52 protein-coding genes and 3 tRNA genes (2 of these 55 running past the window's edge) are annotated in these 57,091 nt (G+C 57.0%); 20 read left to right on the top strand and 35 right to left on the bottom strand.

Translation table 11 applies throughout. The annotated features are described in order from the left end of the window. The 3 genes from NCG89_RS16680 to ttcA all read right to left on the bottom strand — a co-directional run. Positions 1 to 928: the 5' portion of a flagellar motor switch protein FliG gene (locus NCG89_RS16680; RefSeq protein WP_251087694.1), read on the bottom strand. The gene continues 92 nt to the left of window position 1, outside the view; 928 of the gene's 1,020 nt are visible here — the first part of the coding sequence; the start codon lies at positions 926 to 928; its stop codon lies off the left edge, out of view. Next, complete coding sequence (locus NCG89_RS16675; RefSeq protein ID WP_251087693.1) at positions 918 to 1,829, bottom strand: hypothetical protein; 912 nt, start codon at positions 1,827 to 1,829, stop codon at positions 918 to 920. The genes NCG89_RS16680 and NCG89_RS16675 overlap by 11 nt, the downstream gene beginning before the upstream one ends. Positions 1,830 to 2,149: 320 nt before the next feature. Further along, on the bottom strand, positions 2,150 to 3,070 hold the full coding sequence (gene ttcA / locus NCG89_RS16670; RefSeq protein ID WP_251087692.1) for a tRNA 2-thiocytidine(32) synthetase TtcA: 921 nt from the start codon (positions 3,068 to 3,070) through the stop codon (positions 2,150 to 2,152). A 523-nt stretch (positions 3,071 to 3,593) separates the two neighbouring features. Between ttcA and NCG89_RS16665 the strand changes: the two genes are divergently transcribed. From NCG89_RS16665 to NCG89_RS16655, 3 genes are all read left to right on the top strand, one after another. Beyond that, positions 3,594 to 4,574 (top strand): malate dehydrogenase, encoded by a 981-nt coding sequence (locus NCG89_RS16665; RefSeq protein ID WP_251087691.1) that lies wholly within the window; start codon positions 3,594 to 3,596, stop codon positions 4,572 to 4,574. An 88-nt stretch (positions 4,575 to 4,662) separates the two neighbouring features. Beyond that, positions 4,663 to 5,322: an NAD(P)H-binding protein gene (locus tag NCG89_RS16660; RefSeq protein ID WP_251087690.1), complete on the top strand. Its 660-nt coding sequence runs from the start codon at positions 4,663 to 4,665 to the stop codon at positions 5,320 to 5,322. A gap of 144 nt (positions 5,323 to 5,466) precedes the next feature. Further along, complete coding sequence (locus NCG89_RS16655) at positions 5,467 to 7,185, top strand: potassium/proton antiporter (protein ID WP_251087689.1); 1,719 nt, start codon at positions 5,467 to 5,469, stop codon at positions 7,183 to 7,185. Positions 7,186 to 7,198: 13 nt separating this feature from the next. On the opposite strand, the gene NCG89_RS16650 is transcribed toward NCG89_RS16655, so the two are convergent. Next, positions 7,199 to 8,545 carry an MFS transporter gene (locus NCG89_RS16650; protein ID WP_251087688.1) on the bottom strand — a complete coding sequence of 449 codons (1,347 nt, stop codon included), beginning with the start codon at positions 8,543 to 8,545 and terminating at the stop codon, positions 7,199 to 7,201. A gap of 371 nt (positions 8,546 to 8,916) precedes the next feature. Here NCG89_RS16650 and NCG89_RS16645 point away from each other — a divergent pair, with 371 nt between their 5' ends. Beyond that, positions 8,917 to 10,698, top strand: a complete 1,782-nt coding sequence (locus tag NCG89_RS16645) for an autotransporter assembly complex protein TamA (RefSeq protein ID WP_251087687.1) — start codon at positions 8,917 to 8,919, stop codon at positions 10,696 to 10,698. Then, positions 10,695 to 14,270: a translocation/assembly module TamB domain-containing protein gene (locus NCG89_RS16640; RefSeq protein ID WP_251087686.1), complete on the top strand. Its 3,576-nt coding sequence runs from the start codon at positions 10,695 to 10,697 to the stop codon at positions 14,268 to 14,270. Before NCG89_RS16645 ends, NCG89_RS16640 begins: the two co-directional genes overlap by 4 nt. Before the next feature lie 14 nt (positions 14,271 to 14,284). On the opposite strand, the gene NCG89_RS16635 is transcribed toward NCG89_RS16640, so the two are convergent. Beyond that, positions 14,285 to 15,073 carry an SDR family oxidoreductase gene (locus tag NCG89_RS16635; protein WP_251087685.1) on the bottom strand — a complete coding sequence of 263 codons (789 nt, stop codon included), beginning with the start codon at positions 15,071 to 15,073 and terminating at the stop codon, positions 14,285 to 14,287. A gap of 287 nt (positions 15,074 to 15,360) precedes the next feature. Between NCG89_RS16635 and NCG89_RS16630 the strand changes: the two genes are divergently transcribed. After that, positions 15,361 to 16,026 (top strand): TetR/AcrR family transcriptional regulator, encoded by a 666-nt coding sequence (locus NCG89_RS16630; RefSeq protein WP_251087684.1) that lies wholly within the window; start codon positions 15,361 to 15,363, stop codon positions 16,024 to 16,026. Between the two features lie 34 nt (positions 16,027 to 16,060). Here the strand turns inward: NCG89_RS16630 and NCG89_RS16625 are convergent, their stop codons facing one another. Both NCG89_RS16625 and NCG89_RS16620 read right to left on the bottom strand, forming a co-directional pair. Further along, positions 16,061 to 18,556, bottom strand: a complete 2,496-nt coding sequence (locus tag NCG89_RS16625) for an ABC transporter permease (protein WP_251087683.1) — start codon at positions 18,554 to 18,556, stop codon at positions 16,061 to 16,063. After that, complete coding sequence (locus NCG89_RS16620; RefSeq protein WP_251087682.1) at positions 18,556 to 19,224, bottom strand: ABC transporter ATP-binding protein; 669 nt, start codon at positions 19,222 to 19,224, stop codon at positions 18,556 to 18,558. The genes NCG89_RS16625 and NCG89_RS16620 overlap by 1 nt, the downstream gene beginning before the upstream one ends. Between NCG89_RS16620 and NCG89_RS16615 the strand changes: the two genes are divergently transcribed. Then, positions 19,225 to 19,893, top strand: coding sequence for an arylesterase (locus tag NCG89_RS16615; RefSeq protein ID WP_251087681.1), 669 nt, complete (start codon positions 19,225 to 19,227; stop codon positions 19,891 to 19,893). Here NCG89_RS16615 and NCG89_RS16610 read toward each other — a convergent pair. Beyond that, a complete protein-coding gene (locus NCG89_RS16610; RefSeq protein ID WP_251087680.1) occupies positions 19,890 to 21,254 on the bottom strand; it encodes a class II fumarate hydratase in 1,365 nt (454 codons plus the stop codon). The genes NCG89_RS16615 and NCG89_RS16610 overlap by 4 nt on opposite strands. Positions 21,255 to 21,389: 135 nt before the next feature. Between NCG89_RS16610 and bioA the strand changes: the two genes are divergently transcribed. Continuing rightward, on the top strand, positions 21,390 to 22,697 hold the full coding sequence (gene bioA, locus NCG89_RS16605) for an adenosylmethionine--8-amino-7-oxononanoate transaminase (protein ID WP_251087679.1): 1,308 nt from the start codon (positions 21,390 to 21,392) through the stop codon (positions 22,695 to 22,697). Further along, positions 22,694 to 23,524: an ion transporter gene (locus NCG89_RS16600; protein WP_251087678.1), complete on the top strand. Its 831-nt coding sequence runs from the start codon at positions 22,694 to 22,696 to the stop codon at positions 23,522 to 23,524. Before bioA ends, NCG89_RS16600 begins: the two co-directional genes overlap by 4 nt. Positions 23,525 to 23,730: 206 nt before the next feature. Here the strand turns inward: NCG89_RS16600 and NCG89_RS16595 are convergent, their stop codons facing one another. Beyond that, positions 23,731 to 24,456, bottom strand: coding sequence for a porin family protein (locus NCG89_RS16595; protein WP_251087677.1), 726 nt, complete (start codon positions 24,454 to 24,456; stop codon positions 23,731 to 23,733). After that, positions 24,440 to 24,751: an EF-hand domain-containing protein gene (locus NCG89_RS16590; protein WP_251087676.1), complete on the bottom strand. Its 312-nt coding sequence runs from the start codon at positions 24,749 to 24,751 to the stop codon at positions 24,440 to 24,442. Before NCG89_RS16590 ends, NCG89_RS16595 begins: the two co-directional genes overlap by 17 nt. A gap of 314 nt (positions 24,752 to 25,065) precedes the next feature. Here NCG89_RS16590 and NCG89_RS16585 point away from each other — a divergent pair, with 314 nt between their 5' ends. The 3 genes from NCG89_RS16585 to NCG89_RS16575 all read left to right on the top strand — a co-directional run bounded on the left by NCG89_RS16585 (position 25,066) and on the right by NCG89_RS16575 (position 27,046). Then, complete coding sequence (locus NCG89_RS16585) at positions 25,066 to 25,473, top strand: secondary thiamine-phosphate synthase enzyme YjbQ (RefSeq protein ID WP_251087675.1); 408 nt, start codon at positions 25,066 to 25,068, stop codon at positions 25,471 to 25,473. Positions 25,474 to 25,676: 203 nt separating this feature from the next. Continuing rightward, positions 25,677 to 26,258 (top strand): YtfJ family protein, encoded by a 582-nt coding sequence (locus NCG89_RS16580; protein ID WP_251087674.1) that lies wholly within the window; start codon positions 25,677 to 25,679, stop codon positions 26,256 to 26,258. Next, positions 26,255 to 27,046 (top strand): pseudouridine synthase, encoded by a 792-nt coding sequence (locus tag NCG89_RS16575; RefSeq protein ID WP_251087673.1) that lies wholly within the window; start codon positions 26,255 to 26,257, stop codon positions 27,044 to 27,046. Before NCG89_RS16580 ends, NCG89_RS16575 begins: the two co-directional genes overlap by 4 nt. Before the next feature lie 66 nt (positions 27,047 to 27,112). Here the strand turns inward: NCG89_RS16575 and NCG89_RS16570 are convergent, their stop codons facing one another. Together NCG89_RS16570 and NCG89_RS16565 are read right to left on the bottom strand one after the other, a co-directional pair. Next, entirely contained in the window at positions 27,113 to 27,988 is an 876-nt protein-coding gene (locus NCG89_RS16570; protein ID WP_251087672.1) for a DUF2971 domain-containing protein, read from the bottom strand. 64 nt (positions 27,989 to 28,052) lie between these two features. Next, the gene (locus tag NCG89_RS16565) at positions 28,053 to 28,856 is read right to left on the bottom strand and encodes an alpha/beta fold hydrolase (protein ID WP_251087671.1); all 804 of its coding nucleotides are present in this window, start codon (positions 28,854 to 28,856) and stop codon (positions 28,053 to 28,055) included. A 119-nt stretch (positions 28,857 to 28,975) separates the two neighbouring features. On the opposite strand from NCG89_RS16565, the gene NCG89_RS16560 reads away from it, so the two are divergent. After that, positions 28,976 to 29,701, top strand: coding sequence for a hypothetical protein (locus tag NCG89_RS16560; protein WP_251087670.1), 726 nt, complete (start codon positions 28,976 to 28,978; stop codon positions 29,699 to 29,701). 193 nt (positions 29,702 to 29,894) lie between these two features. Beyond that, positions 29,895 to 30,179 carry a hypothetical protein gene (locus NCG89_RS16555; RefSeq protein ID WP_251087669.1) on the top strand — a complete coding sequence of 95 codons (285 nt, stop codon included), beginning with the start codon at positions 29,895 to 29,897 and terminating at the stop codon, positions 30,177 to 30,179. Positions 30,180 to 30,228: 49 nt separating this feature from the next. Here NCG89_RS16555 and NCG89_RS16550 read toward each other — a convergent pair whose 3' ends face one another. Next, entirely contained in the window at positions 30,229 to 30,852 is a 624-nt protein-coding gene (locus NCG89_RS16550) for a glutathione S-transferase family protein (protein WP_251087668.1), read from the bottom strand. Between the two features lie 265 nt (positions 30,853 to 31,117). On the opposite strand from NCG89_RS16550, the gene NCG89_RS16545 reads away from it, so the two are divergent. The 3 genes from NCG89_RS16545 to NCG89_RS16535 are packed head-to-tail and all read left to right on the top strand — an operon-like array spanning position 31,118 to position 33,465. Continuing rightward, positions 31,118 to 31,429, top strand: coding sequence for a PepSY domain-containing protein (locus NCG89_RS16545; protein ID WP_251087667.1), 312 nt, complete (start codon positions 31,118 to 31,120; stop codon positions 31,427 to 31,429). 15 nt (positions 31,430 to 31,444) lie between these two features. Beyond that, positions 31,445 to 32,131: a response regulator transcription factor gene (locus NCG89_RS16540; protein WP_251087666.1), complete on the top strand. Its 687-nt coding sequence runs from the start codon at positions 31,445 to 31,447 to the stop codon at positions 32,129 to 32,131. After that, entirely contained in the window at positions 32,131 to 33,465 is a 1,335-nt protein-coding gene (locus tag NCG89_RS16535) for an ATP-binding protein (protein WP_251087665.1), read from the top strand. Before NCG89_RS16540 ends, NCG89_RS16535 begins: the two co-directional genes overlap by 1 nt. A 6-nt stretch (positions 33,466 to 33,471) precedes the next feature. On the opposite strand, the gene NCG89_RS16530 is transcribed toward NCG89_RS16535, so the two are convergent. Together NCG89_RS16530 and NCG89_RS16525 are read right to left on the bottom strand one after the other, a co-directional pair. Continuing rightward, entirely contained in the window at positions 33,472 to 35,214 is a 1,743-nt protein-coding gene (locus NCG89_RS16530; protein WP_251087664.1) for a ShlB/FhaC/HecB family protein, read from the bottom strand. A gap of 23 nt (positions 35,215 to 35,237) precedes the next feature. Continuing rightward, positions 35,238 to 36,155: an OmpA family protein gene (locus tag NCG89_RS16525; protein ID WP_251087663.1), complete on the bottom strand. Its 918-nt coding sequence runs from the start codon at positions 36,153 to 36,155 to the stop codon at positions 35,238 to 35,240. A 617-nt stretch (positions 36,156 to 36,772) separates the two neighbouring features. On the opposite strand from NCG89_RS16525, the gene NCG89_RS16520 reads away from it, so the two are divergent. After that, a complete protein-coding gene (locus NCG89_RS16520; RefSeq protein ID WP_251087662.1) occupies positions 36,773 to 37,249 on the top strand; it encodes an Lrp/AsnC family transcriptional regulator in 477 nt (158 codons plus the stop codon). 67 nt (positions 37,250 to 37,316) lie between these two features. Here NCG89_RS16520 and NCG89_RS16515 read toward each other — a convergent pair whose 3' ends face one another. The 12 genes from NCG89_RS16515 to uvrB form a co-directional block, all read right to left on the bottom strand. Then, a complete protein-coding gene (locus NCG89_RS16515; protein ID WP_251087661.1) occupies positions 37,317 to 38,213 on the bottom strand; it encodes a hypothetical protein in 897 nt (298 codons plus the stop codon). A 302-nt stretch (positions 38,214 to 38,515) separates the two neighbouring features. Further along, a tRNA-Pro gene (locus NCG89_RS16510) sits at positions 38,516 to 38,592 on the bottom strand. Positions 38,593 to 38,636: 44 nt separating this feature from the next. Next, on the bottom strand, positions 38,637 to 38,993 hold the full coding sequence (locus tag NCG89_RS16505; RefSeq protein WP_251087660.1) for a MerR family transcriptional regulator: 357 nt from the start codon (positions 38,991 to 38,993) through the stop codon (positions 38,637 to 38,639). Further along, complete coding sequence (gene ihfA / locus NCG89_RS16500) at positions 38,971 to 39,276, bottom strand: integration host factor subunit alpha (RefSeq protein ID WP_251087659.1); 306 nt, start codon at positions 39,274 to 39,276, stop codon at positions 38,971 to 38,973. The genes NCG89_RS16505 and ihfA overlap by 23 nt, the downstream gene beginning before the upstream one ends. Before the next feature lie 3 nt (positions 39,277 to 39,279). Further along, on the bottom strand, positions 39,280 to 41,643 hold the full coding sequence (pheT, locus tag NCG89_RS16495) for a phenylalanine--tRNA ligase subunit beta (protein WP_251087658.1): 2,364 nt from the start codon (positions 41,641 to 41,643) through the stop codon (positions 39,280 to 39,282). A gap of 38 nt (positions 41,644 to 41,681) precedes the next feature. Next, positions 41,682 to 42,698 (bottom strand): phenylalanine--tRNA ligase subunit alpha, encoded by a 1,017-nt coding sequence (gene pheS / locus NCG89_RS16490; protein WP_251087657.1) that lies wholly within the window; start codon positions 42,696 to 42,698, stop codon positions 41,682 to 41,684. Positions 42,699 to 42,837: 139 nt separating this feature from the next. Continuing rightward, entirely contained in the window at positions 42,838 to 43,194 is a 357-nt protein-coding gene (gene rplT, locus NCG89_RS16485) for a 50S ribosomal protein L20 (protein WP_251087656.1), read from the bottom strand. A gap of 31 nt (positions 43,195 to 43,225) precedes the next feature. Continuing rightward, a complete protein-coding gene (gene rpmI / locus NCG89_RS16480; protein ID WP_251087655.1) occupies positions 43,226 to 43,420 on the bottom strand; it encodes a 50S ribosomal protein L35 in 195 nt (64 codons plus the stop codon). Between the two features lie 51 nt (positions 43,421 to 43,471). Beyond that, complete coding sequence (infC, locus tag NCG89_RS16475; RefSeq protein ID WP_285236383.1) at positions 43,472 to 43,933, bottom strand: translation initiation factor IF-3; 462 nt, start codon at positions 43,931 to 43,933, stop codon at positions 43,472 to 43,474. 77 nt (positions 43,934 to 44,010) lie between these two features. Next, complete coding sequence (gene thrS / locus NCG89_RS16470) at positions 44,011 to 45,939, bottom strand: threonine--tRNA ligase (RefSeq protein WP_251087654.1); 1,929 nt, start codon at positions 45,937 to 45,939, stop codon at positions 44,011 to 44,013. Between the two features lie 211 nt (positions 45,940 to 46,150). Continuing rightward, a tRNA-Val gene (locus NCG89_RS16465) sits at positions 46,151 to 46,227 on the bottom strand. Positions 46,228 to 46,343: 116 nt separating this feature from the next. After that, positions 46,344 to 48,371: an excinuclease ABC subunit UvrB gene (gene uvrB, locus NCG89_RS16460; RefSeq protein ID WP_251087653.1), complete on the bottom strand. Its 2,028-nt coding sequence runs from the start codon at positions 48,369 to 48,371 to the stop codon at positions 46,344 to 46,346. A gap of 179 nt (positions 48,372 to 48,550) precedes the next feature. On the opposite strand from uvrB, the gene NCG89_RS16455 reads away from it, so the two are divergent. Together NCG89_RS16455 and NCG89_RS16450 are read left to right on the top strand one after the other, a co-directional pair. Beyond that, a tRNA-Asn gene (locus NCG89_RS16455) sits at positions 48,551 to 48,626 on the top strand. A gap of 155 nt (positions 48,627 to 48,781) precedes the next feature. Then, positions 48,782 to 49,123, top strand: a complete 342-nt coding sequence (locus NCG89_RS16450) for a hypothetical protein (protein WP_251087652.1) — start codon at positions 48,782 to 48,784, stop codon at positions 49,121 to 49,123. A 105-nt stretch (positions 49,124 to 49,228) separates the two neighbouring features. On the opposite strand, the gene NCG89_RS16445 is transcribed toward NCG89_RS16450, so the two are convergent. The 8 genes from NCG89_RS16445 to cmk all read right to left on the bottom strand — a co-directional run. Further along, positions 49,229 to 51,001: an SLC13 family permease gene (locus tag NCG89_RS16445; RefSeq protein ID WP_251087651.1), complete on the bottom strand. Its 1,773-nt coding sequence runs from the start codon at positions 50,999 to 51,001 to the stop codon at positions 49,229 to 49,231. 5 nt (positions 51,002 to 51,006) lie between these two features. After that, positions 51,007 to 51,978: a DHH family phosphoesterase gene (locus NCG89_RS16440; protein ID WP_251087650.1), complete on the bottom strand. Its 972-nt coding sequence runs from the start codon at positions 51,976 to 51,978 to the stop codon at positions 51,007 to 51,009. A gap of 200 nt (positions 51,979 to 52,178) precedes the next feature. Beyond that, entirely contained in the window at positions 52,179 to 52,892 is a 714-nt protein-coding gene (gene pyrF / locus NCG89_RS16435) for an orotidine-5'-phosphate decarboxylase (protein ID WP_251087649.1), read from the bottom strand. Positions 52,893 to 52,897: 5 nt separating this feature from the next. After that, positions 52,898 to 54,094, bottom strand: a complete 1,197-nt coding sequence (locus tag NCG89_RS16430; protein WP_251087648.1) for a tetratricopeptide repeat protein — start codon at positions 54,092 to 54,094, stop codon at positions 52,898 to 52,900. A 127-nt stretch (positions 54,095 to 54,221) separates the two neighbouring features. Next, positions 54,222 to 54,509: a LapA family protein gene (locus NCG89_RS16425; RefSeq protein WP_251087647.1), complete on the bottom strand. Its 288-nt coding sequence runs from the start codon at positions 54,507 to 54,509 to the stop codon at positions 54,222 to 54,224. A gap of 92 nt (positions 54,510 to 54,601) precedes the next feature. Then, positions 54,602 to 54,889, bottom strand: a complete 288-nt coding sequence (locus NCG89_RS16420; RefSeq protein WP_251087646.1) for an integration host factor subunit beta — start codon at positions 54,887 to 54,889, stop codon at positions 54,602 to 54,604. 102 nt (positions 54,890 to 54,991) lie between these two features. Further along, a complete protein-coding gene (gene rpsA, locus NCG89_RS16415) occupies positions 54,992 to 56,668 on the bottom strand; it encodes a 30S ribosomal protein S1 (RefSeq protein WP_251087645.1) in 1,677 nt (558 codons plus the stop codon). Between the two features lie 127 nt (positions 56,669 to 56,795). Next, a protein-coding gene (gene cmk, locus NCG89_RS16410) for a (d)CMP kinase (RefSeq protein WP_251087644.1) crosses the window boundary here: on the bottom strand, positions 56,796 to 57,091 show its 3' portion. The gene runs 400 nt beyond the window's last position; the window shows 296 of its 696 coding nt (coding positions 401–696); the start codon falls outside the window, past its right edge — the gene reads right to left on this strand; it ends in the stop codon at positions 56,796 to 56,798.

The raw sequence follows: 57,091 nt of genomic DNA, 5'->3' as shown, positions 1-57,091 counted from the left end.
CCACGGCTCGGCGCCCCGGTGCGGGCGAGGTGCTCAGTAACTTTGCCAGGCGTTTGGCAGGGGCGCGGGCCAGCGCCGCCATCATGCGATTGCGGTCCGCCAGCGGCAGATCCCAGGCTGCAATCGCCAGCAAGTCCACCGCCAGCGGGCTCAGCACCTTGGCCAACTCGGCGGTGGGTAATTGCAGCAAATCGGCAAAACCAAACATCATGGCCTCCACCCGCGCTGCCCGCTGGGGGTCCTGTTGGGCCATCGCGCCCAGCAGGTCGCTTTCGTCCTGGGCAGACAGTGATTTCAACAGATCCGCTGCAACACGCTCGCCCTGCAGGCGCTGCTTCACCTCGACCCCGGTCTGACTCAGATGCCCTGCCAGCACCGCATCCAGTTCTTCCAATGCAAAAGAGGAGATACTTTCCAAGCGGGCCAGCCGCTCCAACAGTTGACGACGCTGCTCCTCTGGCAATGACAGCAATACCTGACCGCCCTGCTCGGGGCTGAGACATGCCAGCATGACCGCCTGCAGCTGGGGGTGCTCCTGGCGCAGAATATCCGCAACGCTGTGGGCATCGAGCCAGCGCAGTTTGGCGATCTGGCTGTCGGCGCTGACGGCGGCAACCCGCTCGCCGAGCAAGCGCCCCCGTTCACGGCCGAGGGCCTCGTCCAGCATGCCGCGCAGATGCTCATGGCTGAATGACCGAACCGACGACGCCTGCCCGACATCCATCAAGAACTGATGGAGAACGCCGTGAATCGTGTCCTGCCCGCAATCTTGCAGATTCAACATCGCCGCGCTGAGCCGCTGCACGCTCTCCGGCGGCAACTCCCGCATCACTGCAACCGCCTCCTCACGATCTAACGACATCAACACCATCGCAGCCTGCTCGGTACGGCTCAGGGGGGTAACAGCATCCCGATTGTTAGCGTTCATCTTGTTCCATCCACTGACTCAATACGTTGGCAATGCGGCGCGGTTCCTCCCGGGAGATACGCCGCAACTCACCCAGGGATTGGGTCGCAGACACCCCATTTGGCAACGCGCCCCGCTGCCGGACTCGCCCGATCACCACCGCGACCAATGCCACCAGCACAACGGCCAACAGTAAGGTCAGCAATACCGGCAGCCAGGGAAGCAAGTGCCCCACCACCAGGCTCAGGCCCACACCCAGTCGGGCTGGCCACTGGCGGATGGCATCGGCAGACATGGCGGCCACACTCCCAGTGGTGTCGGCATCTGCGCTGCCGGGCGGCCCGCTGAAGGGATGGGCGATCACCCGCAGAGCGCCAGCCTGCTCCGGCCCCAGGCCGAGGGCCGGCAGCAAAATCTGCCGCAGCAGCAATTCAAACTGGCCATCAATTGCGGGACGATTTACCAGCAAAATAACCTGCAGCGGCGAGCTCTGCTGGGGCTGAGCGTCACCCTCACGCCCCGTGCTGCCATCCCCCGGCAACGCCGCCTCTGCGGCGGAGGCCTCGGCAGGTTGCTGCTGGCTCGCCAGCGCGCCGCCAAGCAGTGGGCCATCATGAACGGCAATACGAAATTCATCGGCGGCGAAGAAAGGTGACAACAGGTGCGCCAATTTGGCTGCCAGTGCTTGCTCGCGTCGGCTGCGCGGGTCCCAATCGCCATCCAGCGAACGGTCACTGCCCAAGGGCTGGACAAGCGGACCAGAAACGGCCTCGGCAAACCTCGTTGAGGACGGGCCACCGGCCTTCACCGACGACTCTGCGCTGAGCGACAGGCCCAGTAACAGCAGTGCGGACAGCAGCACGCCCAATACCAGCAATGCCAGTATTGCGCCGCCCGTCTGTTGCGAAACCTGTCTGCTCATGACGCTGGTAATCTCCCACCTGCCCCGGCCCCTCGCCGAGACTCCCCTTTGAATCGCTACCGCCCCTCCTAAGCGACGCCACAGAGATGCGGGTCGCAAAGGGTAAAGCACCCGAAATGTCGTTTTTTTGACGCTTACGAGATCAAAACACGCAAAAGTGTCGATAAATTGACTACTTTAGGATTTATATCGTAAAAACAGCCCGTTATGGGATAAAGAGCAGAAATCGGGCCAACAGGCACCCAGTTGGCCCAATACGCCTTCCGGGAGCAAATCAAAAAGGTGGGGAGCGCCGGGCCGCCGGCTCAGCGGCCGCGGGGTCAGGAGGGGAGCTGGGTGACCTCAATAAAATCGGCGCGGCCTGGTTCCCAGCCTTGGCCACGCTGCGGTACGTTACCGGCGTCGACGGTTTGCACCGCGTCAAAGGCATACTCCTGCCGCTCGCCACTGCGGTCGATAGCCAGATTGGCAAAATCAAACAGGTTGGGGTCGGCCATTTGCGAGGGCGCAATGTTCTGCATGGCAGAGAAGATTTTCTCAATCCGGCTGGGGTCGCTCTTTTCCCAGGCCAGCAGCATTTGCCGAATATTCTGGCGCTGGAGGTTTTCCTGCGAACCGCACAGATTGCAGGGGATGATTGGAAATCCCTTGTACTCGGCGAAGGCATCAATATCCGCCTCCCGGCAGTAGGCCAGTGGACGGATAATGACATTGCGCCGGTCATCAGAGAGCAGCTTGGGCGGCATTCCCGCCAGGCGAGAGCCATAAAACATATTCAGAAACAGGGTCTGGACGATGTCATCTTTATGGTGGCCGAGGGCGATCTTATTGGCACCAATCTCCTCGGCAAACGCATAGAGCGTGCCCCGCCGAAGACGGGAGCATAACCCACAAGTGGTTTTACCTTCGGGGATCTTCTGCTTGACGATGGAGTAGGTATCTTTGTTAACGATGTAGTACTCAATGCCCAAGCCATCGAGATAGGTGGGCAGAATATGCTCCGGGAACCCCGGCTGCTTTTGATCCATATTCACTGCGACCAGCTCAAACTTCACCGGCGCGCTTTTCTGCAGATTCATCAGAATATCGAGCATGGTGTAGCTGTCTTTACCGCCAGACAGGCACACCATAATGCGATCACCGTCCTCGATCATCCGGTAATCTTCAATCGCCTGCCCGGTATGGCGACGCAGGCGCTTTTGCAGCTTGTTAAATTCCAGTTTGGGCAGAGTTGAAGACATGGGATGATCCGGGGGAGCTGGGCAAAATTTGAGCGGCGCAGTATAGCGAAGCGGCGCTGAGTTTTCAGCTATTTCGCGGGAGAGGCTTTACCGGAGAGGGCCTGCCCCACGAGCGCAGCGAGTGCTTTGGGTGCGGGCGGCCGGCGTACCGGAGACGGGAGACGGGAGACGGGAGACGGGAGACGGGAGACGGGAGACGCAAAAGCTTGACACTGCCAGACTGGCAGCAACACTAAACTGCGTTCTGCGTTCTGCGTTCTGCGTTCTGCGTTCTGCGTTCTGCGTTCTGCGTTCTGCGTTCTGCGTTCTGCGTTCTGCGTCTCCCGTCCAGCGTCTCCCATCAGGCGACTGGCAATCCGGCGCCGACATGCTTATCATTAGCGCGCCAAAAATACCTGGCACGAGGTGCTGTCGCACGGCCAGACCCCGGCACGGGTGCACCGTCGGGACGTGCAATCCACGCCCGACCGCACCCGCTCACAAATTCTTTGACCCGTTTCATCTTTCAAAAAGGGATCGCTCCATGAAACAACCCGTTCGCGTCACTGTTACAGGTGCAGCCGGCCAGATTGGCTACGCTCTTCTTTTCCGCATCGCCTCTGGTTCAATGTTGGGCGACGACCAACCCGTTATTCTGCAACTGCTGGATATCACTCCCGCCCTGGACGCCCTGCAAGGCGTGAAGATGGAACTGGAAGATTGCGCATTCCCGCTGTTGGCAGGTGTTGTGTGCACCGATGACCCGAATGTCGGCTTCAAAGACACCGACTACGCCCTGCTGGTTGGCGCCCGTCCCCGTGGCCCCGGCATGGAGCGCAAGGACCTGCTCGAAGCCAATGCGGCAATCTTCTCTGTGCAAGGCAAAGCCATTGACCAGAACGCCAGCAAAAACATCAAAGTGCTGGTAGTCGGTAACCCCGCCAACACCAACGCGTTGATCACTCAGCGCAACGCGCCTTCCATCCCTGCGCGTAACTTCACCGCAATGACCCGTCTGGACCACAACCGCGCCCTGACTCAAATTGCCCAGAAGACTGGCAAAACCGTTACCGACGTGACCAACATGACCATCTGGGGCAACCACTCTGCGACCCAGTACCCCGATCTGTTCAACGCCAAAGTGAGCGGCCAGACCGCCTCTGACCTGGTTGACCAGGCCTGGCTGGAAGGCGACTTTATCCCCACCGTACAACAGCGTGGCGCGGCCATCATCAAGGCGCGCGGTGCGTCTTCTGCGGCCTCTGCGGCCAACGCAGCCATTGACCACATGCGCAGCTGGGCGCTGGGCACCGACGGCGACGATTGGGTCTCCATGGGTGTATACAGCGACGGTAGCTACGGCATTGAAGAAGGCCTGATCTACTCCTTCCCCTGCCGTTGCAAAGATGGCGAGTGGGAAATCGTTCAGGGCCTGCCCGTGAACGAGTTCAGCCGTGGCAAAATGGACGCCACCGCCAAGGAACTGAGCGAAGAGCGCGACGGCGTGAAGCACCTGCTTCCCTAATTCGTTAGGCGCGATCGAAAAAGGCGGCCAATGGCCGCCTTTTTTCTTTCTGTTCGGCGAGTAGATGAAACCTGCGGAGGTCCATGCAATGAGAGCCTGTGTTATCGGTGCTACCGGGGTGGTCGGCTCTGCCCTGACCGCGCAATTGCTCGGTCATCCTGCGGTGAGCGGTGTGGCCGCGGTCACGCGTCGCCCCTTGGATGTCACCCACCCTAAATTGAACAACACCGTTATCGACTTTGACGCGATGGAAACAGTCGCCCAGGTATTTGACGGCGACGCCCTGTTTTTATGTTTGGGCACCACCCGCAAGCTGGCAGGATCGATTCCCGCACAGCGGCGTGTGGACCTCGACTACCCGCTGCAGGCAGCAACCCTGGCCCGCAACAACAGTGTCGATCACTGCCTGCTAGTCTCTTCGCCTGGCGCGAAAGCCGACAGCCTGAGTCCGTATTTGAAGATGAAAGGCGAATTAGAAGACCGGCTGCAATCTTTGAACTTTCCCCGGCTCAGCCTGTTCGCGCCCTCCTTGATTCTGGGCCAGCGCCCCGACACCCGTCACGCCGAACAACTCGGCGCACGGCTATTACCCACGCTGTGCCGCCTGCCCGGGCTACAGCGCTACCGTCCAATTAGCGGCGACATCATTGCCACCGCCATGATCAACCGGGCACTGCATCCGCCGGCATCGCCGGTTGAGCGAATCACACTGGATCACATCTTTGCGGCGGCAAGAGAGATGACCTGATCACTTAAGCAGCAAGCACACTGACACAATAGCTCTACTCAACCGGCCCGAGCGACAAACACGCCCACCGTTTTGACAGGGTGCCGGCGAGACCGATTTAATGCTATTTATGACGCTAATCACTTCTTATTCACGGAAGCCTTCTTGAACGCCATCACCATCAACACCCTCTTCCTCGTCGGCGCGTTGCTGGTAGCTGCCAGCATTTTGCTCAGCGCCATGTCCTCGCGCCTTGGCATCCCCATTCTGGTGATTTTCCTGGGTGTGGGCATGCTGGCTGGGGTCGACGGTGTTGGCGGCATCGCCTTTGACGATTACCCAATGGCCTACCTGGTCAGCAACCTGGCACTGGCCATTATTTTGCTCGATGGTGGCATGCGCACCCGCAGCAGCAGCTTTCGGGTGGCGCTGTGGCCCGCCCTGTCGCTGGCCAGTGTCGGGGTGATCATCACCGCCAGCCTGACCGGCGCGCTGGCGGCCTGGCTGTTCAATTTACCCTGGCTGGAAGGTTTGCTGATTGGCGCCATTGTCGGCTCCACCGACGCAGCGGCAGTTTTCTCTCTGCTCGGCGGCAAGGGTCTGAACGAACGGGTCGCCTCGACACTGGAAATTGAATCTGGCAGCAACGACCCCATGGCCATGTTTCTCACCATCGCTCTGATTGACCTGATCGCCTCCGGTCAATCCCACGTCGGCCCCGGCGTGCTCATACAGCTGCTGATCCAGTTCGGTCTCGGTTTGGGCTTTGGTTTTTTGGGCGGCTGGCTGCTGTGGCGCTTGATCAATCGGGTCAACCTGGCAACCGGCCTGTATCCATTGCTGGCCGTCAGCGGCGGGCTGATTATCTATGCTATCACCACCAGTCTGGGCGGCAGCGGCATATTGGCGATCTACCTTTGCGGCCTGGTATTGGGTAACCGCCCCACCCGCAACCGCCACGGCATACTGCATATGTTTGATGGCCTGGCCTGGCTAAGCCAGATCGGCATGTTCCTGGTGCTCGGGCTGCTGGTCACTCCCAGTGAACTCGTCGCCGTGGCCCTGCCTGCTCTGCTCCTGGCACTGTGGATGATCCTGGTTTCCCGGCCCCTGGCCGTCATGGTGAGCCTGTTACCCTTCCCCAATTTCAATTGGCGGGAGCGCGCCTTTATCAGCTGGGTAGGGCTGCGCGGCGCAGTACCGGTTATTCTGGCGATATTTCCGATGATGGCGGGCCTTGAACACGCCCAGCTGTTCTTTAACACGGCCTTTTTTATCGTCTTGGTTTCCCTGCTGATTCAGGGCAGCAGTCTTGGCGTTGCTGCACGCAAGGCAGAGGTACTGGTGCCCTCAGTGCCAATGCCCTCTGCCCGGGTTGGCCTGGAGGTTCACCAGACCAGCCAGTGGGAGCTGTTCATCTACGAACTAAAAGCCGAGAAGTGGTTTATCGGCAGCGAAATTCGCGCCCTGCACATGCCCGCGAACACCAGCATTGCCGCCCTGTTCAGGGGGGAGGAAATGCTCCACCCCAGCGGCAGCACCAAACTGCTGACTGGCGACATTCTCTGTGTGATTGGCCATGAAAAGGACCTGCCCGGGCTTGGCAAATTGTTCAGTGAAGCACCGCGCCGCTCACTGGATATGAGTTTCTTCGGCAGCTTTATGCTCGACGGCAGTGCCCGCCTCGGTGACCTCGCCGCCCTCTACCCGATTCCGTTGAGCGAAGTCGATCCGGACGAAACAATCGGCGAGTTTGTCAGCCGCCAGGTCGGCGGCAAAACCGTGGTCGGTGATCATATTCTGCAATGGGGTATGATCTGGACCGTGGCAGACATGGCTGGCGAAACACCGCGCAAGATCGGCGTAAAGTCAGCAAACAGCTGAGGGTGTCAGCCCGCTACCCCGGTTTATTTTCGCCATTCGGGTCAGCGTCCTGGTCAGTTGCTGAATGGTTGCTGGCTTCGGCACTGTCACCGGGCTCAACGGCTGCCGCCGCATTGACAGTGGCATCGCCATCTATGGGTGGCTCCTGGGTTCGCGGGTCCATTTCAAAAGCAATGGGTGTGGTTTCCGCAATGGGAATAAAGGGTTCGGTCGCATCCACCACCGGCAAGACATGGGTCTTGCGACGCAGCGAAATACCGACGGCAAATAGCAACAGGCAAACGGCGGAGTAGACAAACAATCCGCCGGGACCGACCAGGCTCATAATCAACGACGCCAGCGGCGCGCCAATGGCCGAACAGATTCCCAGCACAAACAGAATACCGCTTCCCACCATCACAAAATCGTCGGGTGTGGCGCTGTCTGAGGCATGGGCCAGGCAGATTGCGTAGAGGGTCATCACTGAACCGCCCCACAGCAAGGCCAGTGGCAGGGACAACATGCCACCACCGAAGAAGGCCAGCAGCAGCGAAACCCCGGCACCGGCCAAGGCGCTAAAAAACAGGACTAACCGACGGTCAAAGTGATCTGACAACCGGCCCAGCGGCAGCTGAAAAATGGCGCCCCCCACCACCACTGCACTCATAAACAAACTCAATCCGGCGGCATCTAGCCCCACACCCCGGGCGTAAATCGGCCCCAGTGCCCAGAAGGCGCCCGTCACCAGCCCCGAGCACATGGCACCGCCCATTCCCACATGAGACAGGCGCCACAATTTAGGCAAATTCAATTTCACTGCCTGCATCGGCGCTGGAGCCAGGGTAATGGTCAGAGACACCGGCACAATCGCCAGCGACAGCAAAATAGAAGCAATGGCAAATAGCTGACCGCCGCTGGGATCGGCAAAGTTAATCAACTGCTGGCCGAGGGTGATCATCCCCAGGTTGATCATCGTATATACCGACAAAATGGTACCGCGGGTCTCCCGGGTTGCCCGATCATTGAGCCAGCTTTCGATGGTCATATGTAAACCCGACACGCAGGTGCCGAGGAGAAAGCGCAGCAGCAACCACACTGAGAAAATGGGAAAACTATGGAATAACAGAATCAGGGCCGAGATCATCGAGGCCAGTACCGCGTAGCTGCGAATATGCCCTACCCGCCTGACGATGTAAGGCGTCACCAGGCAGCCCAATACAAAGCCCGCAAAATAGCTTGATCCGGTGAGGGCGATCTGGGTATCGGTGAAGGCATCAAGCTGGGCACGCAGGGGCAAGATCGTCAGGATCAATCCATGACCTGTCAGAAACAGCGCATTGGATATCAGCAAAGACGCTATCGGAATGAACAACTTTTTCATTAATTCTCCGTGGATGTCCCTGTCGCGATGAAGGCGATCCGAAACGTAAGACCCATCACAAACAACTGCGAATAATGCGCCCTATGACCGAACCCCAGCCCGCCAAGTTTCTCTAAGCTGCTGTTATGATACCCAGCCAACCAATCAATGCTACTGCCGGAGCGGCCATTGGCAACTTAACCATTGAACTGAAAACGCCCTGCGACTACTGTGACAGCGGGTCCCGCATGAACCGCTATCGGACCCTGTTGGCGCAATGAGCGCGTGCGAATCGGCCGCGTTACTTCCACGATGAGACGCCAAACCCCCAATCGAAATCAATTAACCCAAGCGGGCGGCCTGCCGACCCAAGTGAGGATTTCAGCGCACCAATGAGCAGGACGCCACTCCATTTTGCCGCTTTCGCCTTTGGCCTGATCGGGCTATTCATCAGCCAGGTTGGTCGGGCCGAGTTGCTGGTCACTGCCGAGATCGATGGCGGCGACAGTAGCATCAAAGAGAATATCCGCGCCCACCTGAGCGCCGATGACCTGCCCTGCTCCACCAGTGAGCGGCGCCTGCTGCGAGCACTGCGCCGGGCCAAAGATGAAATTCCCGCTGCGCTGCGCGCCCTGGGGTACTACCACGGCCAATGGCAGGTCAGTCACAGCAGCAGCACCCGGTTGGAAGAAGGCATCAGCAAAAAGCTGACAAACCAGCGCCAGGCCTGTTGGCAAGTCGATATCAAGATTGAACCGGGTGATCCGGTCATCATCACCCATGTCGCGGTAGAGGTAGTGGGTGAAGCCGACACCGACACGGAATTTCAACAGTACCTGAAGACACTGCCCATCAAAAAAGGTGACCAGCTCAATCATGGGCAGTACGAGGACGTAAAACGCACGCTGACTCAACGCGCGCGAAATCGCGGATATTTTGAGGCCAAATACGACACCCACGAACTCGTTGTGGACCGGGACCGCAATGAGGCCGACATTCGAATTCGTTTCAACAGCGGCCCCCGCTATCGCTTCGGTGACATTCATTTTGTCGAATCGCCGCTGAGCGAGGCGCTGCTGCGCCGCTTCCTGCCCTTTAACACCGGCGATCATTTCAATAACAGCAAGCTGATCGAGTTTCAGAGCAAGCTGGTCAGCAGCGGTTATTTCGACAGCGTCGGGGTCGATCAACAATTGGCGCGCAAAGAAGATCGGGATGTTCCCATCCATGTAGAGACCACTGCGAAAACCCGCTACGAGACCACACTCGGTATCGGCGCCTCTACCGACACCGGCCCCAGAATCAGCTACGGTCTGCGCAACCGGCGGGTCAATGACAAAGGCGACACCTACCAGATCAGCAGCCAACTCTCGCCAGTGCAGTCAAATCTGGGCTTTCAATATTCCCAGCCCCGGGCAAACCCCCTTACCGAGAAACTGCAGTGGTCCACCGGGGTGGCGACCGAAGACACCGACACGGTAGACAGCACCAGTTTTCAGGCCAAAGTAGCCCTTATTGACGAGGTGAGCCACGGCTGGATGCAAACCACCAGTCTGCGATTTTTGCGGGAAGACTACGAAATCGCCGATGAGGATCGCAGTTCGGTATTGCTGATTCCGGAAATTTCCTGGGCCCGCAGCACCAGCAACGATCCCCGCTATCCCACCAAGGGGTGGCGACTGACCACTGCCGTTCGCGGCACGCTCAAAGAGGTCATCTCTGATATCTCAATGTTCCAGATGGAAATCGACGGCAAAGTCATCCTGCCGCTGTTTGGCGGCCGGGTGATCAGCCGGGCCGGATTGGGTGCCACCGCCCTGGATGAATTTGACGACCTGCCCGCGTCGCTGCGGTTTTTCGCCGGCGGTGACAACAGCGTTCGCGGTTACGGCTACAAGGACCTGGGTCCCGAGGATGAGGATGGCGAAGTGATCGGTGGCCAACACCGCATCACCACCAGCATTGAATACGACCACAAGGTGTGGCGCGATTTTGCCCTGGCAACCTTCTACGACGCCGGCAACGCCTTCGACACCAACGACTTTACCTTCTACCACAGCGCCGGGATCGGCATTCGCTGGTTTAGCCCCATCGGCCCCATTCGTATCGATCTGGCCTTCCCCCTCAAAGAAGGCGGCTACCGCATCCACCTGTCGATGGGGCCAGACCTATGAATACACCCACAATCAAGCACAACTACCCCTGGCGTCGTTGGGTAGGCCGAGGCATCGCCATCGCCCTGCTGCTGGTATTGACCCTGATCGCCGGCCTGATCACCGTGCTGAGCAGCGAGCGCGCCAGCCAGTTTCTGCTGGCCCAGGCCGACCAGCGCCTCGACCAGTTCAGCTACACCAAAGGCAGTGGTAGCGTGACCGACGGCCTCAACATTCAGGGTTTGCACATCGACCTCGGTGAACTGCAAATTCGCATCGCTGAATTGACCAGCCGCTGGCAATTTTGGGAACTGCTACGCGGGCGGTTTAGCATTGATCGGCTAACCGTCCGCGACCTCGAAATCGATCTGCCACCGGCCAGCACGGAACCCTCGCCGGCACCGCCCTGGCCCCGCATTGCCTCACCGCTACCGCTCGCGGTCAACGGCCTCGATCTGCAAAACCTGGTGATTCGCCAGCCGGGTGCAGACCCGCAGCGCATTGAACGTATCGAGCTCGACGCCCGCATCAACCCGCTGGGCCTGCGCATCAAATCGCTGCGCCTGCATCGACAAGCGCTGCAGCTGCGCCTGCAGGGCCAAGTGGCCGCCACCCTGCCCTACAAGCTCCGCCTGGACCTCGATTGGCAATACCAGCTTGAACAACAAAATTACACCGGCCAGGCCACCCTCGCCGGCGACCTGGACACGCTCAACGTCAGTCACCAGCTGAGTAGTCCCTACCCCCTTCGCACTGAGGGTCAGGTTACGCTCGCCTATCAGCCTGACAGTACGGCACTGACGGCGAATAACGTAACCCTGGCGCTGACCAACCGATGGCCCGAAATGGCGATTACAGTAGCCGAGCACGACCTCGTCACCCAAGGCAGCCTGGAAGTGCAAGGCGGTTTTGATCGCTACCAACTGGTGCTGAATACCCGGGTTGCCCAGGAGGGGAGCAACGGCAGCCAGCCAGACGATATGATCAGCAAGGCCTTGGCCAGTCCGCTAACGCTGTCGGTAACCGTGGAAGGCGCAAAACTGGCGGCCAGGCTGGTCGAGAGCCAAATGGCGACCCACCTTGGCTCGGTCCAGCTCAGCGGCGAGGTCGATGCCAATGGCCTGCTCGACGGTGCCGCCCCGCTGCGCTGGAACGCCCAAGCCAGGCTGCAGGACATTGACCTGGCAACCGTGGCGGCACAGTGGCCCGCCAAATTCAGTGCCGATATCGCCAGCCAGGGTCATTGGCAGGGCCCCGCCGAGCAGCGGGAAATGGATTATGACATCGATGTCGAGCTGGCCAATCTCAGCGGACAACTTCACGACAAGGCCATTAACGGCGCCCTGCGGGCCAACCTCACTCCCCAAGCCCAGCGGCTGGAGGCCCTTGAGGTCAAGCTCGGGGATAACGCATTGACGGCGAGCGGCAGCCGAACCGATAAACTGAACCTGCAGTGGCAACTCAACGCACCCCGTCTGGCCGATGTCTACCCCGGCTTGCACGGCCAGATTCGCTCAGAGGGTAAGGCCGCCGGCACCCTGGAAACACCGACCATAGAAGGCAGCGCCGAGGGTAAACGGCTGACCTTCAATGACTACCTGATCGATGCGCTTAACGTGAAGGCCGCGCTGAATCACAGCGAGCTGACGATCACGGCCGAGGCCGAAGGTATTACCGCGGCCGTTCTTAACAATGCCCAATTAACCCTGAGTGCCAAGGGCACCCAACAACAGCACCGGCTCGACGCCACCCTGACCAACGGCCTGGAGAAAGTAGAACTGGGCCTGGCCGGTGGCCTGATGGCGAACCAGGCCAAGCAGAGCGGCTGGCGCGGACTGATAGACCGCCTTACCCTGAACTCGCCCAGCGCCGGCAACTGGTCCCTTTCCCAACCTGCCAGTCTGCAGGCGGGTGCCGATCTGACTCAGCTGAAATCCCTGTGCTTGGTTCAAGCGCAAGCATCGATTTGCTCAGAGCTGAAGTTAGCGAAGGAGCAAATTACCGCCCGCCTAGACGCCCGCGACATCGCCATTGAGAACTTCCTGCAGGGCATGCCCAGCGGCAGCGGAATCAGCGGCCGGTTTAATCTCAACGCCCACGCCGACGGCCCAATCACCGCGCCAAAGGCCCAGCTTAGCGCTAACGTTGATCAATTTGTGCTGCGTTACAAGCCGGAAGAAGAGGAGCCGGCCATCGAGTTTCCAGCAGAATTCACCTTGCAGGCCGACAGCAACGGCAAGCAGGCCAAAATGAAAAGCCGCTTTACCCTCGGCGAGTTTGGCCGCTTTGAAGCCCGGGCCAGCGCCAGCTCACTTGACGCCAATGGCCAACTCGAGGGGCGCGTTGACAGCCAGTTCAGCAACCTGCAGTGGCTGGGAGCGATTCTTCCTCAGCTCGAAAAACTCGACGGACAGCTGACCAGCCAGGTAGCACTCGGCGGCACGCTGACACAGCCGTCCGCCCAGGGCGATCTTAACCTCACACAGCTAAAAATGGATGTGCCAGACATCGGCTTGCAGCTGCGCAACGGCGACGTCGCCCTGGCCATGGATGCCCAATCCCAGTGGCGCCTCAATGCCAGGGTAGATTCCAAAGACAGCCAGTTGGAAATGGATGGCAGCGGCAGTCTGCTGGGAAGCAATGGCCCCGAGGGCCGCATTGCCATCAAGGGTGATAAATTTCTGCTGGCAAATACCGAGGAATTTCGCCTGATTACCTCCCCGGCGGTCGAGGTCACTCTGGCGGCCCAGAGTATCGATATCGGCGGCAAGGTGAGCATCGATGACGGCCACTATGTCCTTCAGTCGCTGCCCAGTTCTGCCGTAACCGTCTCCGCCGACGAAAAAATTGTGTCTCGCAGCGCCGAAGCAAGCACCAGTGGCCGCCCTCTGAATATCGATGTGGCGCTGTCGATCAACAAACAATTCAAACTCGAAGGCTTTGGTCTAACAACCAAGCTGGGCGGCAAGTTACGCATCCGCCAACAGGGAGACGGTTCGCCCCAGGGCTACGGTAGCCTGAACCTGTATGAAGGGTTGTATAAGGCCTACGGCCAGAAGCTGGCGGTGGAAAGCGGCGTCTTGATCTTCCAGGGCCCACTGGATAACCCCGGCCTGAACATCACCGCGGTGCGAGAGGCAAAAGATGCCACCGTCGGTATCCGCATTGGCGGCTACGCCCAGGATATTCGCAGCGAGCTGTTCTCCGACCCGGCGATGTCGCCCACCGACACCATGGCGATACTGATCACCGGCAAAGCGCCGTCGCAAATGAATCAGGACGACGCCAACCAGGTAATGAACGCGGCCACAGCGCTGGGAATTTCCCAAAGCGCGGGGATCAGCAACACCCTCAAAGAAACCTTCGGCCTGGACGTGGTCAGCCTGCAGGGCGGCGAGACCTATACCGAAAGCTCGCTGGTGGTGGGCAAGTACCTCAGCCCCAAATTATTTATCAGCTATGTCCAGAATCTGTTCACCCCGGCCGGCGCGGTCCAGCTCGAATACAGCTTGACCGACAACCTGGGGTTAAAGGCCGAGTCGGGCAAGGAGCAAAGCATCGACTTGCTATACAAGGTAGAGCACGGCAAGTAATGCTGCCCCGGCGGTTAAAACAGCGATTTCATGGTGCCGCCATCCACCGTCAACGTGACCCCGCTGATATAACTGGCAGCGGGCGACAGTAGAAAAGCGCCAGCCTTGCCAAACTCTGCCGGCTCTCCATAGCGACCCAACGGTATATTGCTCTCGTTCTGGGCCCTGGCCACATCGAGCGCAATACCCTGTTTTTCGGCATTCATACTATCCAGCGCCTTAATGCGATCGGTGTAGATCATACCGGGCACCAGATTGTTCACCCGAATCCCATCGGCGGCATACTGTTTCGACAAGGTTTTAATCAGGCTGCTGACCCCGGCGCGCATCACGTTGGACAACACCATCCCCGGGATCGGCTCTTTCACATAGCTGGAGGTGATCGCCAGCACCGACCCACCGTTTTGCTTCAATGCGGGCAGGGCGGCGCGGATCATCCGCACTGCGCTCATCAATGTCAGCTCGAAGGCGCCCTGCCACTGGGCATCATCAAAATCCTCAAAGACACCGGGTGGCGGACCACCTGCATTCACCAGCAGGCCATCTAAGCGACCAAACGCCGCCAGGGCGGAAGCCAGCGCGGCATCGATACTGGCGCTGTCAGCGGCGTCCATCACCAGGCCGAGCACTCGCTGGTTACTTTGTTGGGCAAGGGTTTGGGCCGCCGCTTCAATGGCGCCCTGGTCCCGGCTGGCAATCACCACCGAGGCGCCATTCATGGCCAACTCGCTCGCAATCGCCAAGCCCAACCCCTTGCTGGCTGCCGAAACAAAAAACACCTTACCCGCGACCTGTAAATCCATCGTCCTGCCTTTTCTGTCAAATGGCCTATTATCGCACTCCCCCTCAAGACACGCCTACTCCAGACGGGGGGCAAAGTTTTCGGTAGAATCCCCGGCTGGATGGGCGGCGGGGCAGCATTTCCCGCCGAAAACAGAAAATGCGTGACAGCAAATATTATCGCTGTCAACATTACGCAATCGTATCCCGCCGGTATCACTAACGGCCGGTATCTCTAACAAAGAGACGCGCTCTGTCTCACCGGCCAAGCGCAGACCTCAGACAAAGCACGTAATCCAGGCAAAGTACTATGGCAACGAACCCGACATCAAACTATCACCACGGCAACCTTCGCCAGGAACTCATGGAGCTGGCGGAGCAGCACCTGATTGAAGGGGGGATTGGCGACCTGAGTCTGCGTGCATTGGCCCGGGAGATCGGGGTGTCTCAAACGGCCCCCTACCGACACTTCAAAGACAAAAATGCCTTGCTGGCCGCCCTGGCAATCGAGGGCTTTCGCCGCTTCTTTGCGCTGTGTGAACCCTCTGAGCGCGAACCCCGGGCCGACAAAAGCCTGTTGATGTTCGGCCTCGCCTACGTGCACTTCGCCAAAACCCACACCGCCATGTTCCACTTGATGTTTGGCCCGGTGCTGACCCCGCGTAACGAATACCCAGACTTGTTCGCCGCCGGTCGCGAAGCCATTTACAAAGTCCGTGCCGGTGTAGAGCGCGGCTTCAAGAGCGGCGAGCTGCGCGAGTTGGACGATGTGGCCTCTATCGCTCACACCGTGTGGGCAGCCGTGCACGGCGTGGCGACCCTGATGCTCGACCACGCCGACTCCTATGGCTACCACCGCGACCTGGACCTGCAAGCTGAGAAATCATTGCGGATGATGATTGCCGGGCTGTGCGTCGACCCCGAGCACATTGCAACCCTGCCGAAAGTCGCAACCCCGATGCCTATCGAGAACTAACCAGCCCTGCAGCTCGTTAATTTTTTCGCCGGGGTCAGGCCTGAGCCTGGCGCAGCACCGGCAAGGGCGAGCGACTAATCACCTGGCGACAGCCCAGCCAGCCGATCAACGCAAAGGTGAGCCCGCCAACCAGTGGTGCCAACAGCAACCCGCTGCCATGCCACTGAGGCGCCATGTCCAGCCCCCACTTTTGTACGGCAAACAAAATCAGGTTGGCACCCAACCCTGCCAGCAAACCCGCCAGCACGCCCATCACCAAAAACTCGGCTAACAGACTGCTGCGAATCAGCGCGCTGCTGGCGCCCAAGGTTCTCAGCAAGGCATTTTCGCGCAGGCGGCTATCAAGGCTGGCCTGCACATTGGCAATGGTCACCAGCAGGGCGCAAAGCAGCACCATCACCAGAATCACCGCCACCGCCGCAGACAGTTGTGCCACCATCACCTTCATTTGCGCCAGCACCGCATCAATTTCAATCAGGGTAAAAGTGGGAAAGGCGCGCAATAAATCCGATAGCAGGCCTTTGCGCTCACCCTCCAGGTAGAAACTGGTGATGTAGCTACCCGCGTAGTGGCTGAGGCTATCCGGGGGGAAGATAAAATAGAAATTGGGCCGCATGCTCGCCCAGTCCAGCTGGCGAATACTCGTTACTTTGGCGTGTAATTGTTGCCCGCCAAGATCAAAGGTCAACCCACTGCCGAGCGCCAATTGCAGCTGCTCAGCCAGGTCCTGCTCTACCGACACCGGCAACACCTCTGCTTCGCTATCGCCCGTGGCCCACCAGCGTCCCGCCACCAAAACGTTGTCGCCTGGGAGTTGGTCAGCCCAGCTGAGATTCATTTCCCGGTCGATATTGCCCTCCCCGGCATCAATGCCGGGAATCTCGGCCAGGCTTTGGCCATCGATATGGCTGAGCCTTCCCCGCACCATGGGATACAACCCGGCGTAAGTTACCTTATGGCGATCAAAAAAACGGCGCAGGGGCGCTAGCTCTGCTTGCTGAATATTGATCAGAAAATGATTGGGTGCGCCCTCTTGTAATTGTACCTGCCAGTCATCCACCAGGGATTCGCGCAGCAACGCCAGGGTCGCGAGGGCCATCAGCGCCAGGGCAAAGCAAGCCACCTGAAAGGCATTGGCATGACGGCGCCGATACACCGCCGCCAGTACCAGTCGCAAGCGGCTATTAGTGCCTTGGCGAGCAAGCCTTTTTGCCAGTGCTAACAACTGCAGCACGGTCACGGCCGCCAGCAATATCAGGGTCAGGGAGCCGCCCAACAGGGCGCCCGCCAGCAAAGGGTCGCCGCTATACCACCACATCATGCCGGCAACCCCGGCAAGGCCCACTGCCCCGGCCAGCAAATTGTGCCTGCCACCGGACTCCGGGTCCCGCCGTAACATCCGCATTGGCGATACCCGGCTCAGTCGCCAGATGGGCGGTAACGCAAATATCGCGACGCAAAGCAGCGCGGTCAGACCACCCACGAGTAACGGCCGCCCATCGGTATCGGGCAGGCTGGACGGTAGCAGGCTGGCCAGCGCACCAACCAGGCTGTGCTGAACGGCCACCCCCAGCGCGCCGCCAATGAGGGTCGCGGTGACCGCGATCAACACCAGCTCCAGGGTAAATAGCTTTAAAATGTAGCGCCGGCTGGCGCCCATCACCTTCATCACTGCCACCTGATCCAAATGGCGCTCACCATAGCGTCTGGCTGCCAGGGCCACGGCCACCCCGGCCAACGCAACACCCAAGCTGGCGGCGAGCAAGAGGTAGGTCTCTGCCCGCGCCAGAGTCGTTGCCAAAGCCGGTTGGCCGTCGGCAAGATCCAGCCATTTGTGTCCCGCTTGCAACTGACCTTCCAATGCGTCGCGAAAGGCGTCCAGGTCAGCGGTGTCACCATTGAACAGATAGCGATACGACACTCGGCTGCCGGGTTGCACCACATCACTGGCTGCCAAGTCGGCCAGATTCATCAGCGCACCCGGCGCAAACAAGCTGTTCACCGCGCCCTGATCAGGCTGGCTCACTAGCACCTTGGAGGCCACCAGGCTCACCTCACCCACAACCACCAGGTCGCCAGGCTGAATATCGAGCAGGGCAAACAGGCGGGAGTCGAGCCAGATTTCACCGGGCTTTGGGCCTTCGGATGCGGTTTGGCCTGCTGAAAATATTTGATCGCTGGTCTCTAATTCCCCTAACAAGGGGTAAGCGGCACTGGCTGCCTTGATGGCGGCAAGCTGCATGCTGTCGCCGGCCATCACCATCGACCGGAACGACACCAGTTGGGCCTGGTCCAGACCCAACTCCGCTGCTGTGTTCAGCCATTGATCGGGCACCGGACGCGGCGATTTCAGTACCCGCTGGGCCGCCAGAAAATGCTGGCTTTGTTCGCCCATCGCGCTCTGCAATCGCTGGGAAAAGCCGGCAATGCCACTGACAATGGCCACGGCCAATACCAGCGACAGGGCCAGCAGAGCTAGCTCACCGCCGCGCCAACCGCGCCGCACATTGCGCAGGGCAAGCAGCAACATCAGGCCGGGCCCTCGGTTAGCTGACCGTTGCGCAATTCAAGTACCCGGTCACAACGCCGAGCCAGCGCCAATTCGTGGGTCACCAACACCAGCGTAGTGCTCGACTGCTGGTTCATGCGAAACATCAACTCGACAATATGCTCGCCGGTGGCGGCATCGAGGTTGCCGGTGGGCTCGTCGGCAAACAGTATTTGCGGCTGCACCGCGAATGCCCGGGCCAGGGCCACCCGCTGCTGCTCACCCCCGGATAAATGTCGAGGATAGTGTGCCTGGCGCTCGCTCAAGCCCACTTCTGCCAAATACCGCGTTGCCACCTCGGTCGCATTGGTCTGACCCTTGAGTTCCAGGGGTAGCATGACGTTTTCCAGCGCCGTCAGCCCTGGCAATAATTGAAAGGACTGAAACACAAAGCCCACATAGCGCGAGCGCAAATCAGCGCGCTCATCCTCATTCATGTCGCTGAGGGAGTGACCGTCGATCATCACCCGGCCGGCGGTTGGTGTATCCAGACCCGCCAACAAGCCGAGCAAGGTGGATTTACCCGCACCTGAGGGGCCAATAATGGCAATGCTCTGTCCCGCCTTGATTTCCGTATTCAAGCCTTTCAATATTTCCAGGGGCTGCTGCCCGGATACCACCGTCTTGACGAGATTTTCCACCGCGATCATATGAACACTATTTTCCTTTGGTTGCTGCCGGGGCGCCGCATTTCCCGGCACACCCCGATCAGTAAAGCCCTGCGAGGGGCGCTGCTCCTGTTGATGCTCTGTACCGGCTGGGCCCGGGCCGACACCGTCTTACTACTCGGCGACAGCCTGAGCGCAGCTTATCGCATTCCCCAGGAAGCCAGCTGGCCAGAACTTATGGCCAAACAATTCCCTGAGGCGGCGGTCTTGAAAAACGCCAGTGTCAGTGGCGAAACCACCGCTGGCGGTCTGGCACGTTTGCCGGCCCTGCTAGCAGAGAATGAGGTTGATCTGCTGATCATTGAGCTTGGCGGTAATGATGGCCTGCGCGGCTACCCAATAGCCAGCATACGTCAGAACCTGGAGAAGATGATCAAGCTCGGGCAGGCAGAAGGCGCCCAGGTCCTGCTGGTGGGGATGCATATCCCGCCCAACTATGGTCGCCGCTATACCGAGCAATTCCACCAGATTTACGTCCAGCTCGCCAAGACGCACGAGCTGCCCCTGGTGCCGTTCTTGCTCGAGGGAGTAGCAACCAATCCGGCTCTGATGCAATCCGACGGCATTCACCCGACCGCCGAGGCTCAGCCGGTGATTCGCGATCTGGTCACCCCCGCAGTGCTAACGTTGCTCAGCGACAATCACCCCTAACGCGCCAGCTTTGCTGGGTCGAGTATCTCGGCCAGTTCCGCCCGGGAGTATTCGGTCATCTCTTCCGCCACATCCAACACTGGGCGCCCCTCCTGGTAAGCTCGTTTGGCAATATCCGCTGCCTTCAGGTAGCCAATTTTGGGGTTCAGGGCAGTAACCAGAATCGGGTTGCGGGCCAAGGCCTCATCAAGGCGCGACTGATTCACCTGAAAATCCGCCATTGCCTTGTCTGCCAGCACGGTCATGCCGCTGGCAAGCAGCCCGATACTTTGCAGCAGATTATGAGCAATGAGGGGCAACATCACATTGAGCTGAAAATTGCCCGACTGCCCCGCGACCGCAATGGCCGCGTCATTTCCCATCACTTGGGCGGCGACCATTGCCACCGCTTCGGGAATGACGGGATTCACTTTACCCGGCATGATGCTACTGCCGGGCTGCAGCGCCGGCAGCTGAATTTCACCGAGGCCCGCCAGCGGGCCGCTGTTCATCCAGCGAAGATCATTGCTGATTTTCATCAGCGTCACCGCCAGGGTACGCAACTGACCCGACAGTGCCACCGCGGTATCCTGGCTGGCAATGCCCTCGAACAGCGAACCGTTACTGACAAAGTTAATGCCGGTATCAGCGCTGATGGCGGTGCAGAACTTCTCGGCAAACAGCGGGGGCGCGTTAACACCACTGCCGACTGCCGTGCCACCCTGGGAGAGCTGGCACAACTGGGGCAGCAAGCTCTGTAGCCGCACCCGATTTTTGGCCAGCTGGCTGCGCCACGCCCCCAGCTCCTGTCCCAGGCTCAAGGGCATGGCATCCATCAAATGGGTGCGCCCGGTCTTGATCACCGACGAAAACTCGTCAGCCCGGCGCTGGATGACTGCCTCTAAATGCTCCAGCGCCGGCAGGAGCGCGTCGGTCAGCGCAATCGTGCTGCTCAGGTGAATCGCCGTGGGGATCACATCGTTACTGCTCTGACTCATATTGACGTGATCATTGGGGCTCACCGGGCGACCGCAATGCCGCGAGGCCAGGCTTGCCAGCACCTCGTTCACATTCATATTCGTGCTGGTGCCAGAACCCGTTTGAAATACATCAACTGGAAACTGATCTGCGTGCTCCCCGGCTAGCAATTGTTCCGCTGCCAAACTGATTCCCTGGTAGATGTCGGCATCCAGCAATCCGGCCTCGGCATTCACCATGGCGGCACAGCGCTTGATGCGCACCACCGCGTGGATAAACGTATGCGGCAGCGTAAGGTCGCTGATGGGAAAATTGTCGACGGCCCGTTGGGTTTGGGCGCCATAGAGGGCCGATTCCGGCACCTGAACGTCGCCCATGCTGTCCTGCTCTACTCGAAACCCCATGGTTTTCTCCTATCCCAGATTCGGCTCATTCTCGTCCCGGAACACTCAGGCTCTTTAGCCTGACTGCTGGCGACCGCGCTTGTTCCCCCTCCCGGGTCGACAACTGATAAACTTGCCGCTTCACAGGAGGGAGCAATGTCGGACTATCAAAACGCCAGCGCGGCACAATGGCAACAATGGGACGAACAACACATCTGGCACCCCTACTCCTCGGCACTGCAACGCCCGGATATTTTTCCGGTGGTATCCGCCCAGGGTGTGCGCCTGCAGTTAGCCGATGGTCGCACGCTGGTCGACGGCATGTCTTCCTGGTGGTCGGCCATTCACGGCTACAATCACCCCGTGCTCAACAAAGCCGCCACCGATCAACTCGCCAACATGTCCCATGTGATGTTTGGCGGGCTGACCCACCAACCGGCTGCCAGTCTTGGCAAGCGCCTGGTCGACATCACCCCCGCACCACTGCGCCGGGTATTTATTTCTGACTCAGGCTCCGTGGCGGTAGAAGTGGCGATCAAAATGGCCCTGCAATACTGGATTTCCAAGGGCAAAAAAGCCAAATCCAGATTGCTGGCCTTGCGCAGCGGCTACCACGGCGACACTTTTGCCACCATGGCCGTTTGCGACCCGGTTACCGGCATGCATCATCTGTTCAGCGAAGTGCTGCCGCAACACCTGTTTGCGCCCTCGCCTAATGTCGCCTTCAACGAGACGGCAACCGATGCGGATATGGCGCCGATAAAGACGCTGCTGGAACAGCATCACGATGAATTAGCCGCCGTGATCGTGGAGCCGATTGTGCAGGGCGCGGGCGGAATGCGCTTCTATTCCCCCCACTATCTTCGCCTGTTACGGGGCCTGTGTGATGAGTTTGGCGTGTTGTTGATTCACGACGAGATTGCGACAGGGTTCGGCCGTACCGGCGAGCTGTTCGCCTGTGATCATGCCGGCATCAGCCCGGACATCATGTGCGTGGGCAAAGCCCTGACCGGCGGCTACCTCAGCCTCGCCGCCACCCTGTGCACCGAGGAAATTGCCGTAGGCATCTGCGAGGGGGAAGCGGGTGTTTTCATGCATGGCCCCACCTTTATGGGAAACCCGCTGGCATGCAGCGTGGCCAATGCCAGTATCGATCTATTGTTGAGTGACGACTGGCGGCGCAACATTGCCCGGCTTCAGCGTGGTTTGCAGGCCGGTCTTGCTTCAGCCCGAGAGCTACCGGGTGTGAAAGAAGTGCGCTGCCTTGGCGGAATCGGGGTCATCGAAATGGAACATCCCGTCAGTATGGCCAGTATCCAAAAGCGCTTTGTCGATGCCGGCATATGGATTCGGCCCTTCGGCAAACTCATTTACACCATGCCGCCCTACATTATCAGTGACGAAGATTTAGCGTATTTGTGCCGCCAAATGGTGGCCGTAGTCGAACAGGAATCCGCCAGATGACGGAACAGGAAACCGTCAAGGCGCGGATGCACCGGGTGATATTTGGCACCGAAACCGGCGCCGGTCGCAACTTTGACGTTGTTCTGATTATTGTCATCCTCGCCAGTGTCCTCGCCCTGCTGCTCGACTCGGTCGCCAGCATCAACGATCAGTATGGCCATTGGCTATTTGCCGCCGAAGTTGCCTTTACGGTGCTTTTTACCGCTGAATATGTCGCACGGATTTACTGTTCACCCAATCGCCGAGCCTATATTTTCAGTTTCTATGGCATTGTTGACCTGATAGCAGTGCTGCCTACCTATTTGGCCTTTTTTGTGCCCGGCGCCCAGCATTTGTTGGTCATTCGAATTTTCCGGGTGCTGCGCATATTCCGCATATTCAAACTGTTTCACTATATGAGTGAAGCCCAGGTATTGCTCCGCTCGCTGGAAGCATCGCGCCATAAGATCTCTGTTTTTTTGGTGGCTGTGGTAACCCTTGTGGTGGTGTTCGGCTCGCTGATGTACCTGATCGAAGGGCCACAAAACGGTTTCTCCAGCCTGCCCCGCAGTATTTACTGGGCCATTGTCACGGTCACCACGGTAGGCTACGGCGACATTGCCCCCGGCACCCCGCTGGGACAGGCCGTCGCAGCACTGGCCATGGTCACCAGCTACGCGATCATTGCCATTCCCACTGGCATTCTGAGTGCGGAATTTATTCGGGAGAGCCAGCGCCAGATCAGCCGGCGCCAATGCCAGAGTTGCAACAAGTATGGTCACGAGAAGGACGCAGTGTATTGCAAACACTGCGGTGCCAAGCTACCGGGCAGCCACCCGCCCTACTGACAACACGGCCTGACAAACTCTGGGCGGTTAATAAACAGGCGCAGAGCCAAACTCGCTCTTGTAGATTGGGAACTAAAAAAGCCAACCAATGTGGATGGGGGAGAACACATTGGTTGGCAAGGGGCGCGGTTACATCGCAGGTATCATCGATGTAACCCAGGCATAAAAGGCGGGGCAGCTAACTCACTACCCCTTGGGTTAGCGACTTAAAACGCGAGTCGCGCACCTACCTTGAAGGTATCCATATCGCCCTCAAAGTTTGACCCCGGGCCGGGCAAATTGGAGTCTTCCAAATCGATTTTGTAGCGATCGTACTCAAGGACCACCGCCAGGTTATTGGTCACATAGAAATCAGCACCAACACCAAAGAAAGGTTCGTCACCATCATAACTATCCTTTAAGCCCGCCACGCGAACATCGGCGTCCCAGAACAACTGACCGGCCTTCGCAAACAGACTAAAGCTATCGGTAACCGGCAGGCGCCCAACAATCGCCAGGTCATAGCCGTCAATATCGGCTTTGCCTACATCACCGCCAAATGAACCAAAATCGAGGTAGCTCCCCTCAACGGCGAGGAAGGAGTTGAATTGCAGGCCTACGAGAAACTCTTTGAAATCGTCATCTTCGTCAAAATCGCCGCCACGATCCTTGTAAACACCGTAATTGGCACCGACGTACAGGTTAGGTGCTTCCGGCGCGGCCATGGCCGAAGAAGTTGCAAACACAGCACCACTTGATGCGGCACATACAATCAACATTTTTTTCATTGTGGAACGCATAAGTCTGTTTCTCCCTGAATGATTCCCGCCGAACCGAGATACCGGTTCGGCGCCGAGTTTCTGCAGAAAAATAATTGATTCTGCGTCGTTCATTTCTTCGGAGCGGACTTTCGGGTTGTTAGTTCCTGAATTGGTATTATTGCACTTCTTCAATATTCGACTCAGCGGCGTGACGCTCTCTCAGATACTCCTGACGATCCACAACACCATCGCCATTGTGGTCGAAATCATCGAAATCCCGGCTCAGAGACAACTCAAGGGAAGCCTCCTCTCGGGTCAGCTGATCGTTGCCATCACTATCAAGCGCAGTAAAAACCGCATTCTTTGCATCTTTGGCCCGCTCGAGCTGCTGCTCTCTATCCACCTCTGCGGGCTCGCTATTGAAGGGCGAAGCGATACTGATCAAGGGAAATAACGACAAACACAGCACACGCAATAAGGCAGGCATTGGCAGCTTCTCCGAAAAGTCTCTGTGATGGCAGCTACGACTTTGGAATCCTCCAGGAGTTTCCAGCGGCTAAAAACCCATGCCGTGCTGCCACTGCCAGCGAGCAACCCCCGAAGCGAGCACCTCAAGGCTTGGATAGCGATCACGGAGAGAATAAGCTTTGCCCTATTTGAGGCGATATTCGTTGTGGTGGCCGTCAATGAATGCGGCGCGCCACCCAGGATTATTGGTCTAAAATGCGCATTCTTAGGCTGGTATTAACGCACCATTGGCAACACCGATGAAATATTGCCCTCCGCCAAGAGACTAGCGCCATGATTGCCACACTCGATATCAACGTCCCCGGCCAGGGTCTGCACAGTATCACCACGCAGATTCACCAGGTGCTGGGCGCACAATTACCCCGCCAGGGGCTCTGCACCCTGTTTATCCAGCACACTTCTGCCAGCCTGTTGATTCAAGAGAACTATGACCCCTCCGCCCAGCGGGATCTGGAGCGCTGGCTCAATCGTTTGGTCCCCGAAAATGACCCACTCTACACCCATACCTTAGAGGGCCCCGACGACATGCCGGCCCATATCAAGGCCGCCTTAACAGCGAGTTCACTGTCCATTCCCATCGTCGACCGCGAGTTGGCATTGGGCACTTGGCAGGGTATTTATCTATGGGAACATCGCCGCAGCGCCGGAAAGCGACGCATCATCCTGCACTGGCAGGAATAGGCGGAGGCGCAACGCCCAGGCTGCCAAACGAGAACCCCAGACCTGTTGCCCGCGCTCCTTGTTTGGCTCCAGCCAGATTCAAGAACCGGCCAGCCCGCTAATGGTATTGACCCAAATCCGGTGCTTAGCCTGGCCGCTGAGCCACTGCCCACCGGTACCAACGTGATACCATCTCACCACCTCCACTGCCGATGTACATTGCGATGGCCTTTCGATTTCTGCCGACCGTCCTCTTCCTACTGCTGATTGCCTCTCCGAGCTATGCCTTCAACATTGGCGACACCCTGCCAGTCACCCAGGTCCCCGAGCCCGGCGAGCTTATTCTGCAGGACAATGCGGTGGTGTACCGGCCCTGGAACAGCGAGCAAATCACTGCTGGCAGTCCGGCGTTGATCTTCCACATGGCAGCCCGGCTGTCGTCCGAGCAAATCATCGCCCCCCTGAAAGCGGCGCTGGAAGCGGCCGATTTTGCCGAGGGAAGTTTCCAATCGGTCAGTGTGGTCAATCTCAACGACGCGCTGTGGGGCACGCGGGGGTTGGTGCTGTCAAAACTGGGCGAAAATAAACGCGAACACCCCGAGGCCAGCTTAATTGCAGATAAGACCGGTGCGGTGCGTCAGGATTGGCAACTCTCTGGGGAAGGCGTGGCAGTCATTCTGGTCAGTGCTGAGGGCAACATTAGCTACTTCCAGGAAGGGGGCATTAGCGAGCAGGAGGTGACGGCCATCATGTCGGCGCTCAACACCGAAATCGAGCGCAGTACTGGGTCTTCTGCCGCAGAATGACGGAGGCCAATACTGAAGGCACTGGGTCGGCGCAAGAAACGGCATCGCCAGATACACTCGACATTCTCTACCACGACCGTGACCTGGTGGCCATTAACAAACCTGCGGGCCTGCTAGTACACCGAAGCCCGATCGACCGGCACGAGACCCGATTTGCGCTGCAGCTGCTACGGGACCAATTAGGTCAGCGGGTTTACCCGCTACACCGGCTCGACAAACCCACCTCCGGCGTCCTGCTATTTGCCCTGTCCAAAACCGTCGCCCAGCAAGTCAGCCTGCAATTTCAGGCCAATCAGAGTGCGAATGAGAGTGCTGTGCGCAAGACCTATTTGGCGGTGGTCCGCGGTTACTGCCCACGCAGCGGCAGGATAGACCATGCCTTACAGGAGGAAGATCGTCCGCCGGGCAGCCAGCCAGTGGCTGCCCAAACAGCGATAACCGACTATGAGTGCCTGGCACAAACCGAACTACCCGTGATGATCGAAACCTACCCCAGCTCACGCTACTCGTTGGTTCGGCTGCGGCCGCTCACGGGCCGACGCCATCAGCTGCGCCGACATATGAAACATATTTCCCACCCCATCATTGGCGATGCCAAACACGGCCGCGGGCGACACAATCGCTATTTTGCCAGTCAATTGGACTGCCCGCGCCTGTTACTCCACGCCGAAAGCCTCACCATCAGCCACCCAGAGACCGATACCCCGCTGACCATCCGTGCCCCCTTGGATGTGCTCTACTCCGCGCTGCTGGCGCGATTTGACTGGAACGACAGCCTCGCGCGTTAGCGGCAAGAGCACAGTCAAGGCTAAAGCATCTGAGCCTGAACTATCGCCAAAATAATCAGAGGTGCGCTAACGTTGCCGGTAGGGAATCTGACAATAATCGATCCCCCTGGCCGGGCGAATACCGTGCTTGGCCAGGCACATTTTCATGGAGTTCATCGACAGACTGATATTTGGCGTTGGCCCCAGATAAACGTGCTCCATCTGCATTTGCTGGTAATCCCGACACATCAGCGAGAATTTCATGTAAGGAACCAGCATGCTGCGCCCTTCGCGAAAGTACACCGGGGCAGCCTTAAAGTCGGAGACGACCGGCGAGACCAGTCGCCACTCCTGCTCTTCTTCAAAGGAGGGATGTTTAAGAATGGCAGCAATGCGCAACAAATCCGTTTCCAGCTGCTGAAATAGCGGCGGGTAGGCATCGCCAGGCACCGGCCCCTCTAATAGCCCGGCGCGACCGGCCAAGCCCTCAACAGCGTCGACAATCTGACCGATGAGCTCGCTCTGCTCTTCACTGTCGTAAACACATCGCCCCAGACGAAAAGCCTGTTCATTGGCACAGGTCGACACATAGTCGGCGTCAAAGCCCAGACTGGCCCCTTTGCCCACGGCACTGTAGCCTCGCCACTGGCTGAGCAGATTGCCGTGGGAACGGAATGAGGCACCAAACAGGATATGGCCATTGGTGATGCGATGGGCAACCCAATCGAGAAAGGCATTTAACAACTGAGGGTGATCATGACCTGCGGCAATTCGCGCGGTGACCTCGGTTTTCACCAGGTCAGCAGTGTGGCGCAACTCCGCAGAATCATTCATGTAGCGAATATCACTGGCCCATAGGACCTGACTGCCAACAATGCCGAGTACGCCGCCAAACGACGTGTAGTGATAGAGGGTCCCCTCGGGCTGATCGGCGTATAAGGACTCGGTAATGCTGTTAATCATGCTGGTCTCCGGCAAATGGCCGCCCAGGTTTTATCGTAAGTTTATGACCTCGCCATGACGGCTTTCAAAAATTGCCGTGACCGCGCAAAAACTGCAACACCATTTCGTTAAAGACCTGGGGCTTTTCCGCGTGTAACCAGTGCCCTGCCTCGGCCACTGTTTGAATTTCTACCTGGGGAAACTGCCGCTGAATAAGGACTCGGTGCTCATCGAGAACATAATCGGAGGCACCACCGCGGATAAACAACGTCGGCCCGTCGAAGACACCCGCTTCTGGGGCAGCCCGAATGGCGTCATAATCCTCAGCCAAGGCCGTCAGGTTCATTCGCCAGGCCCAGCCGCCCCCGTCGGCTCGAATCAGATTTTTCAGCAGAAAGGAGCGGATCGCCAGCTCCGGCACTGAGGCTTCGAGCTCCCGGTCGGCCTGCTGCCGACTTTCAAGGTTGCGCAGGTCCAGCGCGAACAATCCGGCAAAAATCTGATCGTGCCCGCGACCATAGGCCACTGGGGCAATATCAGCGACCACCAGCCGCTTCACTCGCGCCGGAAAGGCCAGCGCCATTTCCATCGCCACTTTGCCGCCCAGGGAATGCCCCACCAGATGGGCGGCGTCGATATTCATTTCATTGAGTTTTGCGCAGACGTCTTTCGCCAGGGAGCGCAACGCCATGCTGTCGCTGTGAGCCGATTTGCCGTGGTTGCGCAGGTCCATTCGCACAACGGTAAAAAACGGCTCCAGGCTGCGCGCCAGAGCCATTAAATTACTGCTGCTGCCGAACAGCCCATGCAACAGCACCACTGTCTCGTCACCTGAGCCACTGGTGTCGGCATGCAGGGTAACGGTACCGGTGGCAAGTTCTCTTCTCATGCTATTTTCCGATTGCTAGAATGCGGGGCCAAACTCATAACAATGGTGTGCCCGTGCAAAAAATTACGACGCTGATGTGCTGCCTCCTCGCGGCAGTCCTCCTGCAAGCGTGCTCTTCCGTGCGCTATAACCCCACCACCTACGAGTACTACATCAACAAGGAAGCGCTGCAGAAAAACCCGCCCAAAAAGCTGATCATTGCGACGGTCAATGTTAGCGGCGAGCCAACGCGCTCGATCTTACGTGACTCAGTTCCCAAGGTCGATGGCATGGTAGAGAGCTACCTTGAGAAAAACGGCTACGAAATCATCCCCAACCATCACTTTGAAAATGCCTGGCGCAAAGCCATTCTGACCTACGGCGATTTTTACGACCCCACCACCGGCAAGATCGACGCCCGCGGCTGGCAGTTGGTGATGGCAGCGACCCTCACCCAACTCAAAGAAGAAGGCAAAGCTGACGCCGTACTGTTCACCGACCTCATTGAACACGATGTGCAGCATAGCCCGGGAATGACCCACAACGCCCAGTGGTACGGAATTACCCGTGAGCCCGCCACCGAAGGCAGCGCTGACACGGTTTCAGTGGAATTTGACTGGACCCAAATCATTAAAGGCGCGAGTTTGATGACCACCCTCTACTCCCTCGACGGCGCACCGCTATTCTCTAGCCGCGGCGGCATCGACACCTTGTATGCAATCGACAAGCGCCGATCCGAGAAAAGTTTCGTGCGCAAGAAGCGCATTCTCAGCCGGGAGAATTACATTGAGGAAGGCATTGAGTTGGCAATGCACCCGCTGATCAAAATGGAAAAGTGGCCGGGGAAAAAAGAAGAAGCAAAGTAACCCTCTATCCTGCCTACTGAGCCAACACAAGGCGCCCTTTACCGGGGCCTTGTGTTGCGTCGCTCCCGCCAAGACCCATAACACCGCTTGAATTCGCCCCCAGACCCTCGCGCCCTCCCGCCTTGTCTGTTCAGCATCGGTAAAGCCGATATTGTGCAAATTGACCTCCATGATCAACTCAGGAGGCAGTGACATGAAACTCAAAATTGCCAGTATTTTGCTTGCCGGTTTCTTTGCTGCAGGTGTTGCGAATGCGCACGGCGACCGGGATTATCGCCGCTACGACCATCGTTGGGACACCGGCCACCATCACAAGCACCACAAGTTCAAACACCAATATCGCCACGCACCCCGGCATCACTACGGTGATCACGTTTACTACGAAGCGCCCGGCCGCTACTACCGCTATCACGAGCACAGCCGATATTGCGGCCATCGTCACAGCACTGGCCGTATTCGAGTCTACATTGGCCTTTAACCAGCACGAGCAGCATCGCACCATGGGGCGCACTACGGTCTGCCGCTGTCTATTCGCCGAGTAACTCGCGCACCTGCGAAAGATACGCCGCTAGCGCGGTGCATGATGCCGGCGGGCGGCGTTTTACCCAGCCGGCAAAATCGACCACTACCAGCAGGTCAATATCAGCCTGGCTCAGTTGGGTGCCCACCAAGAATTGGCGGCTGCTCAGCCAGGTGTCCATGTCGGTAAAAAACCGTTCAATACGCTGACCGCCCCGCTCTGCCAGAGCCGGGATCTGTGCCACCGGATCGGTTCCCGGCAGCGCTTTGTTGGCGTAGTTGGGGTGCGTGTTGCGCAGGATCTCTGCAACCGGGATAAAGCCATCGCTGAAAATGCGGTGGCACATGCCGAGCACTTGCGCCTTTTCCAGCTCAGTTTGGCCAAAGAGCGATATTCCCTCGTGATGGGTGTCCAGATAAAAGCAAATGGCAAGCGTGTCGGCTAGCACACTGCCATCATCGAGGATCAAGGTGGGCACCGTGGCCCGCGGATTCAAGCGCAAAAAGGATTCCTCGAACTGCCCACCCTTCAGAAGATCAATCTGATGACTGGCGATTGCCACTCCCTTATGCTTGAGAAACAGTGCAAGACGCCGGGGGTTGGGAGCAGGATCATAGGTGTATAGTTTCATTGGCACAAAACTCCGTTATCTCAGCGGGCTCATCCTCACAGCTAAACATAATGGTTAAGCCTTAGTTCAGCTCACTGGCAATAATCTTTGAGGCAGTGCGATGCCTCACTCATTTGCAGTGTAGCCGATTTGATCGGCGTTAACGGCTGCCAGCCGGCGGCAAGGATGAATCGAGGCCAGCAGCATGAATCCGGAGCATGATTTATACTGCCGGACAGCGCTAAACTACGGCAGCACAACTCGATAAAGGGCACGATTCTTTAGAATGCGGAAACTGAAATACAGGCTATTGCTGACAGCGGTTGTTGCCCTGGCCATCCAGCCAACGCTAGCCAATCCGCTGGGCTTAGGCGGCGGTGGTGGTTTGCTTAATCGCCCTGGTGTTGAAGACACGCAACTGCGCCCCAGCCAACTCAGAAGCACCCTTTCCTCCCGGGAGGCCGTGTCGATTGCCGAGCGCCGCTACGGCGGTCGGGCAGTCAGTGTGCGCCAAGTGCAAACCGGCAATGGCGTGGCTTACAAAGTTCGCATTCTTCAGGACAACGGCAAAATAAAAAACGTCATCATCGATGATTAACGAGAACAAACCTCTATGCGCCTATTAATAGTAGAAGATGAAGCCCTGTTGCTGGCTGATCTGCAAAAGCAATTTACCGCCAAGGGCTTTGCCTGCGACACGGCCAGCGATGGCGAAGAGGCGCTGTATCTCGGCCGCGAATACGATTACGACCTGGCCATCGTCGATTTGGGTCTACCGAAACTCGACGGAATGACAGTCATTCAGCGCTGGCGAGATGAAGACCGTAACTTCCCTGTGCTGATTTTAACGGCCCGGGGGATGTGGCAGGACAAGGTCGCCGGGCTCGAGGCGGGTGGCGATGACTATGTAACAAAGCCCTTCCAGTTTGAAGAAATTCTGGCCCGCGCCAACGCCCTGATTCGCCGCTCAGCCGGTTTTGCCAGCCCGAAGCTGCGATTTAACGGCTTGCAGATCGACACCGGCGCTAAACGGGCAGAAGTCGAGGGCCAGCCCCTCGACCTCACTGCATTCGAGTACAACGCACTGGAATATCTCGCACTGCGCAGTGGTCAAGTGGTTTCAAAAACAGAGCTAACCGAACACCTCTACGACCAGGATTTCGACCGGGACAGTAATGTCATCGAGGTGTTTATTGCCCGACTTCGTAAAAAAATCGACCCCGATAACCGACTGAAACCCATCGCCACCCTGCGCGGCCGTGGCTATCGGTTTGAATTGCCGGCCCTGCAAGATACCTGATGCCGCGAAAACGCCCCGGCTCAATCACGCGGCGGCTACTGGTCGCCAGTTTGACGACCTTCCCTCTCTTGCTCGCCCTCACGGGCGTCGCCATTGATCGCGCTCACACCAGCAGCCTGCTGAAAGCCGAATACGACCGCCTGCGCCTGCAGTTTTTTGGCTTGCTGGGCGGCATCGAATGGCAGGAAGGGCACCTGGTGATGAGTGAGCGACTGCAGGAGTCACGCTTCACCCAATTTCGTTCGGGACTCTACGCCACCATTGCCAGCGACACCGGCAAACCACTGTGGCGTTCATTGTCCTCCGAAAGCCTGAAGCTACCCGCTGCTGAGGTGCCTCAGCGGGCCGGCCAAGCGATCATCACCAGCGTTAGCATCAACAACAAACCCCACTTCAATTATCGCTATCTGGCCATTTGGGAAAACGACAACGGCGGCGAAACCCCGCTGCTGTTCTCTATCTACTCTGACAAAACTACCCTGCTGGGGGAGCTCAATCGCTTTCGGCAACAGCTCGCAATCTGGCTCGGATCAGTACTGGTGTTCGCCATCGTTCTCTCTGCCATCATTCTGTACTGGGGATTGCGCCCCCTACGAAAGCTTGCCCAGGACCTGGCAGACCTGGAGCGAGGCGACAAAATCGCCCTCGACGATGCCTACCCGCGAGAGCTGCACGGTGTCACCGAAAACCTGAACCAGCTGCTGGAGAAAGAGCAAAAGCAGCGCGAGCGGTATCGCAATACCCTAGCCGATCTTGCCCACAGCCTGAAAACACCACTGGCCGTGCTGCGCGCCGAGGACCTGAGCCACCATGACCGGCGCGAACAACTCCAGCGCATGGAAAATATTGTGGCCTACCAACTGCAACGGGCGGTGGGTACCGGCCAACACGGCCTGCTCCGCAAGGTAGATCTAGCTCCCCTGCTGCACCGCCTGGGCGCCACTCTGGTCAAGGTGCATCGAGACAAGTCGATTCAGTTGACGGTGAATGTTGCCGACGACCTGCGGATTGCGATTGACGAGCAAGACAGTATGGAGCTGTTTGGTAATCTTTTAGACAACGCCTGCAAAGCCTGCCAGGCCAGAGTGACTGTCTCCGCCTCTGTTTCAGACACCCGCGTTGAATTGGCCATCGAGGACGACGGCCCGGGGATACCGGAAGAAAAAAGCGATACGTTGTTACAGAGAGGTCAGCGGGGAGATCAGTATGGCGCTGGCCAGGGAATTGGTCTGGCCGTGGTGAGAGACATTATTGAAAGCTACAACGCTGATATCAGCATCACCGCTTCGGCAACATTGGGCGGGGCACGTTTTGTTCTCACCCTGCCCCGCTAATACCGCCTAAAACGACAGTTTTACATTCCAGTAAAAGTCGACCTCTGACTGCTCGAGCTGCTCACTGTCAATATTGCGATCATCCACCGGAACTGCAGCGACCAGATCGGTAGTCAAGATATCGCCCCAGGACGCAGACAGGCTGACACCGGCATCGACGATTTGTCGAGTCTGCCCCGCTTCACCCCTGGCATCTCCGAACCAGGCCTGGCCGTGCTCCAGGAAGACCGAGGGTTTGAGTGTCATGCCCAGGGCCGGCAAGCCATTCGCGGCAAAGCTCAGCTTGGTGTAACTGCCGGAGTCACCAATCAATACCCCCGGCAGGTACGCACTAAGGCTACTGCCGCCTAGCACAAACTGCTGCTGCAAAGGCAATTGAGTATCGTCGCTAAACTGGGCAATGGTCTGCAAATTCAAAGAGGCCCAATCAAGCACTGACACTTTGGCGGTAAAGCGCGGCTTCAGAATCAGGAATTCGGCGCTGCGGCGACCAATAGCCACCGTGCCCTCATTATCATCTGTGCCGAGAGTACCCGAGTCCGAACTCAAGCCAGCCACCGCAAAACCCTGAGCGACAATCTGGGTTGGCACGCCTCCGACACGCAGAATCCGGTTGTATTTCAAACCCACTTCGGCAGTCGAATGAGGCTCGTCGAGAAGCGTACCCAGCCCCTCAACTTCAATGGTGTTTTCCGACGCCTCCAGGCTCTGAGAAAGGGTCAGACGATAGTAGCTGTCACTGGCAAGGATCTGTTCGCCGCTAAGGGCGACTGAATACGCTTCAGACTCCAGCCCGACCAGCACCTGCCTGGTCGAGACGGTACCATCATCGTTGGCGCCCTCCTCCCCCGGCAATAAAATACCGAGAACCCCATTTAAGCCGTCACATAGGCCAGACAACAACGACAGACAGTCACTCAGCGGACCGGCGCTCGCGCCCCCGCCTTGCTCGGTGTTGCTGACCGGGACCTGCAGCGCAACATCCCGGGCATACTCTACATACCGTCCCTCTATGCCATAGAGCCCCCAGGGCGTTGGCGAATCCAGCTTGGCAGTGTAACCGTTGTAGTAATCCCCGCCGTTGGTTTCACCCCACTGGGTGATGGCCCGGTCATAATTAAACTTGAATTCGACGCCGCTGCTAAAGTCGTGGGTCAAGCCGAGATTGGCAAAGTAGCGTCCAAGGAAGCGGTTGCCCAGGTTGTTAAGTCCAGCACTTACCTTGGTAGGATCGTGCTCGTCATCCTCACTGCCGGTAAACACCAGCGTAAAGGCTTCGGGGTCAGACTCCAGCTGATAGCTCATGGTGTAGTCGACACCGTGGCGCTTTGCATCGATATCCGCCAGTACCCGGCGCTCATCAAACTCAGCCCGAGTCAGGTCCTCGTCACCGACCAGCGGTTCAAAATAACGACTGATCTTGTCCGGGGCTTTGATCGCCTTCAGCTTACCGTTCACCACATGGGCAAAGATGAGGTTGTCCCGGTGTGCGAAGTACACCGTCACCAGCAAGTGGCCGAGCTGGTAGTAGGCATTGTTCAGCGCATTCACGGCCTGGGCCGGCGTCTGCGCTGCTGACATGATCGTGTCAATCTGTTCGTCGCTGAGGTACTTGTTCCCGGTAATCCGCAGGGTATAGCCAGCCAAGTCACGCTCAATCACATTGGCCGAATTCAGGGCAGCGTAATTCTCAATTTTCGCCGCGGTCGACGCCTGAGGTGGGATGATAGGCGGTAAATCTATGGCCATGCGTTCTCCATCTTTTGCAAATTTTATCGGTTTAGGCCCGATTTTATCATTCGTAACTCCACCCGCCGATTCTGTGACCGGGCAGTTTCAAGCGCCGCGCCAGAGAGCCCCTCAACACTGACCTTGGGCTGAGACTCACCGTAGCCTTTGGCCACGAGTCGATCTGCAGAAATGCCCCGGCTAACCAGAAATGCCCTCACCGCCTCTGCCCGCTCTCTGGAGAGGCGGAAGTTGTAGCCTTCGGTGCCGGTATCATCGGTGTGGCCGGCGACTTCGACCAACTGGCCATCGAGCTTCGCCAGGATTTTCACCACCTGAACCAAAATCTCGGTCGAGGCCTCGGTAAGCAAGGCGGTATCAACTGCGAACTGAACACCTTTGAGCTCCAGCGGCTTAGAAGGGTCAAAATGACAGCCGGAGGGTAACACAACTGCGTTGGGGGGTGAGTCTGGACATTGATCTAGTTCATCACAAACACTGTCCCGGTCACGATCCCGGCAAGCACCCGCCATCTTCAGCCGGTTGCCAAAAACACCGCTGCCGCTATTGGCACTGCTGAGCTGATCTCCCCGATTATCGACCGTTTTCGTTTCGGGCTCATTGCTGATATTGACCCCCGGAAGCGAAACGGTGAGCACCGTCGGCTCGAGATCGCCTGACAGGGCGGTATCTTCAAGAAACTCGATGACTGCCGCCTGATCGGTATCAATCAGGTCGACCAAGGGTGCCAGCGTATCCATACCCACAGACATCCCCTGGCTCGGTGCCCCCAGCAGAAGAATATCCTGACCACTAACACCAACGCTCAGCAGACCATCGCCACTCAATAGATCTACCGAGAGCAACCCCTGGCTCTCCGGCTGGTCCGCCAGCAGCGAAATATCGAGCACACCGGTGTTCAGACTCAATCCCACCGATTCGCCAAGCAAAGCTGGGAGCATGCCTTGCGCCCGCAGCGGCCCAGAGGCCACCGCGAGTGCAAGTACTAGCCATACTCTCCACTTCGCAAATTTCAAAACCAGTTCCCAAGTTTCAACGGATTGTCATGCCGGTTCAGACACCGGCCCAATGCGACACAGGTTAATGCCAGTGTCGCATAGCGGTAAACTTATATCGTTAGAGAAAATATCAGTCTTTTCAAACCTTTCCCAACTTATCGTAGCCTGTCACAAAGGCATGGCCATTTCTATATCAGGCGCCTGACAAGGACCCAAATTCTGATATTTGCCGCATTAGTGCCCAAATTTCCCGCAGACGATTCGGTGCAAATAGCCGCTACGTCTGGCCGAGCGCGGCACCAGCCATGAGCAACGAATCCGCGCCCCACCCGCATAGGCCCAATGCAGACTGCTCATCAGCAACCCGATACGTGGATTGAGTAGGCTATTGCGCACCTCGCCACCTGTTCGAGCCAAAACTCAAACCATGCATTAGACCCAGGTGTCGACGAATGCGAAATAAAAAGTCAGTTCACCATGCATAATTGCGTATGCTGGCCGATTTTTTAGTTTAATACGCATAAGAGATCGCACCAGAGCTACAGCGGAGCACAGCCATCATGACCGAGCAACTTAGCCGGCAGGACATTAAAATCCTCGGTATCCTGCAGCACGACGCCAGCAAAACATCTACGGAAATTGCCGATATCGTCGGCATGTCCCAATCTCCCTGCTGGCGACGCATTCACCGCGTCGAATCAGAGGGCTTCGTGCAAAAGCGCGTCGCCATCCTCAACCGGCAAAAACTCGGGATGGATGTGGTCGCCTTCACCACCATCAATCTGACGACGGCAGGCCGACAAAATCTGCTGGAGTTCGAGGCCGCCGTCAGGAATTTCGATGAAGTGGTCGAGTGCTACACCATGACCGGCACTTGGGATTACATGCTCAAAATTATTGTCAGGGATATTCGCAGCTATGAAAATTTCGTGCGAGATCGTCTATTGTTGCTGCCAATGATCGGCGAAATTCACTCCCACATTGCCGTCACCGAGATAAAAAACAGCACAGAGCTTCCCTTACACACCCAGCTTTAACGCAAAAAAGCCAGCCTCTCTCGAGACTGGCTTTTTCAGCGGGAACACTGTTACAAGGATCAGGCCATTACAGCGGCAAGGCGTCCAGGCCAGGAATTCCGTCAGTTGGGATCAGGGCCAACAGCAAGTCGGGGCCGGGCAAGCCATCCAGACCGGGCAAGCCACCGTCAGTCGGGATCAGGACCAGCAGTGCGTCAGCGCCGGGCAAAGCATCCAAGCCTGGCAGGCCATCCAGACCTGGCAGGCTGTCAAGACCGGGGAGACCATCCAATCCGGGCAAAGCATCCAGGCCTGGAATTGGCAGGTCGCCACCACCGCCAAAGGCGGTCAGGTTGGCCTGCAAGTGTTCTACCAACACCATCACTTCATCGCCGATCGCAAGACCTTCAGCTTGGATCTTATCGGCGTCGCCACTTGGCAGCGCGTCGACAAAATCAGTAACTTGATCAGTTACGCCTTTTTTGCCGGCAGCGTCATGGGCTGCGGTATCAATTGTTTTGGTGAGTTGTTCAAGGGCATCCTGTCCCGCATCAAGCGGCAATCCGTCCAAGCCAGGTGCACTACCACCGCCGGTAATCGCTCCCAGAATATCCACTGGAAGCGCATCAAAACCGGGCAAGCCATCAGACGGAATCAAAGCAAGCAACGCATCAGGGCCTACTCCGCCACCGCCACCAGGCAGACCTGGGAGGCTATCCAGGCCAGGGAGTGCGTCCAGACCGGGAATGCCATCAGAGGGAATCAGCACCAAAAGAGCATCGGGACCGGGCAAACCGTCGAGGCCAGGTAGACCATCAAGACCTGGCAAGCCGCCAGAGAAACCGCCCGTTAAGCTGCCGAGCAAATCAACACTGGTTAACGCACCAATCGGCAATGCGTCCAGACCGGGAACCTGGGCATGAGAACCCATTGCTGCCGTCAAGGAGCCTGCTAATACCGAGGCCGTCAAAATACGTTTGTTCATTTACCTTTCTCCAGATAGAAAACACTATTTTTTATCTTCGACTGTGAGAACCACCCCAATGGCACATCACCGCCAAAACAAGAACTAGGATGATACGTAACAAATCCCTGCCCGTCACGAGAACCAGTTCACGCTTAACGGCCAAATAAAGGGGCGGTTATTTAAAATGAAGCGGCAGGATTAGATCGGATAATTGCGGTGATGGTCAGTTACGCATTATCAGGCGGTGGTGAATAAGCAACAGATAAATAGCGGATACCCGGATATGAAAAAGGCAGCCTATTGGCTGCCTTTTTAAATAATGGTCGGAACGGCAGGATTTGAACCTGCGACCCCCACACCCCCAGTGTGGTGCGCTACCAGACTGCGCTACGCCCCGAAATCAGGGTGCGCATAGTACCCCAAGATTTTGAAACTGTGAAGCTATCTTTTTAAAAACTTTAGCAATTCTTCCAATTCACCGAGCATCTGCTTGATGACCAAACGGGTCTGCAAAGCCTCGTCTTTCGCCGTGTCACCGGACATTCTTTGACGGGCTCCACCAATGGTGTAGCCCTGCTCATAGAGGAGGCTGCGAATCTGGCGAATCATCAGCACATCCTGATGCTGATAGTAACGGCGATTACCCCGGCGCTTAACCGGCGCAAGTTGGGGGAACTCTTGTTCCCAATATCTCAGGACATGGGGTTTTACACAGCAGAGTTCGCTGACTTCGCCGATCGTAAAATACCGCTTGCCCGGGATGGGGGGCAGTTCATCATTGTGGCTTGGTTCCAGCATAGTCCTCTACTCTGGATTTCAACTTTTGGCCGGGCCGGAAGGTCACCACGCGGCGGGCAGAGATGGGTATCTCTTCACCGGTTTTGGGGTTGCGGCCCGGGCGTTGGCTCTTGTCCCTAAGATCAAAATTGCCAAACCCGGATATTTTAACTTGTTCGTTATTTTCCAAACAGTGGCGAATCTGCTCGAAAAACAATTCGACCAGCTCCTTTGCCTCTCGTTTATTCAAACCAAGTTCTTCGTACAGCCGTTCAGCCATTTCGGCCTTGGTCAGAGACGTCATCCCTTAGTTCCTTAACGTGGCGCCGAAGGCCTCCTTCAACCGAAGGACCACTGCTTCGACACTCTGATTGACTTCTTCTTCGTTAAGGGTGCGCGATGATTCTCGGAACGTCAAGCCCAGCGCCAGGCTTTTTCGTTCTGGATCAATGCCTTTACCTTGGTAAATATCAAAAAGCTTCAAGTTGACAAGGTAAGCCCCCGCGGTGCCGCGAACGGTATCCAAAACGGCTTGTGCGGGCACCTGCCGATCAACCAGAACCGAAAGATCTCGGCGCACCTCGGGGAATTTAGACAGCTCCCGGAAGGAAATCTCACGCTGGATGGCTACTGCATCTACTGTTATTTCAAATAGATAGACGGGGTTTGCAAAGTCAAATTTTCGCTGCAGCGAGGGATGGAGTGCACCAATGACACCAACAACATCACCGTCGAGCAAAACCTCGGCACACTGACCGGGATGCAGGCCTTTGTTCTGGGCGGGTGAAAAGCTCAGCGGCTTGCCGCTGTGACTCAAAAGGCTCTCTATGTCTCCTTTCAAATCATAGAAATCGACCAATTCGCCATCGGCGCTCCAATTCTCGGGGTGACGACGACCGGTAATCAGACCGGCCAGTACCGGAGTTTGAGCAGTGCTCGATTCGCCCGCAACGAAGCGCAGACCACTTTCAAAGAAACGCAGTCGGCTTTGCTGGCGCTTGCTGTTGTGTTGGGCAGCTTTAATCAACCCCGGCATCAGCGAGGTGCGCATCACCGCCATGTCGCTGGAGATAGGGTTTCGCAACGCCACAGCCGAGCGATCATCGAATTCCGCTTGCACCGCCGGGTCAATAAAGCTGTAGGTAATCAATTCCTGATAACCGCGGCTGAGCAGCTGCTGACGCACTTTAGTCAGCGGCCGTCGAGACTCTGGTGCCGCCTTGATTTGCAAATCGCTGCGCACTGGACGAACCGGGAGTTTGTTATAGCCGTAGATCCGCGCGAGTTCCTCGAGCAGATCCACTTCGATGGCAATATCAAACCGCCAACTTGGCGGTACAACCTGCCAACCATGCTCGCAGCGCTCCACGGCCATCCCCAGCCCAGTGAGAATGGTCTCCACATCCTTCGGCAGCAGCGCCATCCCCAAGACTTTCTCGATACGCTGCTCGCGCAGGAGGATACGTGGCGGCACCGGTAGCGTATCGCCATCCACTTCAACCGCCGGGCCGACTTCACCGCCACAGATTTCTGTGATCAGTGCAGTTGCCCGCTCCATCGCACGAACGGGCAACTGGTAATCCACGCCACGCTCAAAGCGGTGGGACGAGTCGGTGTGGAGCCCGTAACTCCGAGCCCGCCCAGCAATCATCGCCGGTGCAAAGAACGCCGCCTCCAAAAACAGGTCCGCCGTAGTATCGGTCACTGACGACGCCTCGCCGCCCATAATGCCCGCCAGCGCCAAGGGTTTGCTCTGATCTGCAATCACCAGGCTGCCTTCTTTTAACTCGATGGTCTGGCCATCCAGCAGGGCCAGGCTTTCGCCAGCCGACGCCTTACGAACCACAATGCCGCCGTCTAGCTTGGCCAGATCAAAGGCGTGCATGGGCTGGCCCAGCTCCAGCATCACGAAGTTGGTCACGTCGACCACAGCATCGATGCTGCGCAGCCCTGCTCTTTTCAGCTTTTGCTGCAGCCACAGTGGGCTGGGCTGACTGACATCGACATTGCGAATCACCCGGCCCACATAGCGCGGGCAATCGTCCCACGCCTGAATATCGATGGGGAAAATGTCATCGGTGGTCACCGGCACACTGGCGCTGCCGTGATCGACGAAGGGCATATCGTTGAGCACCGCAGCTTCCCGGGCGACACCGCGAATACTCAGACAGTCGGCGCGATTGGGAGTCAAACCCAATTCAATCACGCTGTCATTCAAATCAAGGTAGCTGCGCACACACTCGCCGACCGGGGCATCTGCAGGAAGCTCAAACAAGCCATCGGACTGCTCGGCCAGGCCCAACTCCTGCTCAGCGCAGAGCATCCCGAAAGATTCCACACCCCGCAATTTCGCTTTTTTGATTTTAAAATCACCAGGCAAAACCGCGCCGATTTTGGCCAGTGGCACTTTGATGCCAGGGCGGGCATTGGCGGCACCGCACACGATTTGCAGCGTCTCTGCGCCATCGCTGACCTGACACACCTGCAATTTCTCGGCATCGGGATGCGGTTCAGCAGAGATGATCTGGGCCACGACTACGCCAGAAAACTGCCCTGCGACCGCCTCAATGGCATCCACTTCAAGACCCGCCATGGTGAGCTGGGCGGCCAAGTCTTCGGTGTCGACACCGAGCTCAACCCACTCCCGCAACCACTGTTCACTGAATTTCATTGCTTATCCTTGAATTCTGTAGGCACCCAATAGCCGGCTTAACGGAATTGACCGAGAAACTGTAGATCGTTCTCGAAGAACAGGCGCAAGTCATTAACGCCGTAGCGCAACATCGCCAGTCGCTCAACCCCGAGGCCAAACGCAAACCCGGTGAAGCGTTCCGTGTCGATATTTGAGAACTCGAAAACACTGGGATGCACCATGCCGCAACCGAGAATTTCAATCCAACCGGTGTGGGAGCAAACCCGGCAGCCCTCGCCGCCACACATCACACACTGAATGTCCACTTCCGCCGAAGGCTCGGTAAAGGGAAAGTAGGAGGGTCGAAAACGCACCGCCAACTCTTTTTCAAAAAAGGCCTGTAGAAACGACTCCAGCATGCCCTTCAGATCGGCAAAACTGCTGTCCTCGGAGATTAGCAACCCCTCCACCTGGTGGAACATAGGGGTATGGGTCAAATCCGAGTCACAGCGATACACACGCCCGGGACAAATCAGCTTCAATGGCGGCTCGCTGCTTTCCATGACCCGAACCTGGACCGGCGAGGTATGAGTGCGCAGCACGTGGCGATCATCCACGTAAAACGTATCGTGCATGGCTCTTGCAGGATGGTGTGCGGGAATATTGAGGGCCTCAAAATTGTGGTAGTCATCCTCAATTTCAGGACCTTCTGCAACGTCAAACCCGATGCCCTCAAAGAAGGCTGAAATTCGTTCAATGGTGCGGGTAATGGGGTGCAGCCCCCCCACGTCTTGCCCACGCCCCGGCAGCGTCACATCGATGGTTTCGGCGGCCAGTTTGGCATTAACCTCAGCCAATTCCAGCGTCCCTTTACGCTGGGCAATCTTGTCCGACAACAGGCTTTTCACCTTGTTGATCTCTGCCCCGGCAGCCGGGCGCGCTTCAGGAGACAAGGCACCGAGCCCCTTCAACAGCTCGGTAATCGCACCCTTTTTACCCAGGTACTCCACTCGAACCTGATCCAATATCTGGACACTGTCGGCCGCGGCTATTTTTTGTTCCGCCTCGGCGGCAAGGCCGCTTAGATTATCCATTGCGTTTTCCTAGTGCGTTGATCGTCGCGCAGGGCGCCGCTTTCAATAACAGGGGTACAAACAAAATAGGGAAAGAGCCCGGGCTCTTTCCCTATTCAACGTGCGTTTTTCAATGCTGCCGAGGGGCAGCAGAGAAAGATCAGGCCAGGGCTGCTTTCGCACGCTCAACGATGCTGGCAAACGCCTCTTTATCATGAACGGCAATATCAGACAGCACACGGCGATCCAGTGCGATATCCGCCTTTTTCAGACCGGCAATCAGGCGGCTGTAGCTCAGGCCATTGGCACGAGAAGCCGCATTGATACGGGTGATCCAAAGGGCACGGAAGGTGCGCTTTTTAACCCGACGGTCACGGTAAGCGTATTGGCCAGCTTTGATAACGGCCTGCTTGGCAACGCGGTAAATCCGCGAGCGCGCACCGTAGTAGCCTTTAGCTTGTTTCAGAATTTTCTTGTGACGGCGATGAGCGGTCACACCACGTTTTACGCGGGGCATAGGGTAATCCTCTTAATCTTGATGACTGGGCTTAGATGGCGCGCAACATGCGGTCAACCAATACTTTGTCCGACTTATGGACAGCGCTGGTGCCGCGCAGCTGACGCTTACGCTTGGTGGTCATCTTGGTCAAGATGTGGCTCTTGTGAGCGCTCTTACGCTTGTAACCGCTACCGGTCTTCTTGAAGCGTTTTGCCGCCCCGCTGTGGATCTTTACTTTTGGCATCGTTAGATACTCCGCATTGCATTTTTCAGTTAAGTAGGCCCAAAGAGCTCGCTACTTTTTCTTTTTGGGGGCGATAACCATGGTTGCCTGACGACCTTCCATTTTTGGAAATTGCTCAACAGCGCCGTATTCAGCGAGGTCTGCTTCCACTCGCTGTAGCAACTGCAAGCCCAATTCCTGGTGGGCCATCTCACGACCGCGGTAACGCAGGGTTACCTTGGCCTTATCCCCGTGCTCAAGGAAACGTATCAGGTTGCGCAGTTTTACCTGATAATCCCCTTCATCCGTCCCGGGCCGGAATTTGACTTCCTTGACCTGGGTCCGAACCTGGTTTTTTCGAGCCGCAGCCTGCTGCTTCTTGGCTTCGAAAACATGTTTGCCGTAGTCCATAATTTTGCAGACGACTGGGTCTGAGTCTGCAATCTGAACCAAATCCAGCTCGGCTTCTTCCGCCGCCTTCAACCCTTCGGCAAGGGAGACGATGCCAACCTGGGTGCCCTCTTGGTCAATCAACCGAATTTCGCGGGCTTCAATTTCGTCGTTAATCAGCGCTCTTTTACCGCGCCCTTTTGCGTTTTCGCGTTTAATTGCTAATTCTCCGGGTTTGCGCGGCTACGATTGGCCACGCCTTCAGCGAGAAGCTCTGCTAGATCAGTAAGGGAAAGTGAACCCAGGTCCTCGCCACTACGTGCACGTACGGCTACCGTTTGCGTTTCCACCTCTTTGTCACCGACGACAAACAGGTACGGTACCTTCTGAATTGTGTGCTCGCGGATTTTAAAGCCGATTTTCTCATTTCTCAAGTCCGCATCGACCCTAAACCCCCGTTGTTGCAGGAAATCCCGAACATTGCCAACAAAATCCGCCTGCTTGTCGGTAATATTACAGACTACCGCCTGAACGGGTGCCAGCCACAGCGGAAAGGCGCCCTCGTAATGTTCGATCAGAATTCCGATAAAACGCTCGAAGGATCCCAGAATCGCGCGGTGCAACATCACCGGGGTTTTGCGCTCGCCCGCCTCGTCCACATATTGCGCGCCAAGGCGGCCGGGCATGGAGAAATCCACCTGAATGGTGCCCAGCTGCCAAACGCGGCCGATGCAGTCTTTGAGAGAGAATTCGATTTTCGGCCCATAGAACGCGCCTTCGCCCGGCAGCTCTTCCCAGGGCAGTGACTTGCTGTCGAGCGCCAGCGCCAGGGCCTGCTCGGCGCGATCCCAGTCGGCATCGCTGCCTACCCGCTGCTCTGGCCGAGTCGACAGTCGATAGATGACCTCGCTAAAACCAAAGTCGGCATAGACGTCGTGAAGAAAATCGATGAACTGGGCGACCTCTTCCTGGATTTGCTGCTCGGTGCAGAAAATATGGGCATCGTCCTGGACGAAGCCTCTCACCCGCATAATGCCGTGCAGTGAGCCGGACGGCTCGTTGCGGTGACAGCTGCCGAACTCGGCCAGGCGCAGCGGCAAATCCCGGTAGCTTCGCAAACCCTGGTTAAATACCTGAACGTGACAAGGGCAATTCATCGGCTTAACGGCAAATTCGCGCTCGTCTGCCGACAGGCGAAACATACCATCGCTGAACTTATCGGCGTGACCCGACTTCTCCCACAACGAAATATCGACTACCTGGGGGGTTTTGATCTCACGGTAGCCCTGCTCGCGCTGCTTGCCGCGCATGTACTGCTCGATGGTCTGATAAATGCTCCAGCCTTTTGGGTGCCAAAACACCATCCCCGGTGCCTCTTCCTGCATATGGAACAGATCGAGTTTTTTGCCAACCTTGCGGTGATCCCGCTTCGCGGCCTCTTCCATGACCTTCAAATGCTCAGCAAGCTGCTTTTTGTCAGCGAAGGCAGTGCCGTATATCCGTTGGAGCATTTTGTTGTTTGAGTCGCCCCGCCAATAGGCGCCACTGACCCGCAGCAATTTAAAATGCTTGCAGAAGCTCATATTGGGGACATGGGGGCCCCGACACATATCCACATATTCTTCGTGGTGATACAGGCCAGGCTGATCGTCCCGGGCGATATCGCGCTCCAGGATTTCAATTTTGTAGGTCTCGCCGCGAGCCGAAAAGGCCGCTCTGGCCTCATCCCAGGACACCTTCTTTTTAATCACCTCATAACCGGTCGCGGCCAACGCTTTCATCCGCGATTCCAGCTTGTCCAGATCCTCTTCGGTCAGAGTGTGATCCAGATCGATATCGTAATAGAAGCCGCTATCAATGGTGGGACCGATGGCCATTTTGGCCTCTGGCCAGAGCTGCTTCAGCGCATGCCCTAAAAGGTGGGCACAGGAGTGACGGATGATCTCAAGACCATCGGGATCTTTAGGGGTAAACAGGGTCAATTCGGCATCGTCGCTGATCACGTCGCAGGCGTCACGACGCTCACCGTTTACCCGGCCACCCAGCGTTGCCTTGGCTAATCCAGGGCCAATATCCGCAGCGACCTCAAACACAGAGACCGGCTTATCGAAGTTGCGCTGACTACCATCGGGGAGGGTTATGCGGGGCATATCAAATCCTTATTCCAGTGGTGACCCCTACGATAGGCCACGTGTTTGTTTTGGCAGGCGCCCGGCGAGGCAACCTGAAGTGGGCCAGCATTATCTATCCTGAAACAAGCCGCTGCAAGCATCGGTCAAAATGCCAGCCCCTGAAAAAGACCGGGTATGAATACCGCCCTATCACAAAGCAAAACGCCCGCAGATTGCGGGCGTAGCGATTTGGTAGGACCAGGCGGATTCGAACCGCCGACCTCTACCATGTCAAGGTAGCGCTCTAACCAACTGAGCTATGGTCCTAAATTTGTTCTGGCAGTATATCTATCCCTGCATCGCAGTGGTTTGCGTAGCGACCAAAGACCGCCACGGCTGCCGAAGGACGCGCATTATAATCAGGCCCTCAATCCAGCACAACCTCAATTGACGAACATTCTTTGCTTGATCTCGACGAGCTTGTCCCGAACGCGGGCCGCCGCCTCAAACTCCAGGTTTTTCGCGTGGGCCTGCATCTCCTGCTCCAGTTTTTTCATCAGCTTGACCAGCTCCTCCTGCGACATAGACTCGGCCTGTAGCAGGTAATCACCGCTGGGCTCAGCCACTTTGCGCTGCTCACCGCGACGCTTGCCACCCTTGGCACCCGGAACGGCACCGGCATCCAAGATATCCGCGATGGACTTGGTTACCCCTTTTGGAACAATGCCATGCTCGGCATTGAAGGCCATCTGCTTCGCCCGGCGCCGCTCCGTCTCATCAATAGCGCGACGCATCGAACCAGTAATATTGTCACCGTAGAGAATGGCCTTGCCATTGAGGTTCCTTGCCGCTCGACCAATGGTCTGAATCAGCGAGCGCTCCGAACGCAAAAAGCCCTCTTTATCTGCATCAAGAATGGCTACCAGAGACACCTCCGGCATATCGAGCCCCTCCCGCAGCAAGTTAATGCCGACCAGCACATCAAACTTACCCAAACGAAGGTCTCGTATAATCTCCACCCGCTCGACCGTGTCGATGTCGGAGTGCAAATACCGCCCCTTTACACCGTGCTCATCCAAATACTCGGACAAGTCCTCGGCCATCCGTTTGGTCAGGGTGGTCACCAGCACCCTCTCCCCCGCAGCGACTCGCAAATGAATTTCCGAGAGCAAATCATCAACCTGGGTGGTAGCCGGCCGCACCTCTACCTCAGGGTCTACCAAGCCAGTCGGGCGCACCACCTGCTCTACCGTTCTCGCTGCCCGCTCTTCCTCATAGGGGCCCGGCGTCGCCGACACAAAAATGAGCTGGGGCACCAATCGCTCCCACTCCTCAAATTTCATCGGCCGATTATCCAAGGCCGACGGCAAACGAAAGCCGTACTGAACGAGCGTCTCCTTGCGCGAACGATCGCCCTTATACATGGCACCGATTTGGGGAATCGTGACATGGGATTCGTCGATAACCACCAGGGCATCGGGCGGCAGATAATCAAACAGGGTCGGTGGCGGCTCGCCGGGCTCGCGGCCCGACAAGTAACGCGAGTAGTTTTCGATGCCGTTGCAGTACCCCAGCTCGCGGATCATCTCAAGATCGTAGCGGGTACGCTGCTCAAGACGCTGAGCCTCCACCAGCAAATCGTTGCCACGCAATTGATCCAGCCGCTGTTTCAGCTCTTCCTCGATCTTATCGACAGCCTTCAGCAGGGTATCCCTGGGAGTCACATAATGGCTCTTGGGGTAGATGGTCACCCGGGGCAACTTGCCATAGGACTCGCCGGTGAGCGGATCAAAGCTGGTAATGGTTTCGATTTCGTCGTCGAATAGCTCAACCCGCACCGCATTCTTATCACTCTCCGCGGGAAAGATATCAATCACATCCCCACGCACACGATAGGTCCCGCGCTGAAATGCCATGTCGTTGCGGGTGTATTGGAGTTCAGCGAGGCGGCGCAGCAGTTTGCGCTGATCGATCTGCTCGCCCCTAACCAAATGCAGCACCATCTTGAAATACTGCTCCGGATCACCCAAACCATAAATAGACGACACCGATGCCACAATGATGGCATCGGAGCGCTCCATCAGCGCTTTGGTGGCGGAAAGCCGCATCTGCTCGATATGGTCGTTAATCGAGGCGTCCTTCTCGATGAAGGTGTCAGAGGCGGGAACGTAAGCCTCGGGCTGATAGTAGTCATAGTAGGAAACGAAATACTCCACCGCGTTTTCAGGCATGAACTCCTTGAACTCGCCATAGAGCTGGGCGGCCAAGGTTTTGTTCGGGGCCATAACGATGGTTGGCCGCTGCAACTCTTTTACCACGCACGCGATACTGAAGGTCTTCCCCGAGCCAGTCACCCCCAGCAAGGTTTGCGCATGAAGCCCGGCCCTCACCCCTTCCACCAGCCCCGCGATCGCTTTTGGCTGGTCCCCGGCGGGCTCAAACTTGGAAACCACTTTGAAGGCTTTGCTCATAAAAATGCGCTTTCAAGGACAAGGTAATCCGCCATATTACTCGCTGAAAGCGGCGATCTCAAAAACCGCTAAGCCTCAGATAAAACAGGAAAAACCATAAATCCCACAAAATCCCCGAGCAGGGCTTGACGCTCCCGGGAAACATCATTAATATGCGCGGCCTCAGCTGATGAAGCTGTTCCGCCTTAGCTCAGTTGGTAGAGCAAATGACTGTTAATCATTGGGTCGCTGGTTCGAGCCCAGCAGGCGGAGCCAAACATGAAAAGCCCCGAAGCTAGCGCTTCGGGGCTTTTTTTGTTGCACGGATACTGGTGCAGCAGCATTTAAACCGCCGCATCGCTTAGCAAGATTTCTTTGCTTCGTTACCAATGATCACGCTAGTCTTGCTTAGAGTTTTGAGACGAGCACCAATGAAGAACATTGCCACCACCGCCCTGACCCTCCTCCTGCTGGCCGATGCCACCATCGCCCAGACACCCGATTTCAGTACCGCCCATCAAAAGGTAGCAAAATATTTTTTGGGCTTGACCGGACAACCCATCACCCATGCCTTTTGGTTGCGCCATGATGCACTGGTGTTGGGGGTAAAAAAGGAAGTGGTCTCGGCAAAAACCACCGCTAAGATGGCGTGCGAAAAATTGAATCACTTCGGCTTTGCAAGCCAGGCTGTGACCGTTTACGTCTCCGACGCAAAGGATTTAGCGACCAATCAGATTGGCAAGACCCTGGCCAAGCGGAATTGTCAGGGCTAATCCACTTCTAACACGCCCCTACACAAACCCCGCCGATAAGCTATGACCCATCGTGCCGGCCATCCTGACATCTCGACAGACAACCACACCACCAGGCCAGCCCTATCAGAATGGCCAAACCATCGGCGCAATCACCACCGTCACCACACCAACAATCAGCGTTAGCGGCGTGCCAATTTTAAGAAAATCAGAGAAGCGGTAATCCCCAGGACCGTAGACCATCAAGTTCGTCTGGTAGCCAATTGGGGTCGCGAAGCTGGCTGATGCGGCCATCATCAAGGTCACCGCAAACGGCACCACACTGACATCGAGCTGGGCACTGGCCGCCAGGGCAATCGGGAAAACAATCACTGCCGCAGCAAGATTCGAAATCACAGCCGAAAACAACGCTGTCACCAAAAATACCGCTGCCAGGGTCAGCATAGGAGAGCTACCGGCAGCACCCACCAATAAATTCGCGATAACCGACGCCGCGCCGCTTTTTTCTAACGCCCCGCCCAGAGCAATAGAGGCAGCAATCACTAACAATACCTGCCAATCTACGCTGCGCCGAGCATCGCTGGCTCGAATGCAGCGGGTAACAACCATCAATCCGGCCGCCACGAACGCTGCCTTGATCATACTCAACCAGCCAATCGCAACAACAGCAACCATACCTAGCATGATCAAGGCAGCGCGAATGCGCAGCTCATGACGGACCGGACGAGAGTTCTCTATCTCGCTGACCAACAGAAAATCTTTGGAGTAGCGCTGGTTGCGAACAAACTCGTCGTGGGTTTCAAGCAGAAGCGTATCACCGGGCTCCAGCTCAACATCGCCGATCCGCCCCTTCAATTGCTCACCATTACGCGAGATCGCGATGATTGCCGCGCCATACTTGTTGCGAAAGCGCATCTCTTTAATTGGCCGCCCGAGTTGGGGAAAGGTGGGACCTACCACCACCTCTACCAGACATCGAGACTCATTATTTCCGCCAATTTTAAAGTCCTGATCTTCCGCGAGCTTCAAGCCGTGAATATTTTTGAGGTCGACCACCGAACGCACATCACCAGCAAAGATCAGACGATCCTCGACCAACAACACCTCTTCCGGCGCAACAACAGACAAAATGCGGTTATCGCGAACAATTTCGATCAGAAACATGCCCGGCAATTGCCGCAGCCCGGCACCTTCAATGGACTGCCCAACAATCGGGCTCCCCTTCTCTACCAGCATTTCGACGATGTATTGGCGGGTGTCCTCAAAGCGCTCAACCTGGCCACTGCGGTCGGGCAACAACCAGCGGCCCAAGATCACCGTTGCCAGCATAACGATCAGCGCCGAGGGCAAACCCACCCAGGCTAAATCAAACATTCCCAAGGCGGATTCTGGCAGCTGATTAATCAGCATGCCGTTTACCACCAAGTTGGTACTGGTCCCCACCAGGGTGCAGGTACCACCGATGATGGCGGCATAACTTAGCGGGATCATCAGTTTTGACGCGGAGATACGGTTGCGCTTACCCCAGTCTCTAACCGCCGGCACCATCATCGCCACAACCGGGGTGTTATTTAACACTGAGCTGAACGCCGCCACGGGCGCCATCAGCCGCCACTGGGCAGCAGAAACGGACTTGGGCCGACCCAGGATATTGTTTGAGATCCAGCTGACCACCCCGGTTTCAGACAAGGCCTGGGCGACAATAAAGAGCACACCCACCGTGACCATACCTTCATTGGACATCCCGACCAGTGCCTCGGCGGGCGTGAGCACGCCCAACAACAGCAAGATCGTGACACCGCCACACAAAACCATATCCGCCGGACGGCGGGTAAAGATCAGCGCACCGAAACAGGCGGTGATAACGGCGAGGGTGATCCAGGCATCAAGGGTAAACACGGCGCTCAGCTCGCGAGGGCCCCATAAAACTGCGCAAAGCGGGACATAAAGTCGGCAAGGCCTGTTGCCGGCAAATCATTGATTCCCGCTGCTGCAGCGCGGCCGCCCCCAGTAGGGAACTGACGGCAAAACTCATCTGCACCTTGTTTGTTATTTAGGGGCGCACGAATGCTCACCAGGTAGTTTCCGTCGGCTTTTTCGGTTAGCACCGCATGAGCTCGATCCGGGTTGTCATTGGCCAAGTCATTGCTATAGACACCACTGACCCGGCGCGCCCAAGGTTCGTTTGGCAGGATATACACTGCGCTTACTTGGTCGGCCTCAGCGGGCGGGAGCTGTGCCGCGGCCGCCATATCATTTTTGTAGCCGGTCTCGAGCTTCTCAAAGGCCCCGCCGGTAACCGCCATAAATTCCAGCGGATTGGGGAACGGCAATAGTTGCCGATAAAGCTCCGCCGGATGAAAGTGCAGATCGTCCAGACTGGCACCATAACCGTTGTAGTTAAGATAGATACCCAAATTCTCCAACGCCGTTAGCTGAGCTTCGTCGAGATCGAGCCCTTTTGCCAGTGCCGCGGCGCTTTGGCGCAGGTTGTCACCGTATGCGCCCACGATCGCCCACAACGCAAACTGCCCCTTCAAATAGCCGTTCACTAATAGCGCCGTGCATACATCTGAGGCCGTGTTGATGCGCGTCGTCAATGCGCTGTGATCAGGAATATCGCCAGCGAAATGATGATCAACATAGAAGACTTCAGCACCTGCGCCGAGGAGCTCAACGACCGCATCCCGATTCTTATCGAGCGACACATCCAGAATAGTGACCTTATCGCCCGCCTTGGCCTTAACCTGTTTGGCCAGCGAAATATCTCGCTTTACCCCGGTGATTAGCTCGCTGTCACGGGGATCCGCCAGCCGCAATTGCAGCAGCGCACAAATTCCATCGGCATCGCCATTGAACACATCGAAATACTTCATAAACCGCCTAGCGCTCCCTTACCAGGATTCTGCTGCAATTGTGCGCATTATCCGAAATTTCGAAAATGCTAATGACTTAACTACAACAAGTAAAACGGGATATAAAAATACTCAGTATCGATTTTATCGATACCAGTCAATTCACTCGATTGGCAAATTATTGCATTGTTGAACTGGCTTGCAGCTTACAAAAGGCGGTGTTATTTATTGTTATTCAGTTGGAGGTCTTGGTTAATTGCCTGCACCACTGCTAGCGGGTTGTCGCTCCGGGTGATCGGCCGACCAACAACAAGATAATGGCTTCCTTTGGCCATCGCTTCACTGGGTGTCGCCACCCGCTGCTGATCCCCCCGCCCGCTGCCTGCTGGACGAATCCCTGGCGTGACCAGCGCAAAGCTCGCACCGCACTGCTGGCGCAAAGTCTCTGCCTCCCAGGCGGAACACACCACGCCATCGAGGCCACAGTCCGCCGCCAACCCTGCCAGCAAAGACACCTGTTGATCTGCCGCACGATCCACCCCAATTTCTGGCAGATCGGTCGATGCCATAGAGGTCAAGATGGTCACCGCGGTCAGCAACGGCGCGTCGGCACCGTAGTCCGCCAGCGCATCCTTTGCCGCCACCATCATCGCGCGACCACCACTGGCGTGAACGTTCACCATCCACACACCCAAATCCGCTGCCGCCCGAACTGCCGCCGCTACGGTATTGGGAATATCGTGAAATTTCAGATCAAGAAAGACCTCAAACCCTTTGCGGTGAAAATCATTGACGATCTCCGGCCCAAACCGGGTAAACAGTTCCTTGCCGACCTTTAAACGACATGCGGAAGGGTCGAGCTGATCAACAAGCTGGTTAATGGTGTCGCGCTGGGGAAAGTCGATCGCGACAATCAACGGGGAGGAAACGGCCATAAAAACTAGTCGCCTTGCGTACCACGAATAGGCGCAATGGTACCCCACTGCTCACAGCTAGGACACAACCAATGGAGCTTTCGCCCTGAAAACCCGCATTGACGGCACTGGTAAATCGATCGAGTCGCCAAAATTTCCTCAATCACTTCGCGCAGCTGCGCTGCAGCCGGCCCCACTTCGTCACCAGAAAGCTCCAGCCAGCAGGATAAGGTACGCAGTGTAGGCCGACGCATTGCGACGGCACGGATATACTCCCGTCCGGCATCACGCCCTTCCAGCCGCGCAATGCTCCCCGCCAACTCCACTGCCAGCGCTGAGCTATCTGTTGCACTGCCGAGGCGCGCCAACGCATCCATATAACTTTCTGCGCCACCCACCTCGGCAAAGGCCTTCTTGAACATCGGCAGGATGTGCATCGCCCAGGCTGGCTTACTGCGCAACAGGTCTTGCAGGCAGGACAGCGCTTCACTGGAGCGACCTTGCTGCAGCGACAGCTGCGCGCTGAGCAGTCCCAACCTCAGACTACCGGGCTCATATTGCTGGGCCTTGGCCAGCTCGCGCCTGGCCCCTTTCAGGTCTCCCTCGTGCAACAGGCGTTCAACAATCTCACAATGGTAATGGCAAAGCGATACTTGAGTGGCCACAGGCCCCTTGTCACTGCCTCTGCGCAACCATCCGCGCTTGGGCAGCAATCGCATGGCAACAGCGATGGCCTGCTCCCATTCCTTCTCGGTTTGATAGATATGACGGAGGTGCTCAAGGGCCTCATTGCGATAACCCGGGGACTCTTCAACCAAATCCCGCAATAATCGCTCTGCCCGGTCGAGTAATCCGGCGGAAATATAATCCCTGGCCAACTCCAGATGCACCTTGTGGAGCTCTTCCCGCGGCAGAGAGGGCCGAGACAGCAGGTTTTGATGAATCCGGATTGCCGCCTCGACCTCTCCCTTGCTTCGCATAAGATTCCCCAAAGCAAGATGGGTAGGCAGGGTTTCAAGTCGTACCGGCAGTTCGTTGACGACGGTAAGTACGGCCTCATCCGCCTGCTCATTTAGCAGAAAATTAAGACCTTTGTAGTAACTTGCGCTGTCATCAGGGGGCGCGCCAGATTGAGGCGCCTTCGACCGACCCAGGCGCCCGAGCAACCACCCAACCGCCACCGCAGCAAAGAGCAACAAAAAATTGGTAATGCTGGCTTCCATAAATTCGGTGCGTTACTCCGGAGCGGGGCCGCTCAATTCTTATTTTACTCGCCAATCACCTGTGTTTTGGCGAGCGTGGTGAGTGCAGGAGAAAACCCCCATAGCGAGAGCGAGCGCAACAACAGCCTCACCCCTTCACCCCCGCCGCCCGTTGTTGCTCCAGATTGGCGAGGCGGCGCTTCAAGACCATGCGGGAGGTTTGCAACCGCGCCATGGCCACGGACGCCGCCAGCATCCCCAATAACCCCCCAAGGAAAAATGCCAGGATCAACCAGGTCGACAGGCGCTGCGCTGGGAGCTCGGCAACGAGAACATTCAATGGGACAGCGACATCATTTTCGATGGTAAACAGCACACCAACGGCCAATACCGCCAACAAAACCACAGCCGTAAACAACGATTTTATCCAGCCCATGCATTCCTTCCGCGCATAAAAAAACGGTACAGCCACAGACCATACCGTTTCTTAAGAAATAAGGCCATATGAAGCCTGCCTGGCCTGCCGTCTCACTCGAGACTTTGATTCACGCGCTCGCGCAATTCTTTACCAGGCTTAAAGTGGGGAACAAACTTCCCCGGCAACTGCACCGTCTCACCGGTCTTTGGATTGCGACCTTGACGCGGCTCACGATAATGCAGAGAAAAGCTGCCAAAACCGCGGATCTCAATACGGTCCCCGGTTGCCAATACCTGAGACATGTGCTCGATAATGGTCTTCACGGCTAATTCTATGTCCTTATGAGACAGTTGCGGCTGACGTTCAGCGATCAACTCTATCAACTCGGATTTTGTCATAGCACGGGTCCCATTGCTCACAACATCATGCCTAGCTTAGCATTTTTTTGCTGAGAAGCCAGAGGCTTACGGGCGCCATCCACTGACGCCCGCAAAAGGACATTAGTCCTTGTTCTCCATTTGCGCCTTGATCAGGTCGCCAATGGTGGTGGCAGCAGCTTCGTTTTGGTTCTCACGCAGCGCTTTCACCGCCTCTTTCTCGTCATCCATGTCCTTGGCTTTAACCGACAGACTCAGGCCACGGTTTTTGCGATCAACGCTGATGATTTTCACCTCAACGCTGTCACCTTCTTTCAGCACGTTGCGCGCATCTTCCACTTTGTCGCGGCTGATTTCGGAAGCCTTCAAGACGCCTTCCACTTCATCGGCCAGAACAATGATGGCAGCCTTCGCATCAACTTCTTTAACCGTACCGGTTACGATGCTGCCCTTGTCGTTCAGCGACACGTAGTTGGAGAACGGATCATCTTCGAGCTGCTTGATGCCCAGAGAGATACGCTCACGCTCAGGATCGATAGACAGAATCACAGTCTCGATCTCGTCGCCTTTCTTGAAGTTACGCACGGCTTCTTCGCCGCTGTCATTCCAGGAAATGTCAGACAGGTGAACCAGACCGTCGATGTTGCCTTCCAAGCCGATGAAGATACCAAAGTCAGTGATGGACTTGATCGCACCGCTGATCTTGTCGCCTTTGGTGAAGCGTGAACCGAACGCATCCCAGGGGTTTTGCTGACACTGCTTGATACCCAGAGAGATACGGCGACGCTCTTCGTCGATATCCAGAATCATCACTTCCACTTCGTCGCCAACTTGTACGACTTTAGAGGGGTGGATGTTCTTGTTGGTCCAATCCATTTCGGAAACGTGCACCAGACCTTCAACGCCTTCTTCGATTTCGGCGAAGCAGCCGTAATCAGTCAGGTTGGTTACCCGAGCCTTAACACGGCTGTTCTCGGGGTAACGGGTTTTGATAGCAACCCAGGGATCTTCGCCCAGTTGCTTCAGACCCAGCGACACGCGGTTGCGCTCGCGATCAAACTTGAGGATGCGTACGTCAATTTCATCGCCAACGTTAACGATTTCGCTGGGGTGCTTGATACGCTTCCAAGCCATGTCAGTGATGTGCAGCAAGCCGTCGATACCGCCCAGATCAACAAACGCACCGTAGTCGGTCAGATTCTTGACGATACCCTTAACCACCATGCCTTCTTGCAGAGATTCCAGCAGCGCTTCGCGCTCTTCGCTGTTCACACTCTCCAGCACCGCGCGGCGAGAAACCACCACGTTGTTGCGCTTTTGATCCAGCTTGATAACTTTGAATTCCAGCTCTTTGCCTTCCAGGTGGGCAGTGTCCCGAACAGGACGTACATCTACCAGAGAGCCGGGCAGGAATGCGCGAATGCTGTTGATGTCGACGGTGAAACCGCCTTTGACCTTGCCATTGATAACACCAGTAACCGTTTCTTCTGCTTCGTAGGCAGCTTCCAGGGTTTTCCAGGCTTCGGCACGCTTGGCCTTCTCGCGGGACAGTTTAGTCTCACCAAAGCCGTCTTCTACCGACTCCAGTGCCACCTGAACTTCGTCACCGATCTGCAGAGAGAACTCACCGCCCTCGCTAACAAACTGATCGCGGGGAATCACACCCTCGGATTTCAGACCAGCGTGGACAGTTACCCAGTCGCTGTCGATGTCGATAACCACACCGGTCACGATAGAACCGGGCTTCATATCAATGGTTTTTAAACTTTCTTCAAACAGTTCAGCAAAGCTTTCGCTCATTCGTCATTACCTGAAATTAAGTCGTGGCTGATGCCACATATCGCCGCACATCCAGCTTGCGCGGGTCAGTTCATAATGCCGGGTGCAAGGCCAGCTGGGTTCGCATTGCACTCGACGCACAACCGGATCAATCGCCCTGATCAATCACGGCAAAACGGGTACTGACCAACGTCAGCACCCGCTGAAACACTTCCTCTATTGCCAGACCAGTGCTATCTAACTGCACCGCATCGCCGGCAGGCTTCAGGGGAGCGTGTTCACGCTGGGAATCTCGCTCGTCCCGAGCCTGGATCTCCCCTAAAAGGGCGCCGAGGTTAACACTTTCACCCTTGGCTTTCAACTGCTTAGCCCGGCGCTCCGCGCGCTCCTCGGCACTGGCGGTCAGAAACACCTTCAAGCCAGCCTGCGGAAACACCACGGTCC

Origin of the sequence: Spongiibacter taiwanensis (assembly GCF_023702635.1) — a bacterium.
Lineage (GTDB): Bacteria > Pseudomonadota > Gammaproteobacteria > Pseudomonadales > Spongiibacteraceae > Spongiibacter > Spongiibacter taiwanensis.
This window is presented reverse-complemented; position numbering and strand designations above follow the sequence as displayed.

Bases quoted from the DNA above. Each gene is read 5' to 3' on its own strand.
- NCG89_RS16675 (WP_251087693.1), bottom strand. From the start codon at position 1,829: ATGAGCAGACAGGTTTCGCAACAGACGGGCGGCGCAATACTGGCATTG.
- ttcA (WP_251087692.1), bottom strand. From the start codon at position 3,070: ATGTCTTCAACTCTGCCCAAACTGGAATTTAACAAGCTGCAAAAGCGC.
- NCG89_RS16665 (WP_251087691.1), top strand. From the start codon at position 3,594: ATGAAACAACCCGTTCGCGTCACTGTTACAGGTGCAGCCGGCCAGATT.
- NCG89_RS16660 (WP_251087690.1), top strand. From the start codon at position 4,663: ATGAGAGCCTGTGTTATCGGTGCTACCGGGGTGGTCGGCTCTGCCCTG.
- NCG89_RS16650 (WP_251087688.1), bottom strand. From the start codon at position 8,545: ATGAAAAAGTTGTTCATTCCGATAGCGTCTTTGCTGATATCCAATGCG.
- NCG89_RS16645 (WP_251087687.1), top strand. From the start codon at position 8,917: ATGAGCAGGACGCCACTCCATTTTGCCGCTTTCGCCTTTGGCCTGATC.
- NCG89_RS16640 (WP_251087686.1), top strand. From the start codon at position 10,695: ATGAATACACCCACAATCAAGCACAACTACCCCTGGCGTCGTTGGGTA.
- NCG89_RS16635 (WP_251087685.1), bottom strand. From the start codon at position 15,073: ATGGATTTACAGGTCGCGGGTAAGGTGTTTTTTGTTTCGGCAGCCAGC.
- NCG89_RS16630 (WP_251087684.1), top strand. From the start codon at position 15,361: ATGGCAACGAACCCGACATCAAACTATCACCACGGCAACCTTCGCCAG.
- NCG89_RS16625 (WP_251087683.1), bottom strand. From the start codon at position 18,556: ATGTTGCTGCTTGCCCTGCGCAATGTGCGGCGCGGTTGGCGCGGCGGT.
- NCG89_RS16620 (WP_251087682.1), bottom strand. From the start codon at position 19,224: ATGATCGCGGTGGAAAATCTCGTCAAGACGGTGGTATCCGGGCAGCAG.
- NCG89_RS16615 (WP_251087681.1), top strand. From the start codon at position 19,225: ATGAACACTATTTTCCTTTGGTTGCTGCCGGGGCGCCGCATTTCCCGG.
- NCG89_RS16610 (WP_251087680.1), bottom strand. From the start codon at position 21,254: ATGGGGTTTCGAGTAGAGCAGGACAGCATGGGCGACGTTCAGGTGCCG.
- bioA (WP_251087679.1), top strand. From the start codon at position 21,390: ATGTCGGACTATCAAAACGCCAGCGCGGCACAATGGCAACAATGGGAC.
- NCG89_RS16600 (WP_251087678.1), top strand. From the start codon at position 22,694: ATGACGGAACAGGAAACCGTCAAGGCGCGGATGCACCGGGTGATATTT.
- NCG89_RS16590 (WP_251087676.1), bottom strand. From the start codon at position 24,751: ATGCCTGCCTTATTGCGTGTGCTGTGTTTGTCGTTATTTCCCTTGATC.
- NCG89_RS16585 (WP_251087675.1), top strand. From the start codon at position 25,066: ATGATTGCCACACTCGATATCAACGTCCCCGGCCAGGGTCTGCACAGT.
- NCG89_RS16580 (WP_251087674.1), top strand. From the start codon at position 25,677: ATGGCCTTTCGATTTCTGCCGACCGTCCTCTTCCTACTGCTGATTGCC.
- NCG89_RS16575 (WP_251087673.1), top strand. From the start codon at position 26,255: ATGACGGAGGCCAATACTGAAGGCACTGGGTCGGCGCAAGAAACGGCA.
- NCG89_RS16570 (WP_251087672.1), bottom strand. From the start codon at position 27,988: ATGATTAACAGCATTACCGAGTCCTTATACGCCGATCAGCCCGAGGGG.
- NCG89_RS16565 (WP_251087671.1), bottom strand. From the start codon at position 28,856: ATGAGAAGAGAACTTGCCACCGGTACCGTTACCCTGCATGCCGACACC.
- NCG89_RS16555 (WP_251087669.1), top strand. From the start codon at position 29,895: ATGAAACTCAAAATTGCCAGTATTTTGCTTGCCGGTTTCTTTGCTGCA.
- NCG89_RS16550 (WP_251087668.1), bottom strand. From the start codon at position 30,852: ATGAAACTATACACCTATGATCCTGCTCCCAACCCCCGGCGTCTTGCA.
- NCG89_RS16545 (WP_251087667.1), top strand. From the start codon at position 31,118: ATGCGGAAACTGAAATACAGGCTATTGCTGACAGCGGTTGTTGCCCTG.
- NCG89_RS16540 (WP_251087666.1), top strand. From the start codon at position 31,445: ATGCGCCTATTAATAGTAGAAGATGAAGCCCTGTTGCTGGCTGATCTG.
- NCG89_RS16535 (WP_251087665.1), top strand. From the start codon at position 32,131: ATGCCGCGAAAACGCCCCGGCTCAATCACGCGGCGGCTACTGGTCGCC.
- NCG89_RS16530 (WP_251087664.1), bottom strand. From the start codon at position 35,214: ATGGCCATAGATTTACCGCCTATCATCCCACCTCAGGCGTCGACCGCG.
- NCG89_RS16525 (WP_251087663.1), bottom strand. From the start codon at position 36,155: ATGCTCCCAGCTTTGCTTGGCGAATCGGTGGGATTGAGTCTGAACACC.
- NCG89_RS16520 (WP_251087662.1), top strand. From the start codon at position 36,773: ATGACCGAGCAACTTAGCCGGCAGGACATTAAAATCCTCGGTATCCTG.
- NCG89_RS16515 (WP_251087661.1), bottom strand. From the start codon at position 38,213: ATGAACAAACGTATTTTGACGGCCTCGGTATTAGCAGGCTCCTTGACG.
- NCG89_RS16505 (WP_251087660.1), bottom strand. From the start codon at position 38,993: ATGCTGGAACCAAGCCACAATGATGAACTGCCCCCCATCCCGGGCAAG.
- ihfA (WP_251087659.1), bottom strand. From the start codon at position 39,276: ATGACGTCTCTGACCAAGGCCGAAATGGCTGAACGGCTGTACGAAGAA.
- pheT (WP_251087658.1), bottom strand. From the start codon at position 41,643: ATGAAATTCAGTGAACAGTGGTTGCGGGAGTGGGTTGAGCTCGGTGTC.
- pheS (WP_251087657.1), bottom strand. From the start codon at position 42,698: ATGGATAATCTAAGCGGCCTTGCCGCCGAGGCGGAACAAAAAATAGCC.
- rplT (WP_251087656.1), bottom strand. From the start codon at position 43,194: ATGCCCCGCGTAAAACGTGGTGTGACCGCTCATCGCCGTCACAAGAAA.
- rpmI (WP_251087655.1), bottom strand. From the start codon at position 43,420: ATGCCAAAAGTAAAGATCCACAGCGGGGCGGCAAAACGCTTCAAGAAG.
- thrS (WP_251087654.1), bottom strand. From the start codon at position 45,939: ATGCCCCGCATAACCCTCCCCGATGGTAGTCAGCGCAACTTCGATAAG.
- uvrB (WP_251087653.1), bottom strand. From the start codon at position 48,371: ATGAGCAAAGCCTTCAAAGTGGTTTCCAAGTTTGAGCCCGCCGGGGAC.
- NCG89_RS16450 (WP_251087652.1), top strand. From the start codon at position 48,782: ATGAAGAACATTGCCACCACCGCCCTGACCCTCCTCCTGCTGGCCGAT.
- NCG89_RS16440 (WP_251087650.1), bottom strand. From the start codon at position 51,978: ATGAAGTATTTCGATGTGTTCAATGGCGATGCCGATGGAATTTGTGCG.
- pyrF (WP_251087649.1), bottom strand. From the start codon at position 52,892: ATGGCCGTTTCCTCCCCGTTGATTGTCGCGATCGACTTTCCCCAGCGC.
- NCG89_RS16430 (WP_251087648.1), bottom strand. From the start codon at position 54,094: ATGGAAGCCAGCATTACCAATTTTTTGTTGCTCTTTGCTGCGGTGGCG.
- NCG89_RS16425 (WP_251087647.1), bottom strand. From the start codon at position 54,509: ATGGGCTGGATAAAATCGTTGTTTACGGCTGTGGTTTTGTTGGCGGTA.
- NCG89_RS16420 (WP_251087646.1), bottom strand. From the start codon at position 54,889: ATGACAAAATCCGAGTTGATAGAGTTGATCGCTGAACGTCAGCCGCAA.
- rpsA (WP_251087645.1), bottom strand. From the start codon at position 56,668: ATGAGCGAAAGCTTTGCTGAACTGTTTGAAGAAAGTTTAAAAACCATT.